The organism is Providencia sp. PROV129 (assembly GCF_028482245.1).
Classification (GTDB): domain Bacteria; phylum Pseudomonadota; class Gammaproteobacteria; order Enterobacterales; family Enterobacteriaceae; genus Providencia; species Providencia vermicola.
Genome location: NZ_JAMPQD010000011.1, coordinates 115,343 through 173,013 on the forward strand (window position 1 = coordinate 115,343; position 57,671 = coordinate 173,013).

Below are 57,671 nucleotides of genomic sequence, written 5' to 3' on the forward strand. Positions count from 1 at the left end.
ACAAGCTATCAACTATCTCTTAGCACCTGAAATAATATTAAATAATATATTTATAACCAAATGGAATATAAAGCAGTACAAAAAAAGGGCAAACTTTGTAACAAAGGCCCCCGAATATGGCTTACACCATCAATAGAGACTCTTATTGAGCAAGAAGAAAGTCTGTATAAAAACGTTTTAGTGTATTCATCGAAATAGATAGGCTATCGAATGCATTAACCTCATGCCTGCAATCGCCCATAACCAGCATCAATGCTCTAAATAGTTCGTGCTGTAGCAAGGCGGCAAACACAGTTCCCCCTAAAGTATGTGACCCGAGTAGCTGAATACAGCCAACACCGCCACTGCGCGAAGGGTGACGAAAATTAGGAGCATACACAAGTATGTGATCCAGGTAGCCGAGCGCAGCCAACACTGCCACTGCACAAAACATAGCTAGTACTTAATTTTCTAAATCATTCGTGTTGTGGCTAGGCGGCAAAATGAGGATAGCTTGGGGAGCATACATAAGTATGTGACCCAAGTAGCCGAATGAAGCCAACACCGCCACAGCACGAAGCATAGCTAGTATTTAATTTTCTAAATAGTTCGCGTTGTGGCTAGGCGACAAAGGAACTCATCCCAAGGAGCATACACAAGTATGTGACTTGGGTGAGTGAGTGCAGTCAACACCGCCACAGCGTGAAATATGACGAAAATTTATTTGGTGAGCATTTTTTCTAAATTATCACCACCTACATGCCGGAAATCTTGCCCCTTCACATAGTAGAAAATAAACTCACAGATATTTTGGCAGCGGTCACCGATACGCTCGATTGAGCGTGCGCAGAACAACGCCGTCAATACGCTTGGAATTGTTCTCGGGTCTTCCATCATATAGGTCATAAGCTGACGGACAATGCCTTCGTACTCTTGGTCAACTTTTTCATCTTCGCGGTAAATACGAATCGCCTCTTCGAGATCCATTCGCGCAAACGCATCTAGCACATCATGCAACATTTGCACTGTGTGGCGGCCTAGCGATTCTAAACTCACGAGAAGCGGCTGATGTTGCTGCGAAAATTTCTCCAATGCAGTTTGGCAGATTTTATCGGCAACGTCGCCGATCCTTTCCAACTCCGCAATCGTTTTTGAAATTGACATAATCAGTCGCAAATCACTCGCCGTTGGCTGGCGCTTGGCAATAATTTTGACGCATTCTTCATCAATGGCCACTTCCATCATATTGACTTTGTGGTCATTTTCGATAACTTCGCGCGCTAGGGCTTCATCCTGGTTATGCATTGCCGTAATGGCTTTGGTGAGCTGTTCTTCGACCAGCCCTCCCATTGTCATTAATTCAGTATGGATATGTTCCAGTTCCGCATTGAACTGCCCAGATATATGTTTATTGTGATTCAGCGTATCCATCGTCGGCTCCATATCAACCGTAGCGGCCAGTAATATAATCTTCAGTTTGTTTCATTTCTGGGGTGGTGAACATCTTATCGGTATGATTAAACTCAATCAGTTCACCTAAATACATAAATGCTGTGTAATCAGAACAACGTGCCGCTTGTTGCATGTTGTGGGTAACAATCACGACCGTATACTCTGATTTTAACTCACTGATTAACTCTTCAATACGCCCTGTGGAAATAGGGTCCAATGCTGAACAAGGCTCATCCAGCAATAACACTTCTGGGCGAATTGCAATACCTCGCGCAATACACAGACGTTGTTGCTGACCACCCGACAAGCTGTAACCACTTTGGTGCAATTTGTCTTTGGTTTCATTCCACAGCGCTGCTTTGGTAAGTGCCCACTGCACGCGCTCATCCATTTCCACGCGAGATAGCTTTTCAAATAAACGCACACCAAATGCAATGTTGTCATAGATGGACATTGGGAATGGCGTTGGTTTCTGGAACACCATCCCCACTTTTGCACGTAATAATGCGATATCTTGTTTGTCCGTCAGGATATTTTGACCATCCAGTAAAATTTCACCTTCAGCGCGTTGTTCACCGTACAGTTCATACATTTTATTAAACGTACGCAATAACGTCGATTTACCACAACCTGATGGGCCGATAAACGCTGTTACTTTATTTTTTTCAATGTCTAAAGAGATATTTTTCAGTGCGTGAAACTTGCCATAAAAGAAGTTGAGGTCACGGACTTTAATTTTACTGTTTGCAATTTCATTTGCATTAATCATGGTTACTTTCTCTCTAAATCTTTATTTATCTGGGCGCTTAGTGTTTTTTCTGTGCAAACACAACGCGGGCAATGATGTTAATCAGCAGGACACACAGGGTAATTAACAGCACCCCAGCCCATGCAAGCTCTTGCCATTCGGAGAATGGACTCATTGCAAATTTGAAGATTGTCACCGGTAAGTTAGCAATTGGTTCGCTCATATCTGTACTCCAGAACTGATTTGACAGAGAAGTAAACAGAAGCGGTGCGGTTTCCCCAGCAATACGCGCAATTGCAAGCAAGATCCCAGTGATAATCCCTGACACAGATGCTTTTAGCGTAATAGATAAAATCATTTTCCATTTTGGTGTGCCAAGTGCATAAGCGGCTTCACGTAAGCTATCCGGAACTAATTTCAACATGTTTTCAGTGGTTCGGATAACAATTGGAATTTGCAGCAATGCAAGCGCCACAACCCCAGCCCAACCCGAGAAGTGCTGCATTTGAGCAACCACAATGGTGTACACAAACAACCCTACAACGATAGACGGAGCTGATAATAAAATGTCATTAATAAAGCGGGTGACTGAAGCTAGCCATGACTTACGGCCATATTCTGCTAAATAAATTCCCGCTAAAATCCCTAAAGGCGTACCAATAACTGTCGCCCATAAGATTAATAAACCACTACCTACGATGGCATTTGCCAGCCCGCCACCTTCAGTATTTGGTGGTGGCGTCATCTCGGTAAACAGGTTAAGGGACATACCGTCAATCCCTTTGGTCACCGTCGAAAATAAAATCCACACTAACCAGAACAACCCGAATGCCATGGTCAACATTGAGACAAGCAGTGCCATTCTGTTAACTTGGCGGCGCCATGCTTGACGGCGTGCGCGTTCTTTCTCATTGACGATAAAAGGTTGATATTCTGACATATTAACGCCCCTCATTCTTCGCAAGACGCATTACCATCAACTTGGAAATCGCCAACACAATAAACGTGATAACAAACAGGATAAGCCCAAGTTCCATCAGCGCTGAGGTATGTAAGCCACTTTCTGCTTCCGCAAATTCATTCGCTAGTGCGGAAGTAATACTGTTTCCTGGCATGAAGAGGGATGCACTATCGAGCTGGTAGGTATTACCAATCACGAAGGTTACCGCCATGGTTTCACCCAATGCACGGCCTAACCCTAACATCACCCCGCCTATTACCCCGTTACGGGTATACGGCAATACGATGTTCCAAATCACTTCCCAAGTGGTACAGCCAATCCCGTAGGCTGACTCTTTCATCATCACAGGGGTTTGTTCAAACACATCACGCATAACAGACGCAATGTATGGAATAATCATAATCGCGAGGATAATCCCCGCCGCTAAAATACCTATCCCGAATGCAGGGCCTGAAAATAATTCACCGACAATTGGAATACTCGACATCACGTTGCCAACTGGCTCTTGGAAATATTCTGCAAATAGTGGTGCGAAAACGAATAAGCCCCACATCCCGTAAACGATACTGGGAATGGCGGCAAGCAATTCAATAGCAATCCCTAATGGACGTTTTAGCCAGTTTGGCGCAAGCTCCGTTAAGAACAACGCGATACCGAAACTGACGGGGACGGCGATAATCAGGGCGATTAACGAGGTTACAATGGTGCCATAGATTGGCACAAGGGCACCGAACTGTTCTGCAGGCGCATCCCACTCTTTGGTCCATAAAAACGAAAACCCAAACTTCTGCATACTTGGCCAAGACGCAAAAATAAGGGAAATAATGATGCCACCTAGCATTAACAAAGTGATTAGCGCGGCAATCTTTACCAGTGCACCAAAAATTACATCACCTGATTTGCTGGGAGCTCTAAATGCCGTTGTTTTTTCGGCCATGCGCTTTGTTCTCTTTCCATTCCTACTTGTACTGTAGGATTGTGTTACAACAATGAGCGGGTAAGCCCTGTTCCTCAGTACTTACCCGCCATTTCCAACCCGAGGTGCATTAGAACAATGCTTTACCTTGGCTATCTTTAATTTCTGTTTTCCATGCTGCACGAACAGCTGTTACAACCTCTTGAGGTAAAACGGCGTAATCCAGCGCTTCTGCTTGTTTACCGCCTTTATCGTACGCCCAGTTGTAGAAGTCGAGAACGGCTTTGCCTTTTTCAGCATTGGCTTGTTCTTTGTGTACTAAGATGAACGTTGTTGACGTGATTGGCCATGCGTTTGCACCATCACGGTTAGTCAGGTCTTGAGCAAACGACTTCGACCAGTCAACTTTTTTCGCTGCTGCGCTGAAACTTTCGCCTGTTGGTGATACCGCTTCGCCATCCGCAGAAACTAACTTAGTATACGCAAGATTATTTTGTTTTGCGTAAGCATATTCCACATAGCCGATAGAGCCTGGCAGACGTTGTACGAATGCAGCAACACCATCGTTACCTTTACCGCCTACGCTGTTTTTCGGCCAGTTAACGGTTGAGCCCGCACCAATTTCATCTTTCCAATTCGCACTTACTTTTGCTAAGTAGCTGGTGAAAACAAATGTAGTACCTGAACCATCAGAACGTCTAACCACCGCAATAGCTTGGTCTGGTAAGCTCACTTTCGGATTTAATTTTGCAATAGCTGGGTCATTCCATTTGGTGATTTTACCTAAATAGATATCACCTAATGTGTTGCCATCTAAAGTCAGTTGACCTGATTCGATGCCTTTTACGTTAACCGCCAACACCACACCACCAATAACGGTAGGGAATTGGAACAAACCATCTTCTTTTAGTTTTTCATCAGTCAATGGCGCATCAGACGCACCGAAATCAACTGTTTTTGCATTAATCTGTTTTACACCACCAGAAGAGCCAATCCCCTGATAGTTCACTTTATTACCTGTTTCTTTCTGATAAGAGTCTGCCCACTTCGCATAAACAGGAGCAGGGAAGGTCGCGCCAGCTCCGGTCAGGCTGGTAGCAGCAAAAGAAGACATTGCAGTCAGAGACAAAGTTGCTGCCATTACGCTTGCTAAGGTGGTGCGCGTCATTTTCATAATCCCTCCGGGGATGTATAGAAACAATCAAGTATAAAATTGTTGGGTGTATGTCACGGTAGGAAAAATAGGACAATTTAGTTACGACAACATGTCGTTTTTATGACAGTTTTATGACAATTGACTGTATTCACACCTAGCTTAGGAAAAAAACAAAAAGGAATATGTTTAATTTCAAATAAAATCAATAAGTCAGAAAAAAAACATCCATAATAACGAAATGATGTATTGTCATAAAAAAGTCTTAAATTATTTTATCTATAAAAAAATAAACCCGCATTCGCGAGTTTATCGAAAGAAAAAACAAAATAACATTACGATAGCTTAATCCCTGTTTTACGTAGCATTGGATTAGCGACTCTAGCAATCAGCTCAGCTTTCATACTTTCTTTTTTTGCTTCTAGATCTTTTTTCGACTGTCTTTCATGTTCAATATATTTGTTAATAGCAGGAGAACAAGTTGATTCTAAAGAAGGTTTTTTAGGACTAATATCGTCTTCCATTTTCGCTTTTGCCTGTAGTTTCCTAAATAGTGAACTTTCTTCAAGACTAGCAGCAGAAAAAACGCCTACTTTTTGATTCTTTTTAATAACTGAATTTTTCAATTTTAGCACTGCAGCTTCACTTTCAGTCAGTTCCTTTGCGGCATATTCTGGCTTATTGCATTCCTTTCCCGCATCCTTAAACCTTTGCAATTTTGCCATTTCTTCAAATAAACCTGAGGCGACTTTATCTGTCAACTGTCGATTTAATACCGTACGCTTTGCCTCTGTCCTAACTGACTCTTCATGTTTAGGTAATTTAGTTGTTGGTAATCGTTGTATTGGAAGAGTATCAGGCATTGGTGGTGGTGGTGGTGGTGGTGGTGGCTGAGATATCGACATTGGTAAAGCGGTGGATAGCTTTGGTTCAGCTTGTTTTTCTGATGGTTGTACAGCAACTTTTGTAATCGAGTTGCCAACTACTGGTTCCTTCAGTGTTATTTTCTTTTCCTTTTGTAAAACATTTGTAATATTCGTATTCATTACATTTTTCATCTGCCCCGAAACACTCCCTTTATTTTTATTAAACAAAAAATTTGAGCATGTTTTTAAGCTTTTGGATAAAGTATGAATGATTTTAGTTGCACTAATATGAACTGACATAATATTTACCATAATGATTTTATTTGCACTGATTATCCAAGCAAGGTACCTATTGCGTCTTTTATATAACGATTCTGGCATTGATAAATGAACAGATAAGAAGGAAATTTATTAAGCGGGTGGTATTAAGAATCCAGCACCGAGCAGCTGGACGCAACCGTGCAGATATGAAAATTCAGGGAAAGGCTCAAAACAATTTGAGCCCAATTAATGGCATTATTTTAGAAAGATAGATCTAAATAGTGCAAGTTGTAGGCATATCAGTCTTCTTTCTCTTTAAGAGGAAGTAAAGCCCGTATTGCAAACCCGCCGCGCTCACTTTTGTGGATCTCAATGCTCCCTTCATGGGCGTCCACTATACGGCGTATAATCGCTAGCCCCAGGCCTGTCCCTGTATTACTTCGTGCTTTTTCGCCTTGCACGAACGGTTGGAATAAGCGGTGGATATCTTCGTCTTTGATACCCGCGCCGTCATCTTCCACTTGGAACCAGACAAAATCTTCGTTTTTTCCACTGCTGACTTTGATCCAGCCATTTCCATAGCGGTACGCATTTACAATCATATTAGTGATTGCACGTTTGATGGCCAACGGGTTACCGTTCACAATCATGGATCCAGGTTCTAACGCCGTTTCGATTTCGCCAACCACACTGCTTTCTGAATTGACTGCTTCCATCAGAATCGCGTTGAGATCGCAGAATTCCATATCCATCTCTTGACCTGTTTTCAGGTAAGACATGAATTGACCAATAATCGCATCACACTCTTCAATATCTTTGTTGATAGACTCTGCCAGATAGCTGTCTTCTGGGCTCATCATTTCTGTCGCTAAGCGGATACGAGTTAATGGTGTTCTTAAGTCATGGCTAACCCCTGCCATCAAGACAGTTCGGTCATTTTCAAGGGTTTTAATCCCAGCAGCCATGTGGTTAAAAGACCGAATTGCTGCCCTAACTTCCGTTGCCCCCTTTTCTTGCATCGGGGGCAATACAAAGCCCTTTCCGACCTCCCCTGCATGGTACTCCAATTCAAGTAATGGCTTGTTTTGGTAGCGAATATACAGCCATACCCCTGCAAAGATCGTGAGGAAAATGGTTAAGGTATACCTGAAAACAAGGGAAAACTGGTTTTGACCAATTTCAGTCAGAGGTACTCGCACCCAAATATCTGGGGCGAGATAAGACGTTAACCACAAAATCGGATACTCACGGCCAAGCTCAAGATGAACATTTGCCTTACCGCCTAAGTATTGCGACATGTGTTCGCTCAGAAAATCATACTCTTTAGCCCAATTCAGCCCTTCCTCCATGGCAGCAGAATGGGCATAGAACGTAATACCTAATTCATTGTAGATTTTCTTACGCAAAGCGGGGGAAACCCGCACTGAGGTCCCATCTTGTAGAACCATTTTCTCGGTCATCAATGTTCTAACTTCGTACGCAAGGACTTTATTGAATTGTTGTAAGCTAGGCATCACAACAAAATTCAATACCACCATATAGCTGGTCACTAAGCTCGCGAACAGCAGCGCAACAAATAAAAACAACGAACGAGAAAATGTACTACGTCGTGAGAACCTCAGTCGCTTCATGCTTTACTTCCATCCGGAACAAACACATAGCCCAAGCCCCAAACCGTTTGAATATAGCGTGGGTGCGCTGGGTCTTCTTCAACCATGCGACGCAGACGCGAAATTTGAACGTCAATTGAACGTTCCATCGCACTGTACTCGCGGCCTCTTGCTAGGCTCATGAGCTTGTCACGAGATAGCGGCTCCCTTGGATAAGAAACCAACACTTTTAATACCGCAAACTCGCCACTGGTCAGTGGCATATTTTCATCACCTTGGAACATTTCACGCGTTCCAAGATTTAGCTTAAATTTACCAAAGGTAATGACTGCGTCATCCTGAGATGGCGCACCTGGCAATTCATTTGCTTGGCGGCGTAATACGGCGCGAATACGAGCCAGCAGCTCACGTGGGTTGAACGGTTTAGGAATATAATCATCCGCCCCGATTTCTAAACCAACAATACGGTCAACTTCTTCACCCTTTGCCGTAACCATAATGATCGGGATTGGGTTATTTTGGCTACGTAAACGACGGCAGATTGATAGGCCATCTTCACCTGGAAGCATTAAATCTAACACGATCAGATGAATAGATTCCCTCGTCAGGATCCTGTCCATTTGTTCGGCGTTTGCAGCACTCCTGACCTGAAAGCCTTGTTCAGTGAGGTAACGCTCCAGCAGTGCACGTAAACGCATATCATCATCGACGACAAGAACTTTATAACTTTCCTGCATTTTGTAGCCCTCAAGATGTGCATCTTTCAAATTATTGTTCTAAAAGTAAACAAAAACACGTTTAATGTTCACTAATTTACCATTAACCATAGATTTAATGAATCATTTTACACTTCAGGCGGTTAGTGGTTTATAGCTTATTTCTAAAACAAAATAGGTGACATCCCCACCAGGCGTGTTCACCGTAATTTCATCATCAACCTGCTTACCAATCAGAGCGCGTGCAACAGGAGAGTCAATTGAAATCCATTGTTTTGCAGGATTAAACTCATCCGCGCCAACTATGCGGAATATTCTGATATTTTCATTATCATCTTCAAGTTTAACCCATGCACCAAAAAAGACACGGCCTTCTTGGCGAGGATCTGGCTCGATAATCCTGAGTTGATCCAATCTTTTAGATAAAAAACGAATGCGTCGGTCTATCTCACGCAGCCTTTTTTTACCATAAATATATTCAGCGTTTTCTGAGCGATCGCCTTGTGCCGCAGCCTCTGAGACCGATTGGGTCACTCTAGGCCGTTCCTCTTTCCACAGATACTTAAGCTCTTTGTCGAGCGTATCCCAACCTTCACGCGTTATTAATAGACTTTTCGCCATAACCTTAGAATATTAGTCAATAAGTACAAAAATGATAATATTTTATAGAACATAATCTGAGACTTTCCTACCAATAGACCGAAATTCAGTCTGGAAATTCTCGCTACCACCAAGTATAACAGTGCAGTAAATTTTTTAACTGTTCTTTCAGTAGGTATTTAAACACGACATGAATGAAACTCTAAGCCAAATTATTGCAGCAGAACTGCAAGCCCAACCGAAACAGGTTTTTTCTGCCATCACATTGTTGGATGAAGGCAATACTGTCCCGTTTATCGCGCGTTACCGTAAAGAGGTTACCGGAGGGTTGGACGATACTCAGCTTCGCCAGCTAGAAAGCCGCTTAGGGTACTTACGCGAACTCAACGATCGTAAGCAAACCATTCTCAAGTCGATTGAAGAACAAGGGAAGTTATCCCCTGAACTCGCCGCTGCTATCAACAGCACGCTCAATAAAACCGAACTTGAAGACCTTTACTTACCCTACAAACCAAAACGTCGCACTCGTGGGCAAATCGCCATTGAAGCGGGACTTGAGCCATTAGCGGATACGCTGTGGACAGACCCAAGCCAATCCCCTGAAGCCCTTGCTCAAACTTATATCGACGCAGATAAAGGCGTGGCGGATGTGAAAGCAGCTTTAGATGGTGCTCGTTACATCCTGATGGAGCGTTTCGCCGAAGATGCAACTTTATTGGCGAAAGTTCGTGACTATATTTGGAAAAATGCGCACCTCGTTTCCGTCGTTGCAGAAGGCAAACAAGCAGAAGGCGTCAAATTTAGCGATTACTTCGAACACCAAGAACCCGTTTCCCAAGTGCCTTCACACCGCGCACTGGCAATGTTCCGAGGTCGCAACGAAGGCATTTTACAGCTTTCGTTAAATTGTGACCCTCAATTCGAGGAGCCACCCAAAGAAAGTTATTGCGAAGAGATTATTACTCGCCACTTAGATGTGCGTTTGAATAACGCCCCTGCCGACCAATGGCGTAAAGCGGTCATTAGCTGGACATGGCGTGTCAAAGTGCTTCTGCACTTAGAAACAGAGGTGATGAGCGCTTTACGTGAAAAAGCCGAAGAAGAAGCGATTAATGTTTTTGCCCGTAACCTCAGCGACTTACTGATGGCTGCGCCCGCAGGTATGCGTGCAACGATGGGCCTCGATCCTGGTCTACGTACTGGAGTGAAAGTTGCGGTTGTGGATGCGACAGGAAAACTGATCGCGACCGATACTATCTACCCGCACACTGGGCAAGCAGCGAAAGCAGCAACCATTGTGGCGGCATTGTGCCAGAAACATAACGTTGAATTAGTGGCGATTGGTAACGGTACCGCGTCTCGCGAAACTGAACGTTTCTTTGCGGAGGTGCAAAAACAATACCCTGAAGTCACTGCGCAAAAAGTGATTGTCAGTGAAGCGGGTGCATCAGTGTACTCCGCCTCTGAGCTAGCCGCGCTAGAATTCCCAACCTTGGATGTGTCTTTGCGTGGTGCCGTATCGATTGCTCGCCGTCTACAAGACCCGCTGGCTGAACTGGTTAAAATCGACCCGAAATCTATTGGCGTGGGTCAATATCAACATGATGTTAGCCAAACCCAACTCGCCCGTAAACTGGATGCCGTTGTCGAAGACTGCGTAAACTCCGTAGGTGTAGACTTAAATACCGCGTCAGTCGCTTTGCTTACCCGTGTTGCAGGCTTGAGCAAAATGATAGCGCAGAACGTGGTTGATTGGCGCGATGAAAATGGCCAATTCAATGACCGAAAACAGTTGTTGAAAGTAGCTCGCCTTGGGCCTAAAGCCTTTGAACAATGTGCAGGGTTCCTGCGTATCACCAATGGTGAGAACCCGCTGGATGCATCAACAGTTCACCCTGAAGCTTACCCTATTGTTGAAAAAATTCTGCAAACCGTCCGCCAGCCATTGAAAGACATTATGGGTAATTCACAAGTGCTCAACACACTGAGTCCGCGTGATTTCACCACAGAACAATTTGGTGTACCCACCGTTACAGATATCATCAAAGAGTTAGAAAAACCGGGTCGTGACCCACGCCCTGAATTTAAAACCGCTACCTTTGCAGAAGGTGTGGAAACAATGAATGACCTCGTTTCTGGCATGATTTTAGAAGGTGCAGTGACCAACGTGACCAACTTTGGTGCGTTTGTGGATATCGGCGTACACCAAGATGGCTTAGTGCATATCTCTTCACTCTCCAATAGTTACGTCGAAGACCCACACAAAGTGGTGAAAGCGGGCGATATTGTGAAAGTGAAAGTGTTAGATGTGGATATTGCCCGCAAGCGTATTGCCCTCACCATGCGTTTGGACGAACAAGCAGGGGATTCTCATAGCGCACCTCGCAAAGCGGCACCAGCACAAGATAAAAACGCACGTAAAGCCCCTGCACCTCGTGGCAACTCACGCCAAAACGTGAATTCATCAGGTAACAGTGCTATGAGCGATGCACTTGCCGCTGCGTTTGGCAAAAAAAAGTAGTCTGATTAAGCTAAATACCCCAATAAATTCATTGGGGTATTTAGTATTTTCTAGAAATATCTTCACTACTAAATTAATAAACAAATCCAATATATTGTTCGAAAATCAACCCAGCCAATTCTTTTCGCCTTATTCCATCGCTATCTAAAAAACACCGCTAACTCCATGCTTCGTTGATCCACATCAAGTCAAATTGACGAAAAAAGAGGCTAAATATAACAAAAGGTGGATGATTATGATTCTCATTGTTAATTAGATTTATTTTTGTTTTACTCTGCGTTTTGCTTGTGGACACAAACTTTTCTAACAATAATTATCCGTATCATTATGAATTGAATCGTTAGGAAGATAATAGGAAGACACTATGGCTATACTTCCTCAATGCAGTTACAAAATTCTGGGCTTCTCCCCCGAAATAAGCCCTGCATACCGACAAAAATTATTGTCTCTCGGTTTATTACCGGGCTCCGTTTTTAAAGTGGTGCGTTTAGCGCCTTTTGGCGATCCAGTACAAATCGAAACTCACCGCGTCAGCTTAGTGCTACGCAAAAAGGACCTCGCCCTACTAAACCTTGATGAAGCGCCTACCGCTTAAGTCTTCTTTTTTGATTATTGGCAAACACTATGAAACGATTGACTATCGGCTTAATTGGTAACCCCAATGCAGGTAAAACAACCCTTTTTAACCAGCTAACAGGGTCAAGACAGCGCGTCGGTAACTGGGCTGGCGTCACCGTTGAGCGCAAGGTTGGCCGCTTTCACACGGATGACCACAAAATTGAGCTTGTCGACCTCCCTGGCACCTACTCGCTCACGACCATTTCGGAACAAACCTCCCTCGACGAACAAATCGCCTGCTACTTTATTTTAAGTGGCGAAGCTGACATGTTGATTAACGTCGTCGATGCGTCGAACCTAGAACGCAATCTCTATCTCACATTACAACTCGTTGAGTTAGGCGTCCCCTGTATTGTCGCCTTGAATATGTTGGACATCGCCCAAAGCCAACATATTGATATCGATATTGCTAAACTGGAAAAACAGCTGGGCTGCCCTGTGATCCCAATGGTTTCAACCCGTGCAACAGGTATCGATAAACTGAAAAAAACCATTGATACTCATCCAAAAAATAACCAAAAAGCCCTTGTTGAATATCCACCACAGCTATTACAAGCTGTTGATTCATTGTCTGAACAAATTTCAGCTCAACAATTTAGCCACCAACAACGCCGCTGGTTAGCCCTGCAAATTCTAGAAGGGGATATTTATAGTCGCCAACGTGCTGAAATTTCAGAAACGCAATTACAAGCCACTCGCCAGCAACTCACTGAAACATTAAATGAAGAACCTGAACTTCTGATTGCTGATGCGCGTTATCAATCTATTGCGACCATTTGCCAAGCGGCGATCAACAATAGTGCCGCTGAACCTAACCGACTGACGCAATCACTGGATAAATTTATCCTCAACCGTTGGCTAGGCGTCCCCATTTTCTTGTTTGTGATGTACCTGATGTTCGTCCTTGCCATCAATATTGGTGGGGCACTTCAGCCGTTCTTTGAAGGTGCCTCTGAGGCAATATTTATCCATGGTATTCAGTGGGTTGGTGCCTACTTTAGTTTCCCTGATTGGCTCACTATCTTCTTGGCTCAAGGTGTTGGTGGCGGTATTAATACCGTTCTGCCATTGGTACCGCAAATCGGGATGATGTACCTGTTCCTTTCCATCCTTGAAGACTCAGGCTATATGGCACGAGCCGCTTTCGTGATGGACAGATTGATGCAGGCGCTAGGCCTACCGGGCAAATCGTTTGTTCCATTAATCGTCGGCTTTGGTTGCAACGTCCCATCGATTATGGGCGCTCGTACCCTTGATGCCCCACGTGAAAGGCTGATTACCGTTCTGATGGCGCCGTTTATGTCTTGCGGCGCAAGGCTGGCAATCTTCGCGGTATTTGCCGCAGCTTTCTTTGGTAAAAATGGCGCGAGTGTCGTGTTCTCCCTGTATATTTTAGGGATTGTGGTCGCTATCCTCACGGGGCTTTTACTCAAACATACCCTCATGCGTGGCGAAGCATCGCCATTCGTGATGGAACTACCCGTGTACCACGTGCCGCACGTCAAAACGTTGTTAATTCAAACGTGGCAGCGCTTAAAAGGCTTCGTGGTGCGTGCAGGTAAAGTCATTGTTGTGGCGAGTATCTTTATCGGCGCACTCAATAGTTTCTCGTTCTCAGGTAAACCTGTTGATAACATTAATGACTCAGCTCTAGCTTCAGTCAGTAAAGTGATCACCCCTGCATTGCAGCCAATCGGTGTTCACGCCGACAACTGGCAAGCAACCGTGGGCTTGATTACGGGAGCGATGGCAAAAGAAGTGGTTGTTGGGACGTTGAATACCCTCTACACCGCCGAAGCGATTACCTCGGAACCGTTCGATGCAGAGTCCTTCAACTTATGGAATGAGCTGGAAGATGCAGTATCTGAAACATGGGATAGCTTAAAAGAAACCTTTACCCTAAGCGCGTTATCGAACCCAATCGAAGCTAGCAAAGGGGATGGCGAAATGGAATCAGGCTCAATGGGCACTATGGCCGCGAAATTTGGCTCAGGTGTCGCCGCCTATAGCTACCTGATTTTTGTCTTACTGTATGTGCCTTGTGTGTCGGTCATGGGGGCAATTGCTCGCGAAACGAACAAAAGCTGGATGAGCTTCTCCATCTTCTGGGGACTGAATGTGGCCTATAGCCTGTCAGCACTGTTTTACCAAACCGCAACTTTCAGTGAGCACCCACAAAGTAGCTTAATGACTATTGTGGCTGTTGTGGTGTTTAATATTGCCCTGTTCATGTTCCTACGTCGCATGCGTAGCCGCGTGACGTTGAATATTAAAAGCAAAACCGCACAGCAGTGCTCTGGCTGCTCTAGCAATACCTGCCACTAAGGACTAAACGATGATCAGCTTGCTACAAGTGAGAGATTTGATTGCTTTATACGGGCAAGCTGACATCGCGTTACTTAGCGAGCAACTCAACACCCCAACGCCAATGATAAAAGCGATGGTGGAAAAGTTGGAAAGCTTAGGAAAAATTGAGCAGGTGGATATAAGCGCCTGCTTAACGGGCTCCAGCTGCAAAGGCTGCCCAGAAAGCACCGACTGCGCCCATTTTGTTTATAAGATGAAATAAGCCACAACCTCAGCGGCTTACTCGCTTTACTCTTCCAATCGGCTTTGAAAATCCAGTAAATATTCACAAAACTCATCGGGGTGCGAAATAAACGGTGCATGGGCACTATTGCGCATAATCACGGATGGAGAGTTTGGATAAAGCGTATCCAACATAGGCACTATTTTTCGCGGCACTAAACCATCAAGGTAACCATAAATCCGTAAGAACGGCACAGGTAAACTCTTCAATTCTTCACGTAAATCTTCTGTTCGCAATGATTCAAGCCCCGCATTTAACGTTTCCACCGTTGGAATAGGTTGTTCAAGCACCACTGATTTTAAAGTGCGTGCATCGGTGCGGGCGCTTTCGGTACCTAAAGTTTGCAACGCTAAAAAGCGCTCAACGGTTCGATGAAAATCCGCGGCAAGCTGTTGTTCAAAACCCAATAATACTTCAGGCCGAATACCCGCCCAATCCTCATTAGCTCTAAAGCAAGGGGAGGATGCAACGGTAATCAGCCCTTGAACTTCATGAGGGTGATCCAGTGCAATTCGACTGGCAACTAGTCCACCCAGCGACCACCCTAACCAAATGGCGTTTTTCGGGGCGTATTCCCACAAAATATCTGCCATGGATTGAATGTTCATTGGTGCAAAATCTTGGCTCCGCCCATAACCTGGCAAGTCAACGAGATGAACACGAAAATGCGGCGCGATTCGCACAATAATTGTTTGCCAAACTTGCGCATTCAACCCCCACCCGTGCAGCAACACAAGATCTTGTTTTCCTTCGCCGACGGTCTGCCAATATAGCTTTGCCATGGTTACACTCTCTTTATTCAATCAACATTTTTTAACGGAATATCATCATGCTATCAATGGAAGGGGCATGTTGGCTATGCCATCAATCACTCAATTTAAGCTGCCAAGGTATTTGCAGTTTTTGCCTGAAAAGCTTACCAACTATGCCGAAGTGCTGCCCACGCTGTGCACTGCCCAGTGAACTCGAAACACTGCAATGCGGTCGTTGCTTAAAACAGCCCCCTGCTTGGCAACGTTTAATTACCGCCGCACCCTATCAAGCTCCATTACGTAAGCTTATTCATCACTTTAAGTTTAATCAACAATCGCAGCTCGCTTTTGCTTTAGCACGCATTTTTGTTTTATTTTGGCTGCAGGGTTACCGCGAAAATACATGGCAAAAACCCGACCTCATTATGACCATTCCCTTGCATCGTCATCGATTATGGTGGCGAGGATTTGACCACATGGCGTTAATAGGCGAAAATTTATCCAGATGGTTAAATATCCCCTATTCGCAAAATTCATTACTGCGTAGTCGTGATACACTGGCGCAGATTACATTAAAACGTGAACATCGCCGAAAAAACCTAAAGGGAGCATTTACCTTAGAAACTACGGTTTCTGGCCTACATGTCGCCATTCTCGATGATGTTATTACGACAGGTTCGACAATGAATACAGCCGCACAATTGTTGATTTGTGCGGGAGCGCGCACTGTTGATGCGTGGTCACTCTGTCGCACCTTGTAGGAAAGGGGTAAATGGGCGTATTATAACCAACTAAAGCAGTCAACTATTATTGAGCAAATGATTATGATTAATATTACTGAAGCAGCACAGGCTCATTTTGCCAAGTTGTTGGAAAATCAAGAGCCAGGAACCCAAATCCGTGTATTTGTCATCAACCCAGGTACACCAACAGCTGAGTGTGGCGTTTCATACTGCCCGCCAGGTGCCGTTGAAGCAACAGATAAGGAACTGAAGTTCGAAAAATTATCTGCTTATGTTGATGAAATTAGCGCGCCTTTCTTAGAAGAAGCCGAAATTGATTTCGTTACCGACCAACTGGGTTCACAACTGACGCTTAAAGCACCAAACGCAAAAATGCGCAAAGTCTCTGATGATGCACCATTAATCGAGCGCGTTGAGTACGTTTTACAGTCACAAATTAACCCACAATTAGCCAGCCACGGCGGCCGTGTTTCCCTAATGGAAATTACCGATGAAGGCTTTGCTATCCTGCAATTTGGTGGTGGTTGTAACGGTTGTTCTATGGTCGATGTCACCTTAAAAGAAGGTATCGAAAAAGAATTACTGAAAATGTTTGATGGTGAGTTAAAAGGCGTTAAAGACCTGACTGAACACCAACGTGGCGAGCACTCTTTCTACTAATTGCCACTGATATCTGGCACCTGTTTTTCTGCTTACAGGTGCCGTATTCGTTTTTTATGGGGTTTTCCCCGCTATATTCGGTATTTTATGGACCATTTTGAGACACTAACACCAGAGCAAGCTTATCAACATTGGTTGGAAAGCTCTGCCGTACTTGTTGATGTACGTGATCCACAAAGCTTCCGCGCAGGTCATGCTAGCGGTGCTTATCACCTCACCAATGAGTCGCTGAGTCAATTTTTAGAACAAACAGATTATGAACAACCCGTTATGGTAATGTGCTACCACGGGCACAGCAGCCAAGGCGCAGCACAATACCTGATAAACATCGGCTATGAATCTGTTTACAGCATTAATGGCGGGTTTGAAGCCTGGTTAAGGGAATATCCACAAGCCGTCACGGCGCTCTAGACGAGAAAACGCATTCATGATCCACATCACTTCCTTTGCTAACCCAAGAATGGCGCAAGCATTTGTTGACTATATGGCAGGGCAAAATATCCATTTAAGCCTTAAACCCTCCCAAGAACAAGCGCTGTATGAACTTTGGTTGGAAGATGACCAATTTCTTAATCAAGTCCGTCAAGAGCTTGATACTTTCCTGCAAAACCCAAATGACCCGCGCTACCTTGCTGCTAGCTGGCAAACAGGTAATACCGATGCGCAATTTCAATACCGCAATTTTCTCACTTGGGGTTACCTGAAAGAACAATCAGGGCCACTCACAATTGCTGTTATTCTGCTATCGATTATTGTATATCTTTGGGTAGAAATGACCGATGCTCGTGAAGTATTACGTTACTTAGCGTGGCCAATTGGAGACCAACAATCAGAACTTTGGCGTTGGATAAGCCCCGCCTTTGTGCATTTTTCACTGTCACATATTGGGTTTAACCTTGCGCTATGGTGGTTTTTAGCTGGCCAAGTTGAACGCAAGCTGGGAACAGGAAAGCTCTTTACTATTTTATTAGTCTCCGCCCTGTTTAGTAACTGGGGACAATCGCTGTTTAGCGAAAACAACTTTGGGGGCTTATCGGGTGTCGTTTATGCCCTAGTTAGCTACGTTTGGCTAACAGGTGAGCGCAACCCAGAAAGCGGCGTGAATGTTCCCCGAGGGTTAATGATTTTCTCAATTATCTGGCTCTTTTTTGGTTACTTCGATATTTTAGGGATGCATATTGCGAATGCCGCACACACTTCAGGGTTAATTATCGGCTTATTGATGGGAGTGTGGGATAATAGGCACAGCTTTATTAAACACCAGAGTTCCAGATAATACATTTTAATAATTAGAGGCTAACGCTGTGAAACAAACCCAGAGACATGATGCAATCGTTGAACTTGTGCGTCTTCAGGGATATGTCAGTACTGAAGAACTTGTCGAGCATTTTGAGGTTAGCCCTCAAACCATCCGACGAGACCTCAATGACCTCGCTGAACAAAATAAAATTCAGCGGCACCACGGTGGCGCAGCACTGCCTTCAAGCTCCGTAAACGCGGCATATCATGACCGCAAAATCATGTGGTCAGATGAAAAAGCCCGTATTGCGCAGCATGTCGCGAGCCAAATTCCTGATGGTGCGACGCTATTTATTGATATCGGAACCACGCCTGAAGCTGTGGCCCATGCGTTGGTTAACCATAAAAACCTGCGTGTTGTTACCAATAACCTAAACGTCGCCACGTTACTCATGCCAAAAGAAGACTTCCGCTTAATTTTAGCGGGGGGTGAAGTACGCTCGCGTGATGGTGGTATTGTGGGTGAAGCGACCCTCGATTTTATCTCTCAATTCAGGTTAGATTACGGCATTTTGGGCATTAGCGGCATTGATATGGACGGCTCGCTACTGGAGTTCGATTATCATGAAGTGCGTACAAAACGCGCCATTATTGAAAATTCACGTTGCGTGATGTTAGTCACCGATCACTCTAAGTTCGGCCGTAATGCAATGGTCAATCTCGGTAATATGAACTTAATCGACTATTTATTTACCGACAAACAGCCGCCAGACAGCATTCTCAAAGTGATTGAGCAACATAACGTTCAATTAGAGCTTTGTTAATCAATACGTTATTCTCATGGTGGTAGTGCTAACTACCACCACTCTTAATGATATCCCTTTTCTACTTTAACTTTCTAACTGTTATTTCCTTTTTCTTTTTCGCTCAAAAATGTTTTTTCCTGCCTATATACCATTATTTTATTTGTGGTTATTGAAAAAAAATTGTTACCAATATCACGCAGTTGTTATTTTTCTTATTAATAATAGTTGGCATCACTATTCATTTTGACTACAATCAAATGAGCGAAAACGAACATTATTGAAAGTGTTTCGAACATCTCAGGGGGATGCATGGAAACTAAAGACTTGATTGTCATCGGCGGCGGGATCAACGGCGCTGGTATTGCAGCTGACGCTGCAGGTCGTGGATTATCGGTATTGCTGCTCGAAGCTCAAGACTTAGCGAGTGCAACCTCATCAGCGAGTTCAAAGCTGATCCATGGTGGCTTACGCTACCTAGAACATTATGAATTCAGATTAGTCAGTGAAGCACTGGCTGAGCGCGAAGTCTTATTACGACTGGCACCGCACATTGCGTTTCCAATGCGCTTTCGTTTACCTCACCAACCTCATTTACGCCCTGCGTGGATGATCCGTATCGGTCTGTTCCTTTATGACCATTTAGGTAAACGTGTGAGCCTACCAAGCAGTAAAAGCTTAAAATTCGGCCAAAACTCTGTGCTGAAACCTGAATTAACCAAAGGGTTTGAGTACTCAGATTGTTGGGTTGATGATGCGCGTTTGGTTGTTCTAAACGCTCAAGAAGTGGTACGTAAGCATGGTGAAGTTCGCACTCGCACAAAAGTGACTCGTGCTTATCGTGAAAATGGCTTATGGGTTGTTGAAGCACAAGACTTACGTACAGGCGAAACTCTCACTTGGAAAGCGAAAGGACTGGTGAATGCAACGGGTCCATGGGTGAAAGAATTCTTCGACGATGGCTTGAAATTAAAATCGCCATACGGCATTCGCTTAATTAAAGGTAGCCATATCGTTGTTCCACGCGCTCACGATGAACCACAAGCTTACATCCTGCAAAACGAGGATAACCGTATTGTCTTTGTTATTCCGTGGATGGATGAGTTCTCAATCATCGGTACAACAGATGTGGAATACAAAGGCGATCCAAAAGACGTCAAAATTGATGACAAAGAAGTCAGCTATTTACTCAAAGTGTACAACGATCACTTCAAAAAACAGTTAACCGTTGAAGACGTGGTATGGGATTACTCAGGCGTTCGCCCACTGTGTGATGATGAGTCTGACTCACCGCAAGCAATTACCCGTGACTACACATTAGATATTCACGATGAGCAAGGCCAAGCACCGTTACTGTCTGTATTCGGCGGTAAATTAACCACTTATCGTAAACTAGCTGAAGCTGCTGTGAATAAGCTCGCCACTTATTACCCGAACGCAGGTAGCCCGTGGACGAAAAATGGTCAATTACCAGGTGGTGATATCGAAGGTTGCGACCGTGATGGCTATGCTCGCGTATTACGCCAACATTATCAATGGCTTCCTGAAGGGATCGCGCTGCGTTATGCAAGAACTTACGGCAGTAACAGCAAACTGATTTTGGATGGCGCAAACTCGCTCAGTGATCTCGGCGAATCATTCGGTGCCAACGTCTATGAAGCCGAACTACGTTACTTAGTGGAAAATGAGTGGGTAACAGAATTGGATGATGCTATCTGGCGTCGTACTAAATTGGGCATGTGGCTGAATGATTCAGAAAAACAGCGCATTGCACAATGGTTGTCAGAGCACACCTCTGCATAATCGTAAAAATCTCGTTGTTAGTACAAAGCCAGTCAACTTGAATTGACTGGCTTTTTTATATTTTAAGTCTATATGTTGCTTAAATTGATTTTCTTTGTCTATAATATGCACGGCTTTTATCCCATCACTTAACTTAGCAGGTACTCCCTACGATGAATTAAGCACTGCCAGAAAATATTTTCCAATACCACCTTGGTATTCATTTTTCTGTTCCTGGCAGGCAACGCTATTCATCGACGCTTCTTGATAAGTCAACGACGTTGTCTGCACTCTTTATTTTTGGAGGTGCCTATGACAATTGCGTGTCACTTTTCACAACTGAATATCGAATTTAACCAAACGGCCCTGTTCCCCCCTCTAAGCGGGACATTATCTTGTCAAAAAAATGCCTTAATTGGCCATAATGGTCGAGGTAAATCCGTACTCATGCAGTTACTGGCTCAAGTATTCGTGCCAACACAAGGTGATGTACATTGGAATATGCCTTTTATCCATGTTAATCAACTCACCCGCTTAACAGGAGAAACTCTCGTCGATGCCTTAGGTATTACCTCGCTCTATCATGCCTTTTCTCGTATTGAAGCGGGTAATGGAACTCAACCCGATTTTGAGTTAGTCGACGACAAATGGCATTTACCGTCTCAATGGCAAAATTTGCTAGATTCCGCACGGTTGCCCGTTTCGATGGAAACCCCTATCGCCCATCTCAGTGGTGGCGAGCGCACGCGCCTTGCTCTATGTCGTGCCTTTTTACAGCAAGATAGCTTTCTACTGCTTGATGAACCAGATAACCACTTAGACACCAGAAGCCGTCAATGGCTAAGCCAAAAACTGACTGAGCACAGAGCAGGTAGCCTTGTTATCTCTCATAACCGAGCATTGCTGGGTGAAATGGCAACGATTTTTGAACTCACCGAGAAAGGTTTACAAGAATATGGGGGAAATTATGCGTTATATGACACGCAGAAGAATTTCGAAATCGCGGCGATTGATGCCCAAGCTGCGCGTTTAGAAAAACGTATTAACCAAGAAAAAAAGCAACTACAAACCACGTTACAAAAAGCCGCTCAACGGAAAAAACAAGGAGAAAAAATCCGTTATGGTGGCTCTCAGTCCTTACTGCTACTCGATATGCAGAAAAACCGTGCGGAAAAAAGGCGGTCTAATGTTGCCGACCGCCATCAACGGGTGATGGATAATTTGCAAGGACAACAACAAGAAAACCAAGAGAAAATACACCATATCAAGCAGCAAAAAATGGTCATTGCCTACCAGTGTGAGGGGAAAAAAGTGACGATTTTCGCTTCCGATCTTTGCTTGCCCTATGGCCATTTATCACCTCTATCATTCACCGTATACAGTGGGGAGCATTGGCATATTCAAGGTGATAATGGTTGTGGTAAATCCACCTTACTTAAAGTACTTGCAGGGCACCTGAAAGCCCAATCGGGCGAATCCCGCCTAAGTGGATGTTTTTGCTATTTAGACCAACACCTAAACTTACTCGATAAAACGCTACCCGTTGGCGAGGCACTCCACCAACACCAACCCATATTTACGGTTGAACAATGGCGGACACAACTAGGCATGTTACGGATTCGAGGCGATAAATCCTTGCTACCACTACAACAACTGAGTGGGGGCGAACAGCTCAAAGCCACATTATTAGCGCTGACCCATAGCCCGAATCCACCTGCGATTTTGTTACTCGACGAGCCAGATAACCATCTGGATTTAGAATCGAAGCAATTACTGGAGGATGTATTAAACAATTACCAAGGTACATTGCTATTGGTTTCCCATGATAACGCCTTTATTGAGCGCTGCAATATTACCCATACATTGAATCTTTCTAACGAATAGAATAATTAACCACCTTCGAAAGAGGTGGTTAATTATTAGCGAATAAACGTGTTTTTAACGCGGTTAGAAACTAAAAAATACGGTATCCATAACACACAATAGAAGCTGCCATTAATCGCGGTGATAACGTTTGAGTAATTAATTTCCATACCGAATGTATAAGGGAATACAAAGCGGGCAACAAACACCATCAAGGTATATAGCAACATGGTTATGATAAACAACCACTTCGCACTTTTTTTCCATTTAACTGCTGCAATAAAAGTCCACAATAGTAATGCAATGATAACCCCATAACCCGTTTGCAATAGGTAATAACCCATTGAAAAACCTGGCACATAAAAGTCAGAGCCCACTTGTGTAGCAAGCGGCCAAACCGTTTTTACTTGAGAGACTTCTTGCATTAACATCATGACCATTTTATACAACATATAAAACAGCCCAATAACTGGCCAAATCAACCAACCACCGAGTCCTTCAAGCATTTTTTTCGGGGCCTGCGGGACGACTTGAGCGACAACCTGCTCTAATTGAACCGTGGATTGAGAATTCTCCATTTAACAAACCTTTGTATTCTGTATTTTTTCTTCAATGTATTTTTTGAGTACAGTCGCTTGATTATGTTCTGTATTTTTTGCGCTATACAATAATGTCACATGACCTTGCTCCGCCTGCTCAACTAACCTTTGCCAAGCCTCGGTGTTATTCAATTCCTCGCAATAGCGCTGCACAAATTGCTCGAATTGATCGGTATGTTGATGGAACCATTTTCGTAACTCATTAGAGGGAGCCACTTCTTTATTCCACTCATCACACTGTAAATCGATTTTTTTAATCCCTCGAGGCCATAGCCTATCGACTAAGACACGATAGCCATCATTCTTAGTCACAGGGTCATACACTCTTTTGCAATAAATCATCACTTCACCTCAATGACGGTATTTAATTCACAAAAGTATTTTTTACCCGCTTAGAAACCAAAAAATACGGTATCCAAATTGCGCAGCCAATCAGGGCACGAAAAATGTCGCGAATATCCGATGCTTCAACCTCTAAATCTAATAATGTTCCTGCCAATATAATATCTGAAATAGTCAGCACTAAAGCAAATAGCTGGAAGAAAATGTAAATTTTGATCGTGAGCTTTTTCTTCGTAAAAAAGATGTAACACAAGAAAAGCAATAAAGTATATAAAATCGCATTCCCTAAAAGCTCAAAATAGATAAGTTCTTTAAATAAGGGTATAAATGTATCGGATTGGGAGTTCGTTAACTCATCCCAATACTCAATAACCTGGATATTTTGCCCGTAAATTGCAAATGGAAGAATAATAACGGATAGCACGATCCCTAACATGGGTAAAATCAGCCAACCACCTATCCCTGTTAGTTCAGGCTTAGGAGAGGCTGGAGGGTTATGAGATGAACTGCGATCTTCAGTTTTCATTTCACTTCCTTATTCGCTGTAAACACCATGTCAGTGACGAAATAATCCATCTTACTAAGATAACATATTTGTTCACTAAAATATGAGTTACCTAATGCACCAATACACAATATATTTGGATTAAAGAAAAATCTTATCAGGTCATCATAATGCAAACATTCACTGTTAATTTACCTCTTCCACAACCTTATCGCTCTGCGGATTTTTTTGCCTTCCATTTAAGAGACCAACAAAATGTGGCAGAGATTGTTGTCGACAATTGTTTGCAAAAAGGCCTAATTTGGCAAAATCATCCCGCCAACATTCAGCTAGCCATTGAAAGCCAGCATGCAACAATTTCTTTAGATATTGATTCTTCGAATATTTCCCCTACTGAAACAGAACTCAGCACCCTTGGGAAACACTTATTGGGTTTACATCAACCCATTAATGAATTTGAAATGCACTACCTAACAGACCCAGTGCTTGGTCAACTCATTGAAAAACAAAAGGGATTAAGAATTTATCAATCCTCTAATGCTTTCGAGGCTTTAGTATGGGCGATTATTGGGCAACAAATTAGTGTCCATGCCGCTATCGCTATCCGTCGGCGCTTTATACAAGCCGTGGGCACACAGCACTCATCAGGAATTTGGTGTTTTCCTGATATCCAACAAGTGGGTTTAGTCAGTGATGATACACTCAGACAAACAGGGTTTTCATTAGGGAAAATTGTTGCTCTTAGAGCGTTATGTGAAGCAATTAAAACCCAACAGATTGATTTATCTATACAAGTGACCCATGACAATGCCGATGTGGTAACAGAACAACTGCTCAAAATTAAAGGAATTGGCCCTTGGACGGTCAGTTATGCACTCTTGCGGGGCTTTAATTATCTCAATGGCTCTTTGCATGGCGATGTCGCGGTAAGGCGTAATTTACAAACCTTATTAAACAGCCAAGAACAACCGACCGCGAAAGAGACAGAGAAATGGTTAGCGCAATATTCCCCATGGCGGGCACTTGTCGCTGCTCATTTGTGGCGTAGTCAATCTGCAGCAGGCTATTAATTTATGGTCGATAAAAAGAAAGCCCAATCAATTGATTAGGCTTCTTTATGAACGAACAACAGGTATTAACGTAGCCAGTTAGTTTTCACCAATTGCACCACTTCATCACCGCGCCCGCTCATAATGGCTTTTAGCATATATAAGCTAAAACCTTTGGCTTCCTGAGCAGCAATTTCTGGTGGCATTGAAAGCTCTTGTTTTGCAGTTAAGACATCCACCACCACAGGGCCATCATGGGCAAAAGCCTCTTTAAGTGCGCTATCGAGATCTTCACTTTTTTCCACACGAATACCTTTGATACCTGCAGCGTTCGCAATTGCAGCAAAATTCGGATTATGCAAATCTGTTCCTGCTGTTAAGAAACCCGCGACTTTCATTTCCATTGCTACAAAGCCCAATACCCCATTATTATGAATAATGATTTTTACTGGCAATTGCATTTGTGAAAGAGAAATAAAATCCCCCATTAACATGCTAAATCCACCATCACCACACATGGCAACCACTTGGCGTGTTTTATCAACAGCCTGCGCACCAATTGCTTGTGGCATCGCATTCGCCATAGAACCATGATTAAACGAGCCAATTAAACGGCGCTTACCATTCATTTTCAAATAGCGTGCTGCCCAGACCGTTGGCGTACCCACATCACAAGTAAAGATTGCATCATCATCGGCCAGTTCACTAATTTTAGTTGCCAAGTACTGTGGATGGATGAGCCCTTCATGCCCTGGTTTTGCGAGATCATCTAACCCTTTACGCGCTTCCTCATAATGCTTCAATGCGCTCTCAAGGTGTTTTTTATCTTGTTTAGTTTGTAGATGCGGCTGCAAGGCATCCAGAGTTGCTTTAATATCACCAATCAGCCCCATATCGATATGGCAATGAGAACCTAAGCTCCCTGCATTAATATCAACTTGAATAATTTTTGCATCATTTGGGTAGAAAGGACGATATGGGAATTGCGTTCCGAGTAAAACAACCGTATCGGCGTTCATCATTGCATGGTAACCCGATGAAAAGCCGATTAAACCTGTCATTCCCACGCTGTACGGGTTATCCCACTCAATATGTTCTTTACCGCGCAGTGCATGAACTACAGGTGCTTTTAGCGTTTCTGCCAGTTTGACCACTTCATCATGTGCCCCTGCACAACCATTACCACAAAATAATGTAACATTTTTGGCTTCATTTAAAGCTTGCGCTAATTGTTCGATTTCAGAGCGCTGTGGCATGATCAATGGGGCTTGAGGCTGATACCATGTTTCTTTGGCGGTCTCTGGTGCATCTTTTAATGCAATATCCCCTGGAATGACAACAACGGATACCCCTTTGTTCAGAATTGCTTTACGCATTGCAATGCCAAGCACTTGTGGGATTTGTTCTGGGTTAGAGACCATCTCACAATAGTGGCTACATTCACGAAATAGTTCTGTTGGGTGGGTTTCTTGGAAATAATTGCTGCCAATTTCACTTGATGGAATATGTGCTGCAATCGCCAATACAGGTACTCTGTTACGATGACAATCATATAGTCCATTAATAAGATGCATATTTCCAGGCCCACAAGAGCCTGCACAAACGGCTAGTTGCCCAGTAAGCTGGGCCTCTGAGCCCGCAGCAAATGCCGCCACTTCCTCGTGACGAGTGCCTAACCATTCAATTGCCCCTTGTCGGCGCAAACTGTCGGTTAAGCCATTCAATGAATCTCCAGTAACGCCCCAAATACGTTTAACACCTGCGTTATCAAGTACTTTTGCAATATAGGATGCAACACTCTGTTTTTTCATAATGGCACTCTTCTCAGTCGGAGGTCATACACGCTTGATAAAATACAGCGCGTATTCTTTTAGAGTTTGGTAAAATTCATTTTAAATCTTACTGTACTCTCTGATTATCAAACTTATTTAAAATCATTTATTTGATTGTAACCAAGTCAATTATTCATTCCTACTTATCAAATCCATTATAAAACAGAACGACACAATCCTCCGTTATTATCAAAAGAAGATGATGATAACGGAATAAATTAAGAGACTATTGTTAATATTAATCACTGCCATATAGATATCGTAAAATGATTAGCATAATTACCTAATCAATTTGAGAATGATTAAGTTATACTTTCCACAGTAAAACACCTGTTTGATACCCAGCACCAAATGACCAAAATACAATAATATCACCTTCATGAAGTAACCCTTTTTTCAAACGATGTGCATAGGCAACTAATGGGCTATTTCCGCCTGTATAACCATACTCATCACCAATATATTCAATCTGCTCCCAGGAAAGATTTAATGCATTTTTAATCATTCCAATATAATTTCTTGATAATTGAGAAAAGAAAAAACAAGAAACATCATTCAATTTTAAATGATGTTTTTCCAACTGGAATTGAATGGCTTCTATCGCAAAGGGCACACAGAGCTCTCCTGTAAAATTATCCCAGTGAAATTTCTCTTCTTGCATATTTTGGCTATGCGACAATCCATAGTGTGGAAATACAATCGTATCGGCATACTGACTATCAGTGTAATATTGACTATCGATGAGCCCAGCGCCTGAGTTGTCCTTTACTTTATCGAGTATCATTGCAACCGCCGCATCCCCAAATAAAGCCTCAGGGAAAAACTCATGTGGTTTTGCATATCGAGAAACTTGATCTGTAGAGATAATCAATGCTCTGCAATAGGACGCTTTTAATTTCAGCATCATGGCCGCTTGTTCAAGAACTGCCAGCATACTTAAACAATTTATATTCATATCGATACAAATACAATTGTGTTTAATATTGAACTTTCGATGAATAAATAATGCGTGAGTTGGCGATAAATACTCTACCGTCGTTGATGCGAAAATAATAATATCAATATTACTATCATCCACTATCGGCTCTGCTGATTTAAATGCCATCGTTAATACATTTTCACTTTCAAGGTCAGAAACATAACGCTGTCGCTTACCTAATGATTCAAATAGATTATTAATATTTTTAATATCGCCATGCTTTTTGATAAAATATTCATTCCCCCTAATTTTTGCAGGATGATAAACATTAATCGCTGATATTTTCACGGAATTGTTCATATTACCCCCTATATTCATGGAGTATTTAGCATAGTTCAAATCAGCAAAAATAAAATACAACATATTGATTGTTATAGTTTTTATTATATATAATCAACATTGTTAGCCTAATGCATTATTGATATAAGTAACATGTTGTTACAAACCTAACCCGCTAAAATAAAACGCTAAAAATTCTTTTTTTTCGGCATTAAAAGCCAAGTATTTTACATTCTAGCGATATTAATGTATTATTGGTAACTAGTTTGATTATTCTCAGGTGGTTATTTTGCTCTATTTACAAAAAAAAGTGCTCTCTATTTCTCTCTCTAACTCTACTGTATTACTCCATTATCTAGCTCAATTTTAAATTTTAAAAACTGAACAAAAATTCATACAGCGACTATTATAAATGATAGGACTTTACACGTTGTTTAAGTATGAAAACCCACACCTTAAATGTGATTTATCTCGTTGTTGAAATTCAAATAAGAGGATGGTTTCATGAAATTCAAGAAGAAAAAAGAAAAACCATTAAATATTAATGACATTACAATCATTGATGATGGTAAATTAAAAAAAGCAATTACCGCTGCTTCACTGGGTAATGCGATGGAATGGTTTGACTTTGGTGTATATGGCTTCTTAGCTTACGTATTAGGTCAAGTTTTCTTTCCAGACGCATCACCGAGCGTCCAGATGATTGCTGCACTAGCGACATTCTCCGTGCCCTTCTTAGTTAGGCCATTAGGGGGAGTGGTATTTGGTATCTTAGGTGATAAGTATGGTCGACAAAAAGTGTTGTCGATGACCATTATCATTATGGCGATAAGTACGTTCTGTATTGGTTTGATCCCATCATATGAAAGCATCGGTATTTGGGCACCAATCTTGTTATTAATTGCTAAATTAGCACAGGGCTTCTCTGTCGGTGGGGAATATTCAGGGGCTGCAATTTTTGTTGCCGAATATTCACCTGACCGTAAGCGTGGCTTTATGGGCAGTTGGTTAGACTTTGGTTCTATCGCAGGTTTCGTGCTAGGTGCAGGTGTAGTCGTGCTAATTTCCAGTATCGTTGGAGAGGCAAACTTCCATGATTGGGGCTGGAGAATTCCGTTCTTCTTAGCCTTACCTTTAGGGATCATTGGGTTATATCTTCGCCATTCCCTTGAAGAAACGCCCGCTTTCCAACAGCACGTTGAATCACTGGAAAAACAAGACAAAGCCAATATTCAAAATCCACCCAAAGTTTCAGTACGCGAAGTGGCATCGAAGCATTGGAAAAGCTTATTAATTTGTGTTGGCTTAGTGATTGCAACTAATGTCACGTATTACATGTTGCTGACTTACATGCCAAGTTATTTATCACATAACCTAAATTATTCAACTGACCATGGTGTGCTAATAATTATCGCCATTATGATTGGCATGCTATTTGTTCAACCCGTGATTGGCTTAACCAGTGATAAAATTGGCCGTCGCCCATTTGTTATTATCGGTAGCGTAGGTTTAGTGCTATTGGCTTACCCTGCTTTTATGCTAATTAACAGCGGCTCAGTTGGGTTAATTTTTGTAGGATTACTGATCCTTGCGATATTGCTAAACTGTTTTACTGGAGTCATGGCATCAATTTTACCCGCGATTTTCCCAACGCATATTCGTTACAGTGCCTTAGCCATTGCCTTTAATATCTCAGTATTAATTGCAGGTGCTACCCCAACTGTTGCAGCTTGGTTAGTCGAATCAACCACAGATTTATACATGCCAGCCTATTACTTGATGGTGATTGCATTGATTGGCTTATACACAGGTATTCGCATGCCAGAAACAGCCAATAAACCGTTGCGGGGTGCAACACCAGCGGCGTCGGATAAAGCCGAGGCGAAAGAAATCTTGAGTGAACATTTTGACAATATTGAGCAAAAAGTTGAAGATATTGACCAACAAATTGCTGAACTTGAGAAAAAACGCCAGTCGTTAATTAACCAGCATCCTAAATTAGATTAACGCCTAGGAGGAAAGCGGTGGCAGCCAAGCATCTTATCTGGTTTCGTCATGATTTACGCGTCACAGATAATAAAGCCCTTTCCTCGGCCTGCGCTGACCCGCAGGCCAATGTCATCGCCCTCTATACCGCCACGCCCGAACAGTGGAAACAGCATGATGTCTCTGTACGGCAAATCGCCTTTATTCATCAAAACCTTGTCGAATTACAACATTCCCTTGCTCAGTTAGGTATCCCACTCATTTGCCATACTGTGGATAATTTTGTAGATGCCGCTAAATGGGTACTAAATTACGCCAAAGAACAGCAGGCGGATGCCCTGTTTTTCAATCGGCAGTATGAATGGAATGAAAAGAAACGTGATGAGTGGTTGATAGAACACGCATCACCAATGCATGTCCATACTTTTGATGATGCGCTGTTGCTCCCACCTGGCGCAGTAACAAATCAAAAAGGTGAGATGTACCAAGTTTATACCCCATTTCGCCGTGCTTTTCTAACCCAACTCACTGTCACAGACTACCGTTCCTTACGTGCCCCTGCTCAGCGCTCAAAGCCGTTAGAGATTAAAACAATCCTGCCGCTATTTCCTCATGAGGATCAAAACATCGCGCAATCTTTCCCTGCAGGTGAACAAGCTGCCTTAAAGCAGCTCAGGCAGTTTTGCGCTAAAAAAGTTACAGATTACCAACATGATAGAGATTTCCCCTCCATTAATGGCACTAGCCAGCTATCGCCATACCTCGCGATTGGAGTGTTATCCCCTCGCCAGTGCATCAATCGTTTGCAAGCTGAAAACCCACAATTTCTTGACTACCCTGATAGCGGCGCATTCACTTGGTTAAATGAATTAATTTGGCGTGAATTTTATACTCACCTTTTAGTGGCATTTCCTCGCCTGTGCCGCCACCAGCCCTTTATTCATTGGACACAATATATTCATTGGAATGATTCACCTACCGATTTTGAGGCATGGAAAATCGGACAAACGGGCTACCCAATTGTTGATGCAGCCATGCGGCAGCTGAATACCACAGGCTGGATGCATAATCGGTTACGAATGATTGTGGCGAGTTTCTTAGTCAAAGATTTACTCATTGATTGGCGGGAAGGGGAAAAATACTTTATGACCCAGCTGATTGATGGGAGTTTAGCGGCGAATAACGGCGGCTGGCAATGGTCAGCCTCTACAGGTGTGGATGCCTCCCCTTGGTTTCGTATTTTCAACCCGACCACACAAGGGAAAAAGTTTGATGCTCAGGGCACGTTTATCCGCTATTGGCTCCCTGAATTAAATGGAGTCCCTGATAAATATATCCATACCCCCCATGAATGGGCAGAAGAAAACAATATAGCCATTGATTATCCGAAACCTATCGTTGATCACAAACAGGCGCGTTTAAACACACTGGATGCGTTTGAAGCAGGTAAACGCAATAGTCTTAAATACGATAAATAGCAAAGTTATTATTTGTGTTAAGGGTTATTATGCAAGCCTAATGATAAGGAGATGCAATCGATGAGCGTAATTTTACAGGTAGACTTTCCATACCAAGGCCCATGGGGCGAAGAAATGACGGCAGCAATGAATGATTTAGCTCAGTCAATCAACCAAGAACCTGGTTTTATCTGGAAGATTTGGACTGAAAACCAACAAACTCAAATGGCAGGTGGAGTTTACATGTTTGCTTCTGAGCAAGAGGCAAACGCATATTTAACCAAACACAGTGCGCGTTTAAAAGCCTTTGGTGTGCCTGATGTCCGAGGGGAAATTTTTGCCGTGAACACCGCACTCAGCCAACTTAACCAAGCGCAGTTTATCGCAAAATAAGCACTTATTGGCGATGAAATTCAAATAGCATCACATCAGAGGTAAATGAGCCATCTGCTTGTAATGCAAAATGGTGTTTCACTTCATCACTGAGCGTGTTTTGAAATTGGCGAATTGCCTCAACTAAAGGTTGTGGCGTTCGCATCCGTTCAACCCAACTGGTAAATTCAAGGGGCAAACGGAAACTTTGAACACCACTAACAAATAGTCCTGCATTGTTGAACATCCCTGCCCATTCCCCTGCGGAATAATCGCGAATATGCGATGTATCCCTTAAAACTTCAACGGTTTGCAGATAAATATCCAACAATGGGTGACCTGGTGAAACCACATCAATAAAAATGCCTTTTCCACCCACTTTTAATACACGGCGGACTTCACGCAGCGCTTTTTCAACATCATGCCAATGGTGTGCAGAATAGCGGCTAATCACCCGATCAAAATGATTATCTGCAAATGGCAGTTGTTCAGCTGTGCCTTTGCAGGTCGCGATATTGGTTAATTGGCGCTCTTGCGCGTTTTTCGCCACAACACTCAGCATCGAGTCGGACAGATCATATGCTGTGACAGATTTAACCCATGGCGCGGTATAAAAACTCGCATGCCCTGCACCACAGCCAAGGTCAAGGACATCCTCAGCTTGGCAACTCTGTAACAACCTCTGCAAGGCGAGTAAATCTTCACCTTGCGCATGAACTTGACTGGTTAAATAGGCGTTGGCTTGCTCATCAAATTGCTGATAAACCGCTTGATGGTGCGTTTTCATTTCTGTTTCCTGACATTTTGTTAGCGATTTCCCATCACAACAGAAAATGATTGAAAAAGCACCTATTTGTTTGTAACCGTTTCATCACAATCATGGTTAATGAAAATCCCCATGACGGCGTTCCACCAGCGTCAAAATGCTATAAAGTGCCACGGCTGTATCGTCTTGGTTAAAGACTTGCACATCCCATTCAACAACACCATTTGGTTTATCTTCGGCTAATTTCTGTGGTTTTTTTATCTTTTTCTTGCACGTTAGACGAACTTGTATCGTATCGCCAATTTTTACGGGTTCGATAAAACGCAAATTTTCCATGCCATAATTTGCGATAACTGGCCCAACGCCTGCATCAACAAACAGACCTGCTGCGGCTGAAACCACAAAATACCCATGGGCAATACGTTCACCAAACAGTGATTGTGCCGCCCCGATTTTATCCACGTGCACATAGAAATTATCACCACTGAGGCAAGCAAAATTAGCAATATCGGCCTCCGTCACCGTACGCCTTGCTGTAAGCAACGTATCGCCTATCACTAAGTCTTCAAAATGTTTTCGAAATGGATGAACAACATCAGTTACCATCTCCGCACCACGGATCCACTGCTGGCTAATCGCGGTTAACATCGATGGGCTCCCCTGAATGGCTGTGCGCTGCATATAATGCTTCACCGCTCTCAATCCACCCAGTTCTTCACCGCCACCTGCACGCCCAGGCCCACCATGCACTAGTAGAGGTAGTGGTGAGCCGTGCCCTGTTGATTCTGTCGACGATGCCTCATTTAATACCAACATGCGTCCATGTGCGCGTGCACTTGCTCGGATCACTGATTGAGCGACCTGTGCATCCGATGTCACTAATGTGCCCGCCAAGCTACCGCCCCCGAGAATGGCAAGTTGCACCGCTTGTTCAAGGCTTTCATAACTCATTAACGTCGCAACAGGGCCAAATGCTTCAGTTTCATGGACGGCCGAAGATTTAAATGGCTCTGCGCAGTACAATAATGTCGGTGGATAAAAGGCACCGTTTTGGCTATCAGCACCGATGACCGCTAATTGTTCAAACTGCCCACCACAGAGTACTTCACAGCCATTGTTTCGTAGATAATCCACTTTCGTCTGCACATCTTGGCGCTGTTCTAAATTAATCAACGCCCCCATGCGTACCCCATCAACTGCGGGGTCACCAACTGTCGTCGCCGATAACCGTTTAAGCAGTGCTTGTTTAACATTGTCTAACTGATTTTTCGGTACAATAATACGACGAATGGCCGTGCATTTTTGCCCTGCCTTTGCGGTCATTTCACCGGTCACTTCTTTAATAAACAATGCAAATTCAGGCTGTTCTGGCTGCACATCATTCCCTAAGATCGCACAATTCAGTGAGTCGGCTTCCATGGTGAAAGGCACTGATTTTTCTATGATACGCGGATGGGATTTAAGTTTTTGCCCTGTGGAGGCTGACCCTGTGAACGTGACGACATCCTCAAAATCAAGGTGATCAAACATATCCCCGACGCCACCACAAATCAGCTGAATAGCCCCCGCAGGTACCAAACCACTGTTGACCATCAGCTTGACCATCGCTTGGGTGACTTGAGCCGATGCTGTCGCAGGCTTGATAATGGCAGGCATACCCGCTAGCCATGTAGGTGCCAGTTTCTCTAGCATTCCCCAACAAGGAAAATTAAAAGCATTGATATGCAGCGCCACGCCACGGCGAGAGGTCAAAATATGATGGCCAATAAATTGCCCCTGCTTAGACAAAGGAACCGTGTCACCTTCAGGCCAAATGGTGTCATCGGGGAGCTCTCTACTTGCCAAACCTGAATAGGCAAATAACGTCCCAATACCCCCTTCAATATCCACCCAGCTATCTGCTTTTGTTGCCCCTGTTTGCGCTGAAATCGCATAGAGTTCCGCCTTATGCTCCAACAAATACTTGGCCACCGCTTTAAGCATCTGCCCCCGTTGCTGGAATGACATAGCAGATAGCGCCTCCCCTCCAACTTCTCGCCCATAGGCCAGACTGTCAGATAAAGGAAGCCCCTCGGTTGTCACCGCGTATAAAGCCTGATTAGTAAGTGCATGATAGATCGCCCGCTCTTTACCATTACCCTGTACCCACTTCCCCATAATGTAACTTGTTAAATGCTGCATATCTCACTCCAGAAATAAAGAAAATAAACAAAACCAATATTTAAATATGTATCATAAAAACAATCATAGATGCCAATTTAAATTTAACAAATTAAAAACAAATTTGCATAAATCTAAGTTCCCACTCAAATCCATACAAAAAACAATGAATGTATATTATTGATTTTATGCTATTTATAATAAAACCTTGTGAAGTGCCTCGCAGAATTAAGTTAATGAACATTGATCTTTATGTTAAATATTCCTAGCATCAATGTTAAATATAAATGATTCATTATTTTAAATTAAAAAACATTTTTCGAATCACTTAATGGAAAAATCAATGAGCGAGCAAAATCAGGCAAACTTCGAGGCCAAAATCGAAGCAGATATTTCCATCGAGCCTAAAGATTGGATGCCCGATGCATATCGACAAAATCTTATTCGCCAAATAGGCCAACATGCTCATTCAGAAATTATCGGCATGTTACCTGAAGCGAATTGGCTAACCCGCGCCCCCACACTAAGACGTAAAGCAATCTTACTCGCCAAAATTCAAGATGAGGCTGGCCATGGCCTTTATCTATACAGCGCAGCAGAAACCCTTGGCTGTTCTCGCCAAGATATCTACCAAAAGCTGCTTGATGAAAAAATGAAGTATTCCTCGATATTTAATTACCCCACGTTGAGTTGGGCTGATGTAGGCGTAGTTGGCTGGTTAGTCGATGGAGCCGCGATTGTGAACCAAGTCGCGCTATGCCGTGCATCCTACGGCCCTTATGCACGTGCAATGGTGAAAATTTGTAAAGAAGAAAGTTTCCACCAACGCCAAGGTTATGAAGCCGTGATGGCCCTAGCAGAAGGCACTGAAGCACAAAAGGCGATGTTACAAGATGCAATAAATCGCTTCTGGTGGCCTGTTCTCACCATGTTTGGCCCGAATGACTCCGATTCTCCGCACAGTGCACAAAGTATGGCGTGGAAAATCAAACGCTTTAGTAATGACGAACTCCGTCAAAAATTTATCGATAACACTGTGCCACAAGTCGAAGCACTCGGTATGACCATTCCTGATCCTGATCTCATGTGGGATAACGAGCTGGGTCACTATCGCTTCGGGGAAATTGATTGGGCAGAGTTTTACCAAGTGATTAAAGGTAACGGCATTTGTAACCATGAGCGCCTGGGTGCAAAGCGTAAAGGCTGGGAAGACGGAGCATGGGTACGCGAAGGTGCCATGGCACATAGTCGCAAGCAAAAGTCCATAAAATCCGCAGCGTAGTTTACTGACCAATGCTCAGAAAAGGAAAATACCATGAATAACCAAGATTGGCCTTTATATGAAGTTTTTATTCGCAGTAAACAAGGTTTGGCTCACCGCCATGTCGGAAGCTTACATGCCGCAGACGACCAAATGGCGCTAGAAAACGCCCGTGATGCCTACACTAGACGCAGCGAAGGTTGCTCGATTTGGGTCGTCAAAGCTGCCCATTTAATTGCATCGCAGCCTGAAGATAAAAGCACATTCTTTGACCCTGCGGATACCAAGGTTTACCGCCATCCAACTTTTTACACCATCCCTGATGGCATCAAGAATATGTAAGGAGCTTTCATGAAACAGCAACAACAGCTCCACCAATACACATTAAGACTTGGCGATACCCCGCTGATCCTCGCACAACGCCTGTGTGAGTGGTGCGGCCATGCACCAGAGCTTGAAATTGACCTTGCTCTGTCCAATATCGGTTTAGATTTATTAGGGCAGGCTCGTAACTTCTTAAGCTATGCAGCACAACTAAAAGGGGCTGAGCATGATGAAGATACTTTAGCCTTCCTACGTGATGAGCGGGAATTTAGCAATCTATTGCTCGTTGAACAACCAAATAATGGGTTTGATGACACCTTAGTCCGCCAGTTTTTTATGGATGCCTATCACGTTCCATTATACGAATCACTAATTCATAGCCGTGATGAACAATTATCAGCCATTGCGGAAAAATCACTGAAAGAAGCAATCTATCATCTACGTTTTAGTCGCAATTGGATGATCCGTCTAGGCGATGGCAGCGAAGAAAGCCACCAAAAAATTCAGCGCTCCGTTAATGAATTATGGCGTTTTACTGGGGAGCTATTTCACGCAGATGATATTGAAATTTCCCTCAGTGAAGTTGGTATTGCCGTTGATCCACGCACTTTGCAAGAAACTTGGTTAGCAACTATTAATGAAACGTTTTCCCAAGCCACGCTTGCAGTACCAGAACAAGCAGCTTATCGATTAGGTGGTAAGCAAGGTAGTCATACTGAGCATTTAGGCCTGTTATTAACGCAATTACAATTTGTGCAACGGGCTTATCCAAATTGCCAATGGTGATGTTATGGAACAAAGACAGCAACATTGCGAATTACAATCGCCACAAGTTCATCAGATCTGGCAACAGCTTCAGCAAATTCCCGATCCTGAGCTACCAGCGTTGTCTATTACCGATCTTGGCATGATCCGCAATGTGCTCCCTGCTGGTCAAGGCTGGAAAGTTATATTTACACCCACATATTCTGGCTGTCCAGCAACTGAATTTTTAATCAATGAAATCAAGACTGTTCTTGGAGATGCTGGTTTTCAAGATATCAATATTGAAGTCATGTTAACGCCAGCTTGGACAACTGACTGGATGAACCAAGACGCTAAAAGGCGCTTACGTGAATTTGGTATCGCGCCACCACAAGGCACATCATGCGAACATCCTGAGCACAAAGGTGCTATCCGATGCCCTCGCTGTGATAGTGAACACACTCAAAAGATCAGTGAATTTGGCTCGACTGCCTGTAAAGCACTATATCGATGCACTGAATGCTTAGAGCCATTTGATTACTTTAAATGTATATAAGGGCACCCTTATGACTGTATTCCATCGTTTAAGTATTGCCGCTATTGAGCGCGACACCCCAGATGCTGTCGCGGTGACATTCCGTGTTCCAGATGCATTACGTGAGCAATACCGTTATCGCCCAGGGCAACACCTCACATTAAAAGCGTCAATTGACGGTGAAAACCTACGCCGTTGTTATTCAATTTGTAGTTCACCTGATGAAAATACCCTAAAAATTGGGGTAAAAGCGATTTACGAAGGGCGTTTTTCTAACTTTATCAACCAACAATTAGCAGTAGGTGATAGCCTCGATGTTATGGTTCCTCAAGGACAATTTGGCTACCAGCCGCAAGCGCACACCCACGCGCATTATCTTGCCATTGCTGCGGGTTCAGGGATCACTCCTTTACTTTCCATCATAAAAGCCACATTACAGACGGAGCCTAAAAGCAGTTTTGTACTGATTTATGGTAATCGTAATAGCCGTTCGGTGATGTTCAAAGAAAGTATTGCTGATCTCAAAAACCGTTTTGCGCAACGCTTCCAAGTACTCTATCTATTCAGCCAAGAACAGCAAGATAGCGAACTTCTAACAGGGCGAATTAGCCAAGCCCAGCTCACCGCAATAGGCAAAACCTTATTGAATTTTAAGCAGTTTGATCGAGCCTTTATTTGTGGTCCAGAAAGCATGATGGATGAAGTACATGACACATTAGTCACTTATGGCATGCCAAAAGAATTTGTGCACACCGAACGTTTCAATACTTCAGGGACAAAATTCAAACCCACTTCAGCAACATTAACTGAAAGCCGCCAAGTTAGCATTCACTTGGATGGCCGCACCATGAATATCAGTATGGATAGCCAAGACGACAGTATTCTTGATGCGGCATTACGCCAAGGTGCCGATTTACCCTACGCCTGTAAAGGTGGAGTTTGCGCAACCTGTAAATGCAAATTGCGCTCAGGTGACGTGGAAATGGGAGTGAATTACAGCCTAGAGCCAGACCAAATTGCAGACGGCTATATTCTTAGCTGCCAAGCATGGCCTAAAGGTGATGGTGTTGTTCTGGATTTTGATGTGTAGGAGCCGTGATGAAAAGCCAATGGATTTTATCTCAGCAAAATCAGCGTGTTCTTACTCTAACGTTGAATCGCCCCGAAGTGCGTAACGCGCTTAGCACCCAATGCCTTGAGTTGCTGGTACAACATCTTGAATCCGCTGATAACAATGAGGAAATCGGTGCGATAGTCATCGCTGGCAACCCGCGTTTCTTCGCTGCTGGCGCGGATCTTAAAGAGCTACAACAGCAAACTGTCGCTAACGCGATAACGGATAAACGCCCTCAAGTATGGCGTCGTTTATCCATGATATCAAAGCCAATTATCGCTGCCACCAATGGGTATGCACTCGGGGCAGGCTTCGAGCTACTACTCGCCAGTGACATGGTGATTGCAGGGGAATCCGCCCGTTTTGGGTTACCCGAAATTACCCTCGGTTTAATGCCTGGAGCGGGCGGTACACAGCGTTTGATCCGCGCTGTAGGCAAATCTTTAGCGATGCAAATGGTGCTGACAGGGGAACCGATTAGTGCCAAACACGCACTCCAAGTGGGCTTAATCAGTGAAATTTGCGTTGACGATTTAGTGGTCGAACGTGCTCAACGACTTGCACAACGCATTACAGAGCATGCGCCTTTAGCCGTGCGTGCGGCAAAGGCAGCCTTAGTCCACGCCCAAGATAACCACCTTACTGAGGGACTAAAATTAGAGCGCCAATATTTTGTGGCCTTAGCAGGCACGCAAGATCGGCAAGAAGGGATCGCAGCCTTCTTTGAAAAACGCCCACCTCAGTTTACAGGACAATAACCATGACAAACGAAGCAATGATCCTCACCACCTTGGAAAATGGGGTGTTGACTGTCACATTAAACCGCCCTGACAGACTAAACAGTTTTAATGATGAAATGCATCGACAACTCAGTGAGGCAATCAAAGTCGCCGAACGAGATGAGAGTGTGCGCTGTCTTGTAATCACTGGGGCAGGTCGAGGTTTTTGTGCAGGACAAGATCTAAATGATCGTAATGTTAGTGTTGGTAGTGAAACTCCCGATCTCGGTTTTTCTGTAGAAACCTATTATAACCCACTGATCCGCCGTCTTACGGCCTTACCAAAACCCATTATTTGCGCCGTCAATGGTGTCGCGGCAGGCGCTGGTGCAGCTATCGCATTAGCTGGAGATATTGTTATCGCCGCCAAAAGTGCCAGTTTTATTCAGTCATTTTGTCGACTGGGTTTAGTTCCCGATTCAGGGGGAAGCTGGTTTTTGCCCCAGCTAGCTGGGCACGCTAGAGCGATGGGCATGGCATTATTGGGGGACAAAATCAGCGCAGAGCAAGCATTGCAATGGGGAATGATTTGGCAAGTTACTGAAAATGAAGCACTCACAGACACTGTTCAGCAACTAGCTCAACACCTTGCGACACAACCTACCTACGGTCTCGGCCTAATCAAAAAAGCCATTTACTGCGCAGCAACCAATACCCTAGATGAACAACTAGACCTTGAGCGCGATTTGCAGCGTTTAGGTGGACGTAGCGAAGATTACCGCGAAGGGGTAAGTGCTTTTTTAAACAAACGCGAACCGCAGTTTAAGGGGCGATAACCATGACACTCCCTACAACTTCTACCATCACGACAATTGCGGTTATCGGCGCTGGCACTATGGGTATTGGTATTGCGCAGGTAGCTGCCACCGCAGGGCTTACCGTTTTACTGTTTGATATTAACCAAGATGTATTAACCCGTTCATTAGACACGATGACGCAACGCTTACGTAAACGTGTGGAACAAGGAAAGGCTGAGTCAAAAACGATAGAAACGCTGATCACTAACATTCATGTCGCTCAACACTTGTCTGAGTTGTCTAGTGCCCAACTTGTCATAGAAGCTGTTGCAGAAAAATTAGCAATAAAACAGTCTATCTTCGGTGAACTTGAAGGTATTTGTCATAAATCAACAATATTTGCGAGTAACACATCGTCATTGTCGATTACAGCGATTGGTTGCCAATTGAAACACCCTGAACGGCTTGCTGGCTTACACTTTTTTAACCCAGCTCCCGTGATGAAATTGGTTGAGGTGATTCGTGGCCTAGAAACATCACCTGAAGTTATTGAACAGTTGAAAGCATTGACTCTCTCATGGGGTAAGGTACCCGTTATTTGCCGCTCAACACCTGGGTTTATTGTCAATCGCGTAGCAAGGCCTTTTTATGCAGAGACCTTACGCGCCCTCGAAGAGCAAGTGGGCTCCCCAGCCACGTTAGATAGTGTGCTGCGGGATGCAGGAGGCTTTGCAATGGGGCCATTGCAACTCACTGATCTCATTGGCCATGACGTCAACTATGCCGTGACTGAATCCGTATTTCAGGCCTTCGGTTATGACCCACGCTTTCAAACCTCATTAATGCAATTGGAATTAGTGCAAGCAGGGCATTTTGGTCGAAAATCAAAACAAGGTTTCTATCATTATGATGATAATAAACCACAACCCACTGCGTCATTTGCCGCAAAAGTTCATCTTAACCACCCCCAAACTGTAAAAGTTGGTGGCGATTGGCAGATATTTCCTGAGTTTGCGCAGCTTTTATCTGAAAATGGGATCTCACTCGAAGGATTAGCACAACAGCCAAATCAATCTCCCACCCTCCTTGTTAATGACGTTATGATTATGTTAACAAATGGTGAATTGGCATCATTTCATGCACAGCGATCAGGGCAGGCGGTGGTTTTATTTGATTTATCGGCAAATTATCTTTCCGCAAGCGCCATCACGCTCACCTGCGCAACGCAAAACAATACGCAACAAAACCAACACGCGATCGCCTTTTTTCAGTCTCTTGGGAAAAACGTGATTGTACTACCTGATTACCCTGCGCTGTTAACGATGAGAACGGTTGCGATGTTATGTAATGAAGCACTCGATGTCGTGAATAAAGGGGTTGCTACTGTACAAGATACCGATAATGCCATGCGCTTTGGGGTGAATTATCCCAAAGGCCCATTAACTTGGGGAGCTCAACTCGGTTGGCCGCGTATGTTATCGGTACTTGAGCAACTTGCGCAGTTTTATGGGGATAGCCGTTATCGTCCCAACCCATTACTTAGGCAGTTAGCTGCAGGTTATCAGTCTTTATCTTTCAAGGAGTTGCTATGATTTCTGTGCCGAATATCACGACTGCTCAACAATCCGCTCATATTATGTATCGTGATGATGCATGTGCAAAGGCAATGGGTATGTCGATTGAGAAAGTCGAAGATGGCTTTGCGCAATTAAAAATGCCAATCACTGCAAATATGCTTAATGGCCATAAGACCTGCCATGGTGGGCAACTCTTTAGCCTTGCCGATACCGCATTTGCCTACGCCTGTAATAGCCAAGGGTATGCTGCTGTTGCGTCTATGTGTTCCATTGATTTCATCCGTCCAGGCTTTGAAGGGGATTTACTCACTGCCACCGCAAAAGTGAAATATCAAGGCAAACGTAATGGGCTCTATAACGTCGAAATAACTAACCAAGATGGCAAAACACTTGCCTTATTCCAAGGGCGCTCTCATCGTTTAGGGCACCGCTTAGAGGAGGCTTGCCATGATTGATGCGTATATTTGTGATGGTGTGCGTACTCCGATAGGCCGTTATGGTGGTGCTCTTTCTTCCCTGCGTCCTGACGATCTCGCGACTTTACCCTTAAAAGCGTTAATGGCAAGGAACCCGCAGTTAGATTGGTCACTGACTGATGACATTATTTTAGGTTGCGCAAACCAAGCGGGTGAAGACAACCGTAACGTGGCTCGCATGGCGGGTTTGCTGTCTGGCTTGCCCATTTCGGTTTCAGGTACAACTATTAACCGCTTATGCGGTTCTGGGCTAGATGCAATCGCGCTTGCCGCGAGAAGTATTAAAGCAGGTGAATCAGGGTTAATGATTGCAGGGGGCGTTGAGTCAATGAGCCGCGCACCGTTTGTTATGGGGAAACAAGAATCGGCTTTCTCACGCCAAGCCCAAGTCTTTGATACTACAATCGGTTGGCGGTTCATCAACCCATTAATGGAACAACAATGCGGTACTGATTCCATGCCTGAAACGGCTGAAAATGTGGCAGAAACCTACCAAATCAACCGTGCAGACCAAGATGCATTTGCACTACGCAGCCAGCAGCGCACTGAACGGGCTAAAGTTAACGGTATATTTGCGCAAGAAATTGTCCCTGTCACCATTAAACAGCGCAAAAATGAAATCGTGGTCACTGAAGATGAACATCCTCGTGCAGAAACCACCTTTGAACAACTGCAAAAGCTGAAAACACCGTTTCGTGAAAATGGCACTGTCACTGCAGGAAACGCCTCTGGCGTAAATGATGGCGCCGCTGCGCTAATTATTGCATCCAAAACAATTGCGAAACAGCAAGGTTTAACCCCACGCGCCCGTATTGTTGCCACTGCTACTTGTGGTGTTGAGCCTCGATTGATGGGGATTGGCCCGCTCCCTGCCTCACAAAAAGTATTGAAAATGGCGGGTTTAACTATCGACCAAATGGATGTTATTGAGCTAAATGAAGCCTTTGCAGCACAAGCTCTCGCCGTATTGAGGGGGTTAGGTTTACCCGATGACGCTTCGCACGTAAACCCCAATGGTGGCGCGATTTCCTTAGGTCACCCATTAGGGATGAGCGGTGCAAGACTCGCCATTGCCGCGATGAATGAACTTCATCGCAAACAAGGTCGCTACGCCCTATGTACCATGTGCATTGGCGTAGGGCAAGGCATCGCCATGATAATCGAACGAGTCTGAAAAACGCATTCATATCAATAATAACCGCCTGAAATCCGACACCTGCTCAGGCGAAAACCAGCAACGTCATCAACGAAAACTGGTTAATATAATAATTATGAGGAATGGCAATTATGAGCATGATACAAAATAGCATCGACCCAATTGAATTTGCCTCACGTGATGAAATCGAGTCATTACAGTATTCTCGAATGAAGTGGACACTCACTCACGCCTATGAAAATGTACCAATGTACCGTAAAAAGTTTGATGACGCGGGTGTACACCCTGATGATTTTAAACAATTAAGTGATATCGAAAAATTCCCCTATACCACTAAGCAGGATTTACGGGAAAACTACCCATTCAGTACCTTCGCCGTCCCTATGGATCAAATCATTCGTATTCATGCCTCTTCAGGTACCACTGGGCGTCCAACCGTTGTCGGCTACACACAACGTGATATTGATAATTGGGCGGATTTGATTGCACGCAGTTTACGCTCTGCGGGGACAGTACGTGGCGATAAAGTCCATGTAGCTTATGGTTATGGCTTGTTTACAGGTGGCTTAGGGGCGCATTACGGTGCTGAGCGCCTTGGTGCCGCCGTTATTCCAATGTCAGGTGGGCAAACAGAAAAACAAGCACAATTAATTGCCGATTTTAAGCCTGATGTCATTATGGTGACGCCATCCTATTGCCTAAGTATTATTGATGAACTTGAGAAAATCATGGGTGGTGATGCTAGTAAGTGCTCACTTAGATTAGGCGTATTCGGTGCTGAGCCTTGGACAGAATCTCTACGCACTGAAATCGAAACTCGCCTTGGTATCAAAGCATTAGATATCTACGGATTATCAGAGGTGATGGGGCCTGGTGTTGCTATGGAGTGTGCTGACTCAGGTTCTAGCGGCCCAACTATCTGGGAAGACCACTTTTACCCTGAAATTATTTCCCCCGAAACCCTCAAAACATTAGGGGATGGTGAACATGGTGAGTTAGTGTTTACTACTCTGACAAAAGAGGCAATGCCTGTAATTCGTTATCGTACACGGGATTTAACCCACCTAATGAAGGGCGTCAATCGCAACATGCGTCGAATTGGCAAAATCACGGGTCGTTCTGATGACATGATGATCATTCGCGGCGTGAATGTATTCCCTTCTCAAATTGAAGAACAAATTATGCAGTTCAAAGAACTCTCACCGCACTATCAGCTCGAAATCGGTCGCCAAGGCAATATGGATAACTTATCAGTCCGCGTTGAACTCAAACACCCAGAGCAACTCACTTACGATGAGCGCTGTAATATCTGCCATCATTTAAAACACCGTATCAAATCCATGGTTGGGATCAGCACGCGGGTCAGTATCGTGAATTGCGGTGATATTCCACGTTCACAAGGTAAAGCCGAGCGGGTCATTGATACCCGAATTGCAATTTAATCAACGAATTAAGGCATATTAAGAATGGGTTACCTAATATGCCATCCTAATGCAACACGCTTTAATAAAAAACGATACGAGACAATATTCACTTTTATGTCTACTATTCAGGAAGAATTCTGATACAAAAAATTTATGGATGAAACATAAATGAATACCAAGCTCGACCAATTTATTCAACATGCTATCGCCAGTCAGCCCATTAGTGGTACGTCGCTCATTAGTTCCTTATACGGTGATGCACTACATCACCGAGGAGGCGAGGTTTGGTTAGGTAGCCTAACTAAATTATTAGAACCCATGGGGTTTACTGACCGCTTTGTGCGTACCTCTGTTTTCCGCTTACAAAAAGAGGGGTGGTTAGATGTCGAAAAAATTGGCCGACGCAGCTACTACCGAATCTCAGCCCGTGGGCAAAGTCGGTTTCGGCGGGCAGAGCAAAAAATTTACCTCGCAGAGCAACCTGATTGGGATGGAAAGTGGGACTTATTGTTATTAGAAGCGGCAGATAAAGAAGAAAAAGTTCGATTAAAAAAAGAGCTTAGCTGGCTAGGATTCGGGCAGTTTAATACATCCTTAATGGCAGCACCAAGTTGTGCACAAAGTGATGTACCAGCGTTATTAAATGAGCTCAATGCGACTGAGCAAGCCATTTATTTTCATGCAGACTACCCCTATAGCCGCTCAGAAAAAAACCTGAAAGACCTCGTGTCTCAGGCATGGTCTTTGCAAGATATTTCAGAGCATTATCACCAATTTATTTCCTTATTCAGGCCATTGGCCTTGTTACTCAAGGATAATGCAGGAACACACATCAGCCCTGAGCATTGTTTTCAGTTACGGCTGCTTTTAATTCACTTTTATCGTCGCGTCACGCTCAAAGACCCGCTATTGCCTGACGAACTTTTACCGCCTCAATGGGAAGGGCATATTGCGCGTCATTTATGCACCAATATTTATCAACGTATCGACCAAGCTGCAACACAATATGTTTCAGAAAATAGCGAAACGACAGTGGGTGAGCTTCCTCAACCTTCCAGTGCCTATTATCGGCGTTTTGGTGGGGTACTGAGGGAAATCGCCGCCTAAATTAACCGTTAAGGAGCCCTTATGCCTTTTTATCAAATCGATGGTATCACGCCTGTTGTTAGTCCAGATAGTTTTGTCCACCCCACTGCGGTCGTTATTGGTGATGTCGTAATTGGTAAAAATGTTTATATTGGCCCTAATGCCAGCTTACGGGGCGATTTTGGGCGGTTAATTATTAAAGATGGGGCTAACGTGCAAGATAATTGCGTGATGCATGGGTTCCCACAGTTCGACACCATTATTGAAGAAGATGGGCATATCGGACACGGGGCTATCTTGCATGGCTGCCATATCAAACGTAATGCTTTAGTTGGGATGAATAGCGTGATTATGGATGGTGCGGTGATTGGGGAAAATTCGATTGTTGGCGCATGTGCATTTGTTAAAGCGGAGGCCATATTTGCACAAAATAGCCTAATCGTGGGTACCCCAGCAAAAGTGTTACGAACACTATCAGAAAAGGAAATTGAGTGGAAAAGTAACGGTACCAAAGACTACCAGAACCTCGTTACTCGCTGTTTAAATACATTAAAAGAAATTGAGCCATTAACCGAAATAGAGGCCAACCGCCCTGTACTTCAGTTTGATAATATTATCCCAAAATCTCAGCTATAAAATGATTGGGAAGCCCCACAACAGCGCTTCCCAATCATTCACTATTACTTCGCATTATTACCAAATGGCGGTTTAGCAAACCAAACGGTAATGATCAGCACAATAAATACCCAACCACATAGCCAGAAAATTTCATTCGCCGCGATGATTAACCCTTGGCTAGTAATTTGCTGTGCAATAAAACCTGAAGTTTGCTCTGTGCTTAAGCCATGAGCAGCCATGCCTTTGTACATTGCTAAAGATTCAGGATTATAATCCGTAATAAACTCAGTGAGTTGGCTATGATGCACAGACTCACGGTCGCTCCACATCGTGGTCGTGATTGATGTACCAATTGAGCCAGCGAGCGTTCGGAAAAAGTTTGCCAAACTGGAAGCCGATGCTAGTTTTTCAGGGGGAAGTCCCGATAAGGTCAATGTTGTCAATGGCATAAAGAAACACGCAACCGCCATGCCCTGCACCAGTTGCGGCCAAACTACCGCGGAGAACCCCATGCTCGGCTCAAAGGTATACGCTCGCCAGAAGAAACAAATGGCATAAAAAACAAAACTAAAGGTCACTATCCAGCGGATATCCAAAAAGTCGGATAATTTTGCCACTGGCGCTGAAAATAAAACAGGTAACAAGCCAATCGGCGCAAGTGCAAGCCCCGCCCACGTTGCGGTATAACCATACACCTCTTGCAGCAATTGAGGTAATAACACTATCGCACCAAAATACGCCATATAGGCCAAACTGACCGAAATAGTGCCAATAGTAAAATTGCGCGATTTAAACAAAGACAGCTCGACAATCGGGTTTTTATCCGTTAGTTCCCAAATCACGAGGAACACTAAAGCGATAGCAGAAACAACGGCTAAAACCACAATCTCATTTGAAGCTAACCACCCCAGCTCTTTCCCTTTATCCAGTAGTACTTGTAAACAACCAACCCCCACGGATAATAACGCCAGGCCAATGACATTGAACGGCACTTTGACCACCGTCGATTCCATTCCTTTAAGGATAATCGAACCCACGATAATGACGAAAATGCCGAGAGGTACGTTCATAAAGAATATCCAACCCCAATGGAAGTTATCACTAATATAACCACCAAAAATGGGGCCAAATACAGGTGCTAAAATGATGGTCATCGACCAAAAAGCCAATGCCATATTCTGCATTTTCGGTGGGTAACACCGCATAATCAAACTTTGGGATAAAGGAATAACAGGCCCTGCAACAGCACCTTGTAAAACGCGATATAAAATCAACATTCCAAGGCTATCCGAGAAGCCACAAAGTAATGAAAATAAAGTAAAAAGTGCCGTCGCCCATAAGAAAACGCGAATTTCACCAAAACGCTTAGCAAGATACCCCGAAATAGCAATCGAAATGGCGTTCGACACCCCAAACGAGGTAATCACCCATGTCCCTTGCGAGACGGAAACACCAAGGTTACCCGCAATTGTCGGGATAGCGACGTTTGCGATGGTGGAGTCGAGCACTTGCATAAAAGTCGCAAGAGATAATGCAATGGTAGCCCAAACTAGCTTCGCACCTTTTAGGGGTTGGATATCTGCCACAATCACTCCTTACGAGCTAGTCCGCATTATCACTGATAATGCTATCGATAATGTGGTCGACATCTGCCAATTTTAGCACTAACACATCACTTTCAAACGCGGGCGTTGTACGCTGAACTTCGGCTAACACAGGGCCATTTTGGTCTTTAATATCAATGGTGACATTCATTGATAAGCCAATACGCAATGGGTGTTTTGCCACCTGCTCAGGGTCAAGCTCTACCCTTACAGGCAAGCGTTGAACCACTTTGATCCAGTTCCCCGTCGCATTTTGCGCGGGCAATAATGAAAATGCGCTTCCTGTTCCCATATCTAAGCCAACTACTGTGCCGTTATACACGATGTCATCACCATAAAAATCACTGTTAATAGTAACAGGCTGCCCAATGCGTACTTTTTCCAGCTGGGTTTCTTTGAAGTTAGCATCCACCCAAACAGGTTGAACAGGCACAATCGCCATTAAAGAGCTTTGTGGGCTGACTTGGGAACCCACTTGCACATTTCGGCGCGAAACGTAGCCTGTCATTGGGCTTTTAATTTCAGTACGTTGTAAATTGATCCACGCACTGCGCACACTATCAGCGGCTTGCTGAATGGCAGGCTGTTTTCTTAATGAGGTATTGCGCAATAACGCGCGGTTTGCGTTGTATTGCTGAATGGAAATATCCAATGCCGCTTGTGCGAGTTGCACTGCTTCTTGGGAATGTTGCAAATCTTCTTTTGAAATTGTTCCGCTGCGCCCAAGTGCAGCACGGCGTTGGTAATCTTTCTGAGCTTGCGCAAGTGAGATACGGTTTTTCTGTATTTGCGCCTGATACTCATCACCGTTGATATAGAGCTCTTTGGTTTTGCGTACCGTGGTCGCTAAATCGTGCTTAGCTTGTTCGAATGCCAGTTGAGCGTTGGTTTTATCCAACACCACCAGAACATCCCCCGCTTTCACCAAATCAGTATTTTCAAAATTGACTTGGGTAACATTGCCTGTTGTTTGCGCAATAATGGGGATTTGCAAACCCGAGACATAAGCATCGTCGGTATATTCTTGAAAACGCAAAACTAAAAACCAATACACACCATAGGCTACAAATAATAAAATAATAATTATTGTCGCAATGGTCATCCATATTGTTCGGCGTTTTTCATTTTTCGTTTTTTGATTATTTGTTTCTGAATGGGTTGATTGACTCATAATAACTCTCAGGGTCTAAAATCAATATTAATCCTCCCTCTATATTCAGGAAGTAAATACAATAAAGCAAGGGCTAATATTTTACAAATAAAACAATCACCACAAAAAACAAATAATTCATTGATAAATATCAAATAAATAAAAAACTAACAACTTATTATAATAGATTCATTTTATGATTAATTTAAATGAAATTAGTCATAATTAGATAACTTTCATTCAATTTGAATAAAATCAATATCAATTAAATATATTGGATACATTCATTCGATAATAACCCTTCTTTTTTTGATACATTTTAAATATGACTAAAATATTTAGCGCTCTATCATTCGATTAAATAATAATCTCATCATATCTTGACGTTGATGAATGATGGCATGGGATATCATCGTATTTTCGGCTATTTCATACGTATAGAGGATTGTATAGTTTTCTGGTGATAAGTATCCTCTATACCTTGAGACACCAATATCTTGAAGATATTCAGGTATTGAACAACACTCTGGAAATGGGGGTAAATGTTTCTCGTATTTATCAAGGAGTAAATTAGCCTGTTTTCTCCCGATACCTAATTCCTTTAACGAGCTAATAAACGTTTCTGTATACTTAAAATTAACTATCATCCAATCGTTCCAATCATGGTCGTTTAGAGCCTATCCAATAATTGGCCACGTGAATATAATTTATCTTCTTTACTATCTTTTTCTGAAATAGAAAGTAATTTAAGTAATGCAATTGCCTCATCCCTTTTTTTCTATCTTTATAAGATTCAATGACATATGCAGGAATGCCATTTTGAGTTACTAAAATAGGCCCTGATAATTCAAGCCCTGCAGCATGCTTTTTAATATAGCTAATAGCCTCTATTTTCATGGTCTACTCCTAATCAATACGACACTCAAGAACTAAATATAGGCCAGCGGCAATTTTCCAGCAATCTCAATGTTTAAAGCAATAACCGGCACATTGGCCGGCTTTTATTTACCACTGTTTAATATTGCGGTCTTCTTGCGTCACAGAGGTGAGTTTTGCCAGTTGCGGTAATAATTTATGTTTTAAATCATCCATCAAACTGTAAATCACTGGCACAAATAACAGACTCAAAATTGTCGAACTCAATAAGCCCCCAATCACCGCAATCGCCATTGGTGCCCTAAACCCTGCATCCGCACCGCTGGTTAATACCAAGGGGATCATCCCTGCAATCATAGCAAATGTCGTCATGATAATTGGTCGAATACGCTCCTGACCTGCCTCTATGATTGCTGCTTCTTTTGGCATTCCCGAGCGCTGCTTTTCCAGAATAAACTCCACCAGCAAAATCGAGTTTTTGGTCACAATCCCCATCAGCATCAAAATACCGATAATCACAGGTAAATCGATCATCGCACCATATAAAACAAGGGCGATGATGGCACCGCCAATAGAAAACGGTAGCGCGACAAGTATGGTGATTGGCTGCATAAAGTCCTTAAACAACACAATTAAGATGGCAAATACCAACAAAATACTAAATACCATTGTGGTACCAAAGCGCTCGAACATATCAATCATATATTCCATATCGCCATATTCCACTTGTGAAACGCTGTGGGGTAATTGTTGGTATTCAGGGAGTTGCGCCACAATTTCCAATGCCTCACCAAGTGTTAGTCCTTCTAAATTGGCTTCTATCGACATTTGTCTTTGTCGATTAATCCGCTCGATTTGTGAAGGCCCATCACTGGAGTCGATTTTAGCGACCGATTTTAACGGTACAGCTTGCTCCCCTGTACTATTCACATATAAATTATTCAGTACATCAATATTATTTTGTTGATGCTCAGGTAAAATAACCTGCACCGCCAATTGCCTATCGGGTAAATTAAATTTGGCACTACGTGAGTTGGCCTCCCCCATGGTCGCAATACGTAATGTATTGGCGATTTCCTCAACCTTGACACCCGTTCGGCCAATATCCACTAAATTGGGCTTAACAATTAGCTCTTTACGCAATAGCGGTTTCATGACCTGAACGTTTTTTAACCCTTCCACTTTGGCCATGGCATCACGCAGTTTTTGCATTGATGCTTCAAGCTCTTGAGGATCCGTCCCTGTAAACATTAAGGAGAACTCTTTGCCACCATTACTGTTGCTAAAGGTATAACGTGCATCTGTTTTTTCACTTAGCCACTTCCCTATTTCAAGCTCAAATTGCTTTTGTGATAATTCACGTTCACTTGGTTCAACCAAAGTGAGGATCATTTCGCCTTTGTGTTGAGCAACCCCTTCTGAGTCGTCCGCTATCCCTGCCACCGTATAAGTTGAAATAATTTCAGGTCTATCTTTTAACTGTTTTGTTATTTCATTCATTTTTTGCTGCGTTTGCTCAACCGGCGTACCTGGTGGCAGCTCAATATTGATTTGGCTGATACTGATATCACCATCTGGCATAAAACCGACAGGTAACAAGCTAGTCACTGCGACTGAACCAATTAAAAAGCCCCCCGCCAATGCAGATGCTAATTTTCGGTGTTTTAACGTGAGTAATAAAAACCGCGTATAACGCGCTATCCAATTTGGAATTTTTACGCCGTCGTGTGCGCCTTTTTGCGGTAGCAGCACATAAGCCGCCATTAACGGCGTCACCAATCTAGCCACTAACAATGAAGAGAGCACAGCCGCTGAAACTGTCACACCAAATGGCACAAAATATTGCCCAACAAACCCCCCAATAAAACTGACAGGCAAGAACACCGCCACAATGGTTAATGTGATTGCCACAATTGCAAAACCGATGGCATCAGATGCTTTTAGTGCCGCTAAATAGGGACGTTCGCCACGTTCGATATATTTTTGGATATTTTCAATTTCAACAATGGCATCATCTACCAATATCCCAATAACCAATGTCAAAGCCAGCAACGTAATACTGTTCAAACTGTAATCAAACAGAGCTAATACAAAGAAGGTCGGCAATATCGATAACGGCAATGCCACTGCCGCCACCAACGTTGCACGCCAGCTTTTCAAAAAGAAAAAGACGATAATGACGGTAAGAAACGCCCCTTCTAATAAGGTCTGAATGGTTAAAAAGAAGCTCGATTCTGTATATTTAACCGTTGAGGAAATCAGGCGAATATCAATATCTGGATTCGCTTTTTGTAATTTTTCGACCGCTTCAGCGACGCCTTGCTCCACCTTGGTATCACTGGAGCCTTTGGCACGATAAACCGCAAAACCCACCACGTCCTGACCATTGAACTGCGAAATAGATTTCACATTCTTATGGCCATCATAAATATTGGCAATTTCGCCTAACCGTACCGATTGCTGGTTATCAACGGGTAACATGATGTTTTTAATCTCATCCGCGGTTGATTTTTCACCTAATACGCGGATGGTATGCTGCAACGAGTTATATTTTGAGTTACCACCCGCTGAGTTCTGGTGATTATTTTTCAGTAATTCATTAATACTGGCTATGGAGATTTGCATCGCAGCTAATTTGTTCGCATCGGGTTCAATGCGGATCACGCGTTCGGTATCCCCTAAGCGACTGACTTTTTGCACCCCTGGAACCGTGATCAATTGCTTACTCACAGTGTCATCCACAAACCAAGATAAATCCGCGAGAGATTCAGTTTCAGACGAAACGGCGTAACGTAGAATCGCGCCCCCTTCAACATCGATGCGGTTAATCAGCGGTTCATCTATCGTTTGCGGTAGCTCACCACGGATTTGCCCCATCTTTTCGCGCACATCATTGGTAGCCACGTGGGCATCGACACTAAGATCGAATTCGATAGTCGTGGTCGATGCACCTTCACTAATGGAAGAGGTAATATGGCGAATACTAGGTATTCCAGATACTGCGCGCTCAACCCGCTTTGTTACTGCATTTTCCAGCTCTGTTGGCGAAGAACCATCTTGTGTTACGGTGACAGTGACAATCGGAAACGTCACCACAGGGTTGGCAGTTACAGGTAATTGATTAAAGGAGAATAACCCTGCGATAGTTAATGCCAAAAACATCACTATTGTCGGAATCGGCCGAGTAATGGCCCAAGAAGATAACTGTAATTTCATTGGCTATCCTTTACAGGCACAATAATGTCATCATCTGATAAAAAAGCTTGCGCATAAGCCACAACATCTAAACTCGGCGCTAATGGTGTTAACACTTCCACTCGCCCTTGCTGAATTTTGCCAATTTGTATTTTTTGTTTCGCCACTTTGCCGTCTGTCACAGTAAAAATATAACGTTCGCCATTGGGTTCTGTACGAATGGCACTATAAGGTAGCGATAGCTGTTCACGGGGTGAATTTCTGTACACCATGGTGCCCGTTTCACCTAGACGCACTTGTTTAGTCGGCTCTGTAAGTGCCACACGGATTTTTCCAAGTTGGGTTAATGCATCTATTTTTGGCGACAAATAACGTAATTTCCCCAATGTTGATTGGTTTTCATCAAGGTTAATCACCACGGGATTACTGCCCACAATGCGAGAAAGCTCGGAAGGGTGAGCTTGCGCTTCAAACTCTAATTCATTATTTTCAATCAACTTAAATAACAAGCTGTTATCTGACAGCGTACCATTCATGGCGTGACGTTCACTGATCACTCCCGAAACAGGGGCAATAATTTTCGATTTGTCTTCTTGGCTTTGTTCACGCATTAACTGGGCTTTGAGTTGGCGCAGCTCTGCACGGTTTGCTGTTAACAATGCGCTCTGTGCGGCTGCTTCTGATTTGGCTTTGCCAAATTCATTCGCCGAAATCACCCCTGTTTTTGCCAGCGGTGATAAACGTTGCAGCTCTTGTTGAGATTGAGTGCTGAGTGCTTCTTGTTGTTTAATGTATGCCGCAGCTTTATCAATTTCTGCTTTTAATTGATTAACCCCTGCACTTTGGATCGGTGATTCCAACGTCGCGAGCAATTGCCCTTTTTCAACCCATTCCCCTTCTTCCACAAACACTGCAGTGACCATTTGCTGTTGCAATGGAGAACCTATCGAAATTTCGTTTTTTGCCACAAATTTGCCCGGAATGCTGACGACATCAACCGCCATCACATTTTTTGGGTTTGTGACGCTTAGGCGGATTTCCTCTGCCTGCATATTCAAGCAGATGAAAAATAATGAAATGGCTAAAAAAATGTGTTTCATAAGTCATAAAATTCCCGAGTAGACGCTCGCGCTACTGTAATTTCGCTTCCCCCTAAACTCCATAAACCAAAGTTAAACCTTAATTTTTCGTTAAGCTTGGCAAAAATCATCAAATGCATTTTTGCCATACAGGAAAATTATTAACTGAGATCAAATATTGACCATAAATTAGCTAGCCAATTATTTATTTCCGATATGTTTTAGTGATACTATTCGCAAACAATATAATTATCATTCTCATTTACATTTGCTAGGGATTACTATGACTAAGCAACATCACTACACACTTGTCGCCGCAGGTATTTGCGCGGCTTTGGCTTCATTTAGTACGACAGCAGCAGAAGATTCAGACAAACTTATCGTCACCGCATCAGGTTATTCACAACAATTACGCGATGCCCCTGCCAGTATTACGGTGATCACCGCCGAACAGTTACAAAATAAACCTGTGCGCGACCTTGCTGATGCGGTTAAAGACGTAGAAGGTGTCAGCATTGTGGGTTCAGCCAATAAACAAGATATTAATATCCGTGGCTTACCCGGTGAATACACCTTAATACTGGTTGATGGCCGTCGCCAAAACAGCCGTGAATCACGCCCAAATGGCAGCGGTGGTTTTGAAGCAGGCTTTATGCCGCCCGTCGAAGCCATTGAGCGCATTGAAGTGATCCGTGGACCAATGTCTTCCCTGTATGGTTCCGATGCAATGGGTGGTGTTATCAATATCATCACCAAGAAGGTAACTAATGAATGGCACGGTAGCGTAACAACAGGCACGATTATCCAAGAAAACAGTGATAGCGGTAATTCCACCGACGGTAACTTCTATCTGTCAGGCCCACTCGTTAAAGATAAATTAGGCTTGCAGTTATACGGTGGTGGTGATTATCGACAAGAAGATAAAATTACAGATGGCCACCACAAAAAAGACAACAAAAGTCTCACCGCTAAGTTAAGTTTTACACCAACTGAAAACCAAACCTTCCTTTTAGAAGCAGGTAGAACACTGCAAGAAAGAGAAGAAACCCCAGGCAAATCCCTTGCTGAATATGAAATGCGCGGACAATCAAAACAATATAATAAAAAAACCGAACTCTACAATAACCGAAACCACGCCGCGCTGACTTATAAAGGTGAATGGGATTCGTTTAATACAGAGTTAAGTGTCTATCAAGAAAGTACGAAGAAAAAAACCAAAACAGAAATTAAAGATGCCATCACTAAACTGACTGAATACCGCTATGAAGACCGTGTACCTGAAATTACTAATACAGTGGTAGATGGTAAAGTTGTTGCGTTTTTACCTGACAACATCTTAACAGTCGGTGGTCAATACCAATACTCAAAACTCAAAGACAGCTCATTGGTTTCCAAAGGAAAATTTGAAAATAGCAGCATGAGTGTCGACCAATCTGCTTTATTCGTTGAAAACGAATTTACTGCAACTGATGACCTCATTCTAACGGGTGGATTACGTTTAGATCACCATGAAACTTACGGTAACCACTGGAACCCTCGCGGTTACGCGGTTTATTATCTAACTGACGAAATCACCATTAAAGGTGGCGTGTCATCTGCATTCCGTGCGCCAACACTACGTGAGGTCAGTAAAGGTTATGGCACCTCTACAGAAGGTGGAAATGGGATTATTTATGGTAATCCAGACCTAAAACCTGAAAAAAGCGTTAGTGAAGAAATCAGCATTGCCTATAACCATGAGTCGGGCTTTGATGCCAGCCTGACCCTATTTAATACTGACTTTAAAAACAAGTTAACCAGCTATAACACTGGCAATCCAGACCCGCTTTCAAACCTAAATCTCTATACTTATGACAATGTCGGTAAGGCAAATGTTAAAGGAGTTGAAATCGCAACAGGTATTCCAATTGCTAAAGACTGGAAATTCAGCGCCAACTACACCTACACTGATTCAGAGCGTAAAAGTGATGATGAAAAACTCGGTAATGGTATTTCACTTAAAGGCTATCCATTGGATAAAACACCAAAACATATGGCTAATGCGAAATTAGATTGGCAGTTTAACGAAGATCTCAATTTGTATACGCGTGCACAATATACTGGTGAACAAGTATGGGCAGCACAGCGCAACGGTTCAAAAGTTCCTCGTTACCGTAGCGGCTATACCACCATGGATGTGGGCGCAACTTATCAAGTATTAAAAAATACCAAGTTGAACTTTGCGGTGCTCAATATTGGTAATGAAAAAGGCCCTAAAATTGATAAAGTAGATGGAAACTGGGATGTGGAAGATGGACGCCGTTATTGGGCGAACATTAACGTCAGTTTCTAATTTTAATTTTTGTAGGCTACCTATTCGAGACTCTAAATCATTCAAGTTGCATGTAGGCGACAAGAGAAGATATCCCGATGAGCATACAAAAGTATGTGATTCGGGTAGCCGAGCGTAGTCAACAACCATGCAGCTTGAAGGATGACGAGTATATGAACAAATTATTCACCGCTAGCTTATTGCTCTGTATCGCCAGTAATGCCATTGCTCGCCCTAGCCAAAGTATTCCGCCTTTAGATGATAACGTCGCACAATTTTACGATATTAAACAGACGGATATGGCTTATGGCGACCGAGCACTACGCATCTACAGTGCCGTGCCGTATAACGTCACGGCAAAGCGCCCTGTACTGTATATGCTTGATGGAAATGGGTTATATCCAAAAGTCGTCAACCGCGCAGTGGAAACGCTCAATAAAGACTCACTACCCATTATTATCGGCAT

The 57,671-nt window shown here is 43.5% G+C and carries 52 protein-coding genes and 1 pseudogene (1 of these 53 cut by a window edge); 30 read left to right on the forward strand and 23 right to left on the reverse strand.

The window, feature by feature from the left end:
- Positions 1–142 precede the first annotated feature (142 nt).
- The 10 genes from PSF27_RS08635 to greB form a co-directional block, all read right to left on the reverse strand.
- On the reverse strand, positions 143–433 hold the full coding sequence (locus tag PSF27_RS08635) for a hypothetical protein (RefSeq protein WP_272681279.1): 291 nt from the start codon (positions 431–433) through the stop codon (positions 143–145).
- A gap of 266 nt (positions 434–699) precedes the next feature.
- Positions 700–1,410, reverse strand: a complete 711-nt coding sequence (gene phoU / locus PSF27_RS08640; protein ID WP_206084968.1) for a phosphate signaling complex protein PhoU — start codon at positions 1,408–1,410, stop codon at positions 700–702.
- 13 nt (positions 1,411–1,423) lie between these two features.
- A complete protein-coding gene (gene pstB, locus PSF27_RS08645) occupies positions 1,424–2,200 on the reverse strand; it encodes a phosphate ABC transporter ATP-binding protein PstB (protein ID WP_206084970.1) in 777 nt (258 codons plus the stop codon).
- Between the two features lie 37 nt (positions 2,201–2,237).
- On the reverse strand, positions 2,238–3,119 hold the full coding sequence (pstA, locus tag PSF27_RS08650) for a phosphate ABC transporter permease PstA (RefSeq protein ID WP_272681280.1): 882 nt from the start codon (positions 3,117–3,119) through the stop codon (positions 2,238–2,240).
- Position 3,120: 1 nt separating this feature from the next.
- Positions 3,121–4,077: a phosphate ABC transporter permease PstC gene (pstC, locus tag PSF27_RS08655; RefSeq protein ID WP_206084973.1), complete on the reverse strand. Its 957-nt coding sequence runs from the start codon at positions 4,075–4,077 to the stop codon at positions 3,121–3,123.
- Between the two features lie 109 nt (positions 4,078–4,186).
- Complete coding sequence (gene pstS, locus PSF27_RS08660; RefSeq protein ID WP_206084975.1) at positions 4,187–5,230, reverse strand: phosphate ABC transporter substrate-binding protein PstS; 1,044 nt, start codon at positions 5,228–5,230, stop codon at positions 4,187–4,189.
- Positions 5,231–5,544: 314 nt separating this feature from the next.
- Entirely contained in the window at positions 5,545–6,375 is an 831-nt protein-coding gene (locus PSF27_RS08665; protein WP_272681281.1) for a hypothetical protein, read from the reverse strand.
- Positions 6,376–6,635: 260 nt separating this feature from the next.
- Positions 6,636–7,967, reverse strand: coding sequence for a two-component system sensor histidine kinase EnvZ (gene envZ, locus PSF27_RS08670; RefSeq protein WP_206084984.1), 1,332 nt, complete (start codon positions 7,965–7,967; stop codon positions 6,636–6,638).
- Positions 7,964–8,683, reverse strand: a complete 720-nt coding sequence (ompR, locus tag PSF27_RS08675; protein WP_042847751.1) for an osmolarity response regulator transcription factor OmpR — start codon at positions 8,681–8,683, stop codon at positions 7,964–7,966. The genes envZ and ompR overlap by 4 nt, the downstream gene beginning before the upstream one ends.
- A gap of 114 nt (positions 8,684–8,797) precedes the next feature.
- A complete protein-coding gene (gene greB / locus PSF27_RS08680) occupies positions 8,798–9,283 on the reverse strand; it encodes a transcription elongation factor GreB (RefSeq protein ID WP_206084992.1) in 486 nt (161 codons plus the stop codon).
- Between the two features lie 169 nt (positions 9,284–9,452).
- On the opposite strand from greB, the gene PSF27_RS08685 reads away from it, so the two are divergent.
- From PSF27_RS08685 to PSF27_RS08700, 4 genes are all read left to right on the forward strand, one after another.
- Positions 9,453–11,783 carry a Tex family protein gene (locus PSF27_RS08685; RefSeq protein WP_272681282.1) on the forward strand — a complete coding sequence of 777 codons (2,331 nt, stop codon included), beginning with the start codon at positions 9,453–9,455 and terminating at the stop codon, positions 11,781–11,783.
- A gap of 364 nt (positions 11,784–12,147) precedes the next feature.
- Entirely contained in the window at positions 12,148–12,378 is a 231-nt protein-coding gene (feoA, locus tag PSF27_RS08690) for a ferrous iron transporter A (RefSeq protein ID WP_047756225.1), read from the forward strand.
- A gap of 29 nt (positions 12,379–12,407) precedes the next feature.
- Positions 12,408–14,726 (forward strand): Fe(2+) transporter permease subunit FeoB, encoded by a 2,319-nt coding sequence (gene feoB, locus PSF27_RS08695; RefSeq protein WP_272681283.1) that lies wholly within the window; start codon positions 12,408–12,410, stop codon positions 14,724–14,726.
- Between the two features lie 10 nt (positions 14,727–14,736).
- Complete coding sequence (locus tag PSF27_RS08700; protein WP_206085003.1) at positions 14,737–14,970, forward strand: FeoC-like transcriptional regulator; 234 nt, start codon at positions 14,737–14,739, stop codon at positions 14,968–14,970.
- A 26-nt stretch (positions 14,971–14,996) separates the two neighbouring features.
- On the opposite strand, the gene bioH is transcribed toward PSF27_RS08700, so the two are convergent.
- Entirely contained in the window at positions 14,997–15,773 is a 777-nt protein-coding gene (bioH, locus tag PSF27_RS08705) for a pimeloyl-ACP methyl ester esterase BioH (RefSeq protein ID WP_272681284.1), read from the reverse strand.
- A 47-nt stretch (positions 15,774–15,820) separates the two neighbouring features.
- On the opposite strand from bioH, the gene PSF27_RS08710 reads away from it, so the two are divergent.
- The 7 genes from PSF27_RS08710 (at position 15,821) to PSF27_RS08740 (ending at position 22,854) form a co-directional block, all read left to right on the forward strand.
- Positions 15,821–16,504: a DNA utilization protein GntX gene (locus PSF27_RS08710; RefSeq protein WP_206085011.1), complete on the forward strand. Its 684-nt coding sequence runs from the start codon at positions 15,821–15,823 to the stop codon at positions 16,502–16,504.
- A gap of 63 nt (positions 16,505–16,567) precedes the next feature.
- The gene (gene nfuA, locus PSF27_RS08715) at positions 16,568–17,146 is read left to right on the forward strand and encodes a Fe-S biogenesis protein NfuA (RefSeq protein WP_047756247.1); all 579 of its coding nucleotides are present in this window, start codon (positions 16,568–16,570) and stop codon (positions 17,144–17,146) included.
- An 87-nt stretch (positions 17,147–17,233) separates the two neighbouring features.
- Complete coding sequence (gene glpE, locus PSF27_RS08720; RefSeq protein ID WP_047756248.1) at positions 17,234–17,557, forward strand: thiosulfate sulfurtransferase GlpE; 324 nt, start codon at positions 17,234–17,236, stop codon at positions 17,555–17,557.
- A 16-nt stretch (positions 17,558–17,573) separates the two neighbouring features.
- Positions 17,574–18,422 carry a rhomboid family intramembrane serine protease GlpG gene (glpG, locus tag PSF27_RS08725; protein ID WP_272538913.1) on the forward strand — a complete coding sequence of 283 codons (849 nt, stop codon included), beginning with the start codon at positions 17,574–17,576 and terminating at the stop codon, positions 18,420–18,422.
- Between the two features lie 28 nt (positions 18,423–18,450).
- Positions 18,451–19,209, forward strand: coding sequence for a DeoR/GlpR family transcriptional regulator (locus tag PSF27_RS08730; protein ID WP_225820094.1), 759 nt, complete (start codon positions 18,451–18,453; stop codon positions 19,207–19,209).
- Between the two features lie 291 nt (positions 19,210–19,500).
- The gene (gene glpD, locus PSF27_RS08735; RefSeq protein WP_272538912.1) at positions 19,501–20,991 is read left to right on the forward strand and encodes a glycerol-3-phosphate dehydrogenase; all 1,491 of its coding nucleotides are present in this window, start codon (positions 19,501–19,503) and stop codon (positions 20,989–20,991) included.
- Positions 20,992–21,282: 291 nt separating this feature from the next.
- Complete coding sequence (locus PSF27_RS08740; RefSeq protein ID WP_272681285.1) at positions 21,283–22,854, forward strand: ATP-binding cassette domain-containing protein; 1,572 nt, start codon at positions 21,283–21,285, stop codon at positions 22,852–22,854.
- A gap of 35 nt (positions 22,855–22,889) precedes the next feature.
- Here the strand turns inward: PSF27_RS08740 and PSF27_RS08745 are convergent, their stop codons facing one another.
- Genes PSF27_RS08745 through PSF27_RS08755 form a run of 3 tightly spaced genes read right to left on the reverse strand, consistent with a single transcriptional unit; the run spans position 22,890 to position 24,300 of the window.
- Positions 22,890–23,411 carry a DUF2569 family protein gene (locus tag PSF27_RS08745; RefSeq protein WP_272538910.1) on the reverse strand — a complete coding sequence of 174 codons (522 nt, stop codon included), beginning with the start codon at positions 23,409–23,411 and terminating at the stop codon, positions 22,890–22,892.
- Complete coding sequence (locus PSF27_RS08750; RefSeq protein ID WP_206085024.1) at positions 23,412–23,774, reverse strand: DUF488 domain-containing protein; 363 nt, start codon at positions 23,772–23,774, stop codon at positions 23,412–23,414.
- Between the two features lie 22 nt (positions 23,775–23,796).
- A complete protein-coding gene (locus PSF27_RS08755; protein ID WP_272681286.1) occupies positions 23,797–24,300 on the reverse strand; it encodes a DUF2569 domain-containing protein in 504 nt (167 codons plus the stop codon).
- Positions 24,301–24,449: 149 nt separating this feature from the next.
- On the opposite strand from PSF27_RS08755, the gene PSF27_RS08760 reads away from it, so the two are divergent.
- Positions 24,450–25,349, forward strand: coding sequence for a DNA-3-methyladenine glycosylase family protein (locus PSF27_RS08760; protein ID WP_272681287.1), 900 nt, complete (start codon positions 24,450–24,452; stop codon positions 25,347–25,349).
- Between the two features lie 65 nt (positions 25,350–25,414).
- On the opposite strand, the gene poxB is transcribed toward PSF27_RS08760, so the two are convergent.
- Both poxB and PSF27_RS08770 read right to left on the reverse strand, forming a co-directional pair.
- Entirely contained in the window at positions 25,415–27,139 is a 1,725-nt protein-coding gene (gene poxB, locus PSF27_RS08765) for a ubiquinone-dependent pyruvate dehydrogenase (protein WP_272681288.1), read from the reverse strand.
- Between the two features lie 328 nt (positions 27,140–27,467).
- A complete protein-coding gene (locus PSF27_RS08770) occupies positions 27,468–28,427 on the reverse strand; it encodes a 3-oxoacyl-[acyl-carrier-protein] synthase III C-terminal domain-containing protein (protein WP_272681289.1) in 960 nt (319 codons plus the stop codon).
- A gap of 495 nt (positions 28,428–28,922) precedes the next feature.
- Here PSF27_RS08770 and proP point away from each other — a divergent pair, with 495 nt between their 5' ends.
- From proP to PSF27_RS08785, 3 genes are read left to right on the forward strand one after another with little or no spacing between them, the layout of a single operon-like run.
- On the forward strand, positions 28,923–30,425 hold the full coding sequence (gene proP, locus PSF27_RS08775; RefSeq protein WP_206085039.1) for a glycine betaine/L-proline transporter ProP: 1,503 nt from the start codon (positions 28,923–28,925) through the stop codon (positions 30,423–30,425).
- A gap of 17 nt (positions 30,426–30,442) precedes the next feature.
- On the forward strand, positions 30,443–31,882 hold the full coding sequence (phrB, locus tag PSF27_RS08780; RefSeq protein WP_272681290.1) for a deoxyribodipyrimidine photo-lyase: 1,440 nt from the start codon (positions 30,443–30,445) through the stop codon (positions 31,880–31,882).
- 60 nt (positions 31,883–31,942) lie between these two features.
- Positions 31,943–32,254: a monooxygenase gene (locus PSF27_RS08785; RefSeq protein ID WP_206085043.1), complete on the forward strand. Its 312-nt coding sequence runs from the start codon at positions 31,943–31,945 to the stop codon at positions 32,252–32,254.
- Positions 32,255–32,258: 4 nt separating this feature from the next.
- On the opposite strand, the gene PSF27_RS08790 is transcribed toward PSF27_RS08785, so the two are convergent.
- Positions 32,259–33,068 carry a class I SAM-dependent methyltransferase gene (locus tag PSF27_RS08790; RefSeq protein ID WP_272681338.1) on the reverse strand — a complete coding sequence of 270 codons (810 nt, stop codon included), beginning with the start codon at positions 33,066–33,068 and terminating at the stop codon, positions 32,259–32,261.
- Between the two features lie 48 nt (positions 33,069–33,116).
- Positions 33,117–35,180, reverse strand: coding sequence for a phenylacetic acid degradation bifunctional protein PaaZ (gene paaZ, locus PSF27_RS08795; RefSeq protein WP_272681291.1), 2,064 nt, complete (start codon positions 35,178–35,180; stop codon positions 33,117–33,119).
- 322 nt (positions 35,181–35,502) lie between these two features.
- On the opposite strand from paaZ, the gene paaA reads away from it, so the two are divergent.
- The 13 genes from paaA to paaY all read left to right on the forward strand — a co-directional run bounded on the left by paaA (position 35,503) and on the right by paaY (position 47,008).
- Entirely contained in the window at positions 35,503–36,441 is a 939-nt protein-coding gene (paaA, locus tag PSF27_RS08800; RefSeq protein ID WP_306803736.1) for a 1,2-phenylacetyl-CoA epoxidase subunit PaaA, read from the forward strand.
- Positions 36,442–36,474: 33 nt separating this feature from the next.
- Positions 36,475–36,762: a 1,2-phenylacetyl-CoA epoxidase subunit PaaB gene (gene paaB / locus PSF27_RS08805; RefSeq protein ID WP_225820082.1), complete on the forward strand. Its 288-nt coding sequence runs from the start codon at positions 36,475–36,477 to the stop codon at positions 36,760–36,762.
- A gap of 9 nt (positions 36,763–36,771) precedes the next feature.
- Complete coding sequence (paaC, locus tag PSF27_RS08810) at positions 36,772–37,530, forward strand: 1,2-phenylacetyl-CoA epoxidase subunit PaaC (RefSeq protein WP_272681293.1); 759 nt, start codon at positions 36,772–36,774, stop codon at positions 37,528–37,530.
- Positions 37,531–37,534: 4 nt separating this feature from the next.
- Positions 37,535–38,044, forward strand: coding sequence for a 1,2-phenylacetyl-CoA epoxidase subunit PaaD (paaD, locus tag PSF27_RS08815; RefSeq protein ID WP_272681294.1), 510 nt, complete (start codon positions 37,535–37,537; stop codon positions 38,042–38,044).
- A 10-nt stretch (positions 38,045–38,054) separates the two neighbouring features.
- Complete coding sequence (gene paaE, locus PSF27_RS08820) at positions 38,055–39,113, forward strand: 1,2-phenylacetyl-CoA epoxidase subunit PaaE (RefSeq protein ID WP_272681295.1); 1,059 nt, start codon at positions 38,055–38,057, stop codon at positions 39,111–39,113.
- Between the two features lie 8 nt (positions 39,114–39,121).
- Positions 39,122–39,895: a 2,3-dehydroadipyl-CoA hydratase PaaF gene (gene paaF / locus PSF27_RS08825; RefSeq protein ID WP_272681296.1), complete on the forward strand. Its 774-nt coding sequence runs from the start codon at positions 39,122–39,124 to the stop codon at positions 39,893–39,895.
- 2 nt (positions 39,896–39,897) lie between these two features.
- Entirely contained in the window at positions 39,898–40,692 is a 795-nt protein-coding gene (paaG, locus tag PSF27_RS08830; protein ID WP_272681297.1) for a 2-(1,2-epoxy-1,2-dihydrophenyl)acetyl-CoA isomerase PaaG, read from the forward strand.
- Positions 40,693–40,694: 2 nt separating this feature from the next.
- Positions 40,695–42,245, forward strand: a complete 1,551-nt coding sequence (locus PSF27_RS08835; protein ID WP_272681298.1) for a 3-hydroxyacyl-CoA dehydrogenase — start codon at positions 40,695–40,697, stop codon at positions 42,243–42,245.
- Complete coding sequence (gene paaI, locus PSF27_RS08840) at positions 42,242–42,685, forward strand: hydroxyphenylacetyl-CoA thioesterase PaaI (protein WP_272681299.1); 444 nt, start codon at positions 42,242–42,244, stop codon at positions 42,683–42,685. Before PSF27_RS08835 ends, paaI begins: the two co-directional genes overlap by 4 nt.
- Positions 42,678–43,880 carry a 3-oxoadipyl-CoA thiolase gene (pcaF, locus tag PSF27_RS08845; protein ID WP_206085092.1) on the forward strand — a complete coding sequence of 401 codons (1,203 nt, stop codon included), beginning with the start codon at positions 42,678–42,680 and terminating at the stop codon, positions 43,878–43,880. The genes paaI and pcaF overlap by 8 nt, the downstream gene beginning before the upstream one ends.
- A gap of 113 nt (positions 43,881–43,993) precedes the next feature.
- Complete coding sequence (gene paaK, locus PSF27_RS08850; RefSeq protein WP_225820073.1) at positions 43,994–45,304, forward strand: phenylacetate--CoA ligase PaaK; 1,311 nt, start codon at positions 43,994–43,996, stop codon at positions 45,302–45,304.
- Positions 45,305–45,454: 150 nt separating this feature from the next.
- Positions 45,455–46,393 carry a phenylacetic acid degradation operon negative regulatory protein PaaX gene (paaX, locus tag PSF27_RS08855; protein WP_272538903.1) on the forward strand — a complete coding sequence of 313 codons (939 nt, stop codon included), beginning with the start codon at positions 45,455–45,457 and terminating at the stop codon, positions 46,391–46,393.
- A 21-nt stretch (positions 46,394–46,414) separates the two neighbouring features.
- Positions 46,415–47,008, forward strand: coding sequence for a phenylacetic acid degradation protein PaaY (paaY, locus tag PSF27_RS08860; RefSeq protein WP_206085106.1), 594 nt, complete (start codon positions 46,415–46,417; stop codon positions 47,006–47,008).
- Positions 47,009–47,052: 44 nt separating this feature from the next.
- On the opposite strand, the gene PSF27_RS08865 is transcribed toward paaY, so the two are convergent.
- The 5 genes and pseudogenes from PSF27_RS08865 to PSF27_RS08885 all read right to left on the reverse strand — a co-directional run bounded on the left by PSF27_RS08865 (position 47,053) and on the right by PSF27_RS08885 (position 54,915).
- Positions 47,053–48,576: a DHA2 family efflux MFS transporter permease subunit gene (locus tag PSF27_RS08865; protein WP_272681300.1), complete on the reverse strand. Its 1,524-nt coding sequence runs from the start codon at positions 48,574–48,576 to the stop codon at positions 47,053–47,055.
- 16 nt (positions 48,577–48,592) lie between these two features.
- On the reverse strand, positions 48,593–49,765 hold the full coding sequence (emrA, locus tag PSF27_RS08870) for a multidrug efflux MFS transporter periplasmic adaptor subunit EmrA (RefSeq protein WP_206085108.1): 1,173 nt from the start codon (positions 49,763–49,765) through the stop codon (positions 48,593–48,595).
- A gap of 649 nt (positions 49,766–50,414) precedes the next feature.
- Positions 50,415–50,641 (reverse strand): annotated as a pseudogene (locus PSF27_RS08875) (type II toxin-antitoxin system Phd/YefM family antitoxin).
- Positions 50,642–50,749: 108 nt separating this feature from the next.
- Positions 50,750–53,836, reverse strand: coding sequence for an efflux RND transporter permease subunit (locus PSF27_RS08880; RefSeq protein WP_272681301.1), 3,087 nt, complete (start codon positions 53,834–53,836; stop codon positions 50,750–50,752).
- Entirely contained in the window at positions 53,833–54,915 is a 1,083-nt protein-coding gene (locus tag PSF27_RS08885) for an efflux RND transporter periplasmic adaptor subunit (protein WP_272681302.1), read from the reverse strand. Before PSF27_RS08885 ends, PSF27_RS08880 begins: the two co-directional genes overlap by 4 nt.
- A gap of 262 nt (positions 54,916–55,177) precedes the next feature.
- Between PSF27_RS08885 and PSF27_RS08890 the strand changes: the two genes are divergently transcribed.
- Together PSF27_RS08890 and PSF27_RS08895 are read left to right on the forward strand one after the other, a co-directional pair.
- Entirely contained in the window at positions 55,178–57,226 is a 2,049-nt protein-coding gene (locus PSF27_RS08890; protein ID WP_272681303.1) for a TonB-dependent receptor domain-containing protein, read from the forward strand.
- A gap of 152 nt (positions 57,227–57,378) precedes the next feature.
- Positions 57,379–57,671 carry the 5' end (the start) of an alpha/beta hydrolase gene (locus PSF27_RS08895; protein WP_272681304.1) on the forward strand. Its footprint extends 565 nt past the window's final position, so the window shows 293 of its 858 coding nt (coding positions 1–293); it begins with the start codon at positions 57,379–57,381; its stop codon lies off the right edge, out of view.

Excerpts from the sequence above, each read along its gene's own strand:
- paaC (WP_272681293.1), top strand. The coding sequence starts at position 36,772 with ATGAAACAGCAACAACAGCTCCACCAATACACATTAAGACTTGGCGAT.
- PSF27_RS08750 (WP_206085024.1), bottom strand. The coding sequence starts at position 23,774 with ATGATTTATTGCAAAAGAGTGTATGACCCTGTGACTAAGAATGATGGC.
- paaG (WP_272681297.1), top strand. The coding sequence starts at position 39,898 with ATGACAAACGAAGCAATGATCCTCACCACCTTGGAAAATGGGGTGTTG.
- PSF27_RS08755 (WP_272681286.1), bottom strand. The coding sequence starts at position 24,300 with ATGAAAACTGAAGATCGCAGTTCATCTCATAACCCTCCAGCCTCTCCT.
- PSF27_RS08700 (WP_206085003.1), top strand. The coding sequence starts at position 14,737 with ATGATCAGCTTGCTACAAGTGAGAGATTTGATTGCTTTATACGGGCAA.
- paaX (WP_272538903.1), top strand. The coding sequence starts at position 45,455 with ATGAATACCAAGCTCGACCAATTTATTCAACATGCTATCGCCAGTCAG.
- PSF27_RS08665 (WP_272681281.1), bottom strand. The coding sequence starts at position 6,375 with ATGTCAGTTCATATTAGTGCAACTAAAATCATTCATACTTTATCCAAA.
- pstA (WP_272681280.1), bottom strand. The coding sequence starts at position 3,119 with ATGTCAGAATATCAACCTTTTATCGTCAATGAGAAAGAACGCGCACGC.
- PSF27_RS08835 (WP_272681298.1), top strand. The coding sequence starts at position 40,695 with ATGACACTCCCTACAACTTCTACCATCACGACAATTGCGGTTATCGGC.
- paaY (WP_206085106.1), top strand. The coding sequence starts at position 46,415 with ATGCCTTTTTATCAAATCGATGGTATCACGCCTGTTGTTAGTCCAGAT.
- PSF27_RS08710 (WP_206085011.1), top strand. The coding sequence starts at position 15,821 with ATGCTATCAATGGAAGGGGCATGTTGGCTATGCCATCAATCACTCAAT.
- pstC (WP_206084973.1), bottom strand. The coding sequence starts at position 4,077 with ATGGCCGAAAAAACAACGGCATTTAGAGCTCCCAGCAAATCAGGTGAT.
- proP (WP_206085039.1), top strand. The coding sequence starts at position 28,923 with ATGAAATTCAAGAAGAAAAAAGAAAAACCATTAAATATTAATGACATT.
- feoB (WP_272681283.1), top strand. The coding sequence starts at position 12,408 with ATGAAACGATTGACTATCGGCTTAATTGGTAACCCCAATGCAGGTAAA.
- PSF27_RS08740 (WP_272681285.1), top strand. The coding sequence starts at position 21,283 with ATGACAATTGCGTGTCACTTTTCACAACTGAATATCGAATTTAACCAA.
- pcaF (WP_206085092.1), top strand. The coding sequence starts at position 42,678 with ATGATTGATGCGTATATTTGTGATGGTGTGCGTACTCCGATAGGCCGT.
- PSF27_RS08760 (WP_272681287.1), top strand. The coding sequence starts at position 24,450 with ATGCAAACATTCACTGTTAATTTACCTCTTCCACAACCTTATCGCTCT.
- phoU (WP_206084968.1), bottom strand. The coding sequence starts at position 1,410 with ATGGATACGCTGAATCACAATAAACATATATCTGGGCAGTTCAATGCG.
- PSF27_RS08890 (WP_272681303.1), top strand. The coding sequence starts at position 55,178 with ATGACTAAGCAACATCACTACACACTTGTCGCCGCAGGTATTTGCGCG.
- glpE (WP_047756248.1), top strand. The coding sequence starts at position 17,234 with ATGGACCATTTTGAGACACTAACACCAGAGCAAGCTTATCAACATTGG.
- ompR (WP_042847751.1), bottom strand. The coding sequence starts at position 8,683 with ATGCAGGAAAGTTATAAAGTTCTTGTCGTCGATGATGATATGCGTTTA.
- PSF27_RS08885 (WP_272681302.1), bottom strand. The coding sequence starts at position 54,915 with ATGAAACACATTTTTTTAGCCATTTCATTATTTTTCATCTGCTTGAAT.
- glpG (WP_272538913.1), top strand. The coding sequence starts at position 17,574 with ATGATCCACATCACTTCCTTTGCTAACCCAAGAATGGCGCAAGCATTT.
- pstS (WP_206084975.1), bottom strand. The coding sequence starts at position 5,230 with ATGAAAATGACGCGCACCACCTTAGCAAGCGTAATGGCAGCAACTTTG.
- emrA (WP_206085108.1), bottom strand. The coding sequence starts at position 49,765 with ATGAGTCAATCAACCCATTCAGAAACAAATAATCAAAAAACGAAAAAT.
- feoA (WP_047756225.1), top strand. The coding sequence starts at position 12,148 with ATGGCTATACTTCCTCAATGCAGTTACAAAATTCTGGGCTTCTCCCCC.
- glpD (WP_272538912.1), top strand. The coding sequence starts at position 19,501 with ATGGAAACTAAAGACTTGATTGTCATCGGCGGCGGGATCAACGGCGCT.
- envZ (WP_206084984.1), bottom strand. The coding sequence starts at position 7,967 with ATGAAGCGACTGAGGTTCTCACGACGTAGTACATTTTCTCGTTCGTTG.
- PSF27_RS08785 (WP_206085043.1), top strand. The coding sequence starts at position 31,943 with ATGAGCGTAATTTTACAGGTAGACTTTCCATACCAAGGCCCATGGGGC.
- PSF27_RS08685 (WP_272681282.1), top strand. The coding sequence starts at position 9,453 with ATGAATGAAACTCTAAGCCAAATTATTGCAGCAGAACTGCAAGCCCAA.
- nfuA (WP_047756247.1), top strand. The coding sequence starts at position 16,568 with ATGATTAATATTACTGAAGCAGCACAGGCTCATTTTGCCAAGTTGTTG.
- poxB (WP_272681288.1), bottom strand. The coding sequence starts at position 27,139 with ATGAAAAAACAGAGTGTTGCATCCTATATTGCAAAAGTACTTGATAAC.
- paaE (WP_272681295.1), top strand. The coding sequence starts at position 38,055 with ATGACTGTATTCCATCGTTTAAGTATTGCCGCTATTGAGCGCGACACC.
- paaZ (WP_272681291.1), bottom strand. The coding sequence starts at position 35,180 with ATGCAGCATTTAACAAGTTACATTATGGGGAAGTGGGTACAGGGTAAT.
- PSF27_RS08880 (WP_272681301.1), bottom strand. The coding sequence starts at position 53,836 with ATGAAATTACAGTTATCTTCTTGGGCCATTACTCGGCCGATTCCGACA.
- paaI (WP_272681299.1), top strand. The coding sequence starts at position 42,242 with ATGATTTCTGTGCCGAATATCACGACTGCTCAACAATCCGCTCATATT.
- greB (WP_206084992.1), bottom strand. The coding sequence starts at position 9,283 with ATGGCGAAAAGTCTATTAATAACGCGTGAAGGTTGGGATACGCTCGAC.
- paaA (WP_306803736.1), top strand. The coding sequence starts at position 35,503 with ATGAGCGAGCAAAATCAGGCAAACTTCGAGGCCAAAATCGAAGCAGAT.
- paaD (WP_272681294.1), top strand. The coding sequence starts at position 37,535 with ATGGAACAAAGACAGCAACATTGCGAATTACAATCGCCACAAGTTCAT.
- pstB (WP_206084970.1), bottom strand. The coding sequence starts at position 2,200 with ATGATTAATGCAAATGAAATTGCAAACAGTAAAATTAAAGTCCGTGAC.
- PSF27_RS08635 (WP_272681279.1), bottom strand. The coding sequence starts at position 433 with ATGTTTTGTGCAGTGGCAGTGTTGGCTGCGCTCGGCTACCTGGATCAC.
- PSF27_RS08745 (WP_272538910.1), bottom strand. The coding sequence starts at position 23,411 with ATGGAGAATTCTCAATCCACGGTTCAATTAGAGCAGGTTGTCGCTCAA.
- paaK (WP_225820073.1), top strand. The coding sequence starts at position 43,994 with ATGAGCATGATACAAAATAGCATCGACCCAATTGAATTTGCCTCACGT.
- paaB (WP_225820082.1), top strand. The coding sequence starts at position 36,475 with ATGAATAACCAAGATTGGCCTTTATATGAAGTTTTTATTCGCAGTAAA.
- paaF (WP_272681296.1), top strand. The coding sequence starts at position 39,122 with ATGAAAAGCCAATGGATTTTATCTCAGCAAAATCAGCGTGTTCTTACT.
- bioH (WP_272681284.1), bottom strand. The coding sequence starts at position 15,773 with ATGGCAAAGCTATATTGGCAGACCGTCGGCGAAGGAAAACAAGATCTT.